The 40,987-nt window shown below is 61.4% G+C and carries 42 protein-coding genes; 33 read left to right on the top strand and 9 right to left on the bottom strand.

Features of this window, described 5'->3' with window-relative positions; all coding sequences use genetic code 11:
- A partial coding sequence (locus ACGYKA_RS18920) for a heavy metal-binding domain-containing protein (protein WP_394439610.1) occupies positions 1–632 on the bottom strand: 632 nt, incomplete at its 3' end.
- Positions 629–991: an NADH-quinone oxidoreductase subunit A gene (locus ACGYKA_RS18915; protein WP_017468394.1), complete on the bottom strand. Its 363-nt coding sequence runs from the start codon at positions 989–991 to the stop codon at positions 629–631. The genes ACGYKA_RS18915 and ACGYKA_RS18920, both read right to left, overlap by 4 nt.
- Positions 992–1,362: 371 nt before the next feature.
- Between ACGYKA_RS18915 and ACGYKA_RS18910 the strand changes: the two genes are divergently transcribed.
- Positions 1,363–2,004, top strand: coding sequence for an RNA polymerase sigma factor (locus ACGYKA_RS18910; RefSeq protein ID WP_149789481.1), 642 nt, complete (start codon positions 1,363–1,365; stop codon positions 2,002–2,004).
- Between the two features lie 881 nt (positions 2,005–2,885).
- Here the strand turns inward: ACGYKA_RS18910 and ACGYKA_RS18905 are convergent.
- Positions 2,886–3,572: a DUF6629 family protein gene (locus ACGYKA_RS18905; RefSeq protein WP_043847429.1), complete on the bottom strand. Its 687-nt coding sequence runs from the start codon at positions 3,570–3,572 to the stop codon at positions 2,886–2,888.
- A 177-nt stretch (positions 3,573–3,749) separates the two neighbouring features.
- Between ACGYKA_RS18905 and ACGYKA_RS18900 the strand changes: the two genes are divergently transcribed.
- Positions 3,750–4,604, top strand: a complete 855-nt coding sequence (locus tag ACGYKA_RS18900; RefSeq protein WP_081749910.1) for a proton-conducting transporter membrane subunit — start codon at positions 3,750–3,752, stop codon at positions 4,602–4,604.
- 65 nt (positions 4,605–4,669) lie between these two features.
- On the opposite strand, the gene ACGYKA_RS18895 is transcribed toward ACGYKA_RS18900, so the two are convergent.
- Entirely contained in the window at positions 4,670–5,530 is an 861-nt protein-coding gene (locus ACGYKA_RS18895) for a patatin-like phospholipase family protein (protein WP_088665105.1), read from the bottom strand.
- Positions 5,531–5,780: 250 nt separating this feature from the next.
- On the opposite strand from ACGYKA_RS18895, the gene ACGYKA_RS18890 reads away from it, so the two are divergent.
- The 6 genes from ACGYKA_RS18890 to ACGYKA_RS18865 are packed head-to-tail and all read left to right on the top strand — an operon-like array spanning position 5,781 to position 13,606.
- Entirely contained in the window at positions 5,781–8,165 is a 2,385-nt protein-coding gene (locus ACGYKA_RS18890; protein ID WP_149789480.1) for a cation-translocating P-type ATPase, read from the top strand.
- A 17-nt stretch (positions 8,166–8,182) separates the two neighbouring features.
- Entirely contained in the window at positions 8,183–9,631 is a 1,449-nt protein-coding gene (locus ACGYKA_RS18885; RefSeq protein ID WP_149789479.1) for a YfcC family protein, read from the top strand.
- A gap of 24 nt (positions 9,632–9,655) precedes the next feature.
- Entirely contained in the window at positions 9,656–10,882 is a 1,227-nt protein-coding gene (locus tag ACGYKA_RS18880) for an arginine deiminase (RefSeq protein WP_149789478.1), read from the top strand.
- A gap of 14 nt (positions 10,883–10,896) precedes the next feature.
- Positions 10,897–11,898 carry an ornithine carbamoyltransferase gene (gene argF / locus ACGYKA_RS18875; RefSeq protein ID WP_149789477.1) on the top strand — a complete coding sequence of 334 codons (1,002 nt, stop codon included), beginning with the start codon at positions 10,897–10,899 and terminating at the stop codon, positions 11,896–11,898.
- 2 nt (positions 11,899–11,900) lie between these two features.
- Complete coding sequence (gene arcC, locus ACGYKA_RS18870) at positions 11,901–12,839, top strand: carbamate kinase (RefSeq protein WP_271690365.1); 939 nt, start codon at positions 11,901–11,903, stop codon at positions 12,837–12,839.
- Positions 12,836–13,606: an SDR family NAD(P)-dependent oxidoreductase gene (locus ACGYKA_RS18865; protein ID WP_043847441.1), complete on the top strand. Its 771-nt coding sequence runs from the start codon at positions 12,836–12,838 to the stop codon at positions 13,604–13,606. The genes arcC and ACGYKA_RS18865 overlap by 4 nt, the downstream gene beginning before the upstream one ends.
- A gap of 34 nt (positions 13,607–13,640) precedes the next feature.
- Here the strand turns inward: ACGYKA_RS18865 and ACGYKA_RS18860 are convergent, their stop codons facing one another.
- From ACGYKA_RS18860 to ACGYKA_RS18850, 3 genes are all read right to left on the bottom strand, one after another.
- Complete coding sequence (locus ACGYKA_RS18860; protein ID WP_271690366.1) at positions 13,641–14,696, bottom strand: type II glyceraldehyde-3-phosphate dehydrogenase; 1,056 nt, start codon at positions 14,694–14,696, stop codon at positions 13,641–13,643.
- Positions 14,693–16,033: a cyclopropane-fatty-acyl-phospholipid synthase family protein gene (locus tag ACGYKA_RS18855; RefSeq protein WP_185805118.1), complete on the bottom strand. Its 1,341-nt coding sequence runs from the start codon at positions 16,031–16,033 to the stop codon at positions 14,693–14,695. The genes ACGYKA_RS18860 and ACGYKA_RS18855 overlap by 4 nt, the downstream gene beginning before the upstream one ends.
- A 326-nt stretch (positions 16,034–16,359) precedes the next feature.
- Complete coding sequence (locus ACGYKA_RS18850; protein WP_394439598.1) at positions 16,360–17,094, bottom strand: RNA polymerase sigma factor; 735 nt, start codon at positions 17,092–17,094, stop codon at positions 16,360–16,362.
- 249 nt (positions 17,095–17,343) lie between these two features.
- Here ACGYKA_RS18850 and ACGYKA_RS18845 point away from each other — a divergent pair, with 249 nt between their 5' ends.
- From ACGYKA_RS18845 to nhaA, 22 genes are all read left to right on the top strand, one after another.
- Positions 17,344–18,240, top strand: coding sequence for a DMT family transporter (locus ACGYKA_RS18845; RefSeq protein WP_017469163.1), 897 nt, complete (start codon positions 17,344–17,346; stop codon positions 18,238–18,240).
- Positions 18,241–18,465: 225 nt separating this feature from the next.
- Positions 18,466–19,092 (top strand): RNA polymerase sigma factor, encoded by a 627-nt coding sequence (locus tag ACGYKA_RS18840; protein ID WP_185805117.1) that lies wholly within the window; start codon positions 18,466–18,468, stop codon positions 19,090–19,092.
- Between the two features lie 92 nt (positions 19,093–19,184).
- Positions 19,185–19,514: a hypothetical protein gene (locus tag ACGYKA_RS18835; protein ID WP_185805116.1), complete on the top strand. Its 330-nt coding sequence runs from the start codon at positions 19,185–19,187 to the stop codon at positions 19,512–19,514.
- A complete protein-coding gene (locus ACGYKA_RS18830; protein WP_249777946.1) occupies positions 19,507–21,069 on the top strand; it encodes a DUF3141 domain-containing protein in 1,563 nt (520 codons plus the stop codon). The genes ACGYKA_RS18835 and ACGYKA_RS18830 overlap by 8 nt, the downstream gene beginning before the upstream one ends.
- Entirely contained in the window at positions 21,062–21,271 is a 210-nt protein-coding gene (locus tag ACGYKA_RS18825) for a DUF3141 domain-containing protein (RefSeq protein WP_249777945.1), read from the top strand. The genes ACGYKA_RS18830 and ACGYKA_RS18825 overlap by 8 nt, the downstream gene beginning before the upstream one ends.
- A gap of 6 nt (positions 21,272–21,277) precedes the next feature.
- A complete protein-coding gene (locus ACGYKA_RS18820) occupies positions 21,278–21,457 on the top strand; it encodes a hypothetical protein (RefSeq protein WP_017469950.1) in 180 nt (59 codons plus the stop codon).
- Positions 21,450–22,295, top strand: a complete 846-nt coding sequence (fabI, locus tag ACGYKA_RS18815; protein WP_185805115.1) for an enoyl-ACP reductase FabI — start codon at positions 21,450–21,452, stop codon at positions 22,293–22,295. Before ACGYKA_RS18820 ends, fabI begins: the two co-directional genes overlap by 8 nt.
- Positions 22,292–22,891 (top strand): ubiquinol-cytochrome c reductase iron-sulfur subunit, encoded by a 600-nt coding sequence (petA, locus tag ACGYKA_RS18810; RefSeq protein ID WP_185805114.1) that lies wholly within the window; start codon positions 22,292–22,294, stop codon positions 22,889–22,891. Before fabI ends, petA begins: the two co-directional genes overlap by 4 nt.
- A gap of 39 nt (positions 22,892–22,930) precedes the next feature.
- On the top strand, positions 22,931–23,626 hold the full coding sequence (locus ACGYKA_RS18805; RefSeq protein WP_185805113.1) for a CBS domain-containing protein: 696 nt from the start codon (positions 22,931–22,933) through the stop codon (positions 23,624–23,626).
- 292 nt (positions 23,627–23,918) lie between these two features.
- Positions 23,919–25,079 (top strand): NAD(P)/FAD-dependent oxidoreductase, encoded by a 1,161-nt coding sequence (locus tag ACGYKA_RS18800; RefSeq protein ID WP_221892722.1) that lies wholly within the window; start codon positions 23,919–23,921, stop codon positions 25,077–25,079.
- A gap of 124 nt (positions 25,080–25,203) precedes the next feature.
- Complete coding sequence (locus ACGYKA_RS18795; protein ID WP_221892721.1) at positions 25,204–26,400, top strand: phosphatidylserine/phosphatidylglycerophosphate/cardiolipin synthase family protein; 1,197 nt, start codon at positions 25,204–25,206, stop codon at positions 26,398–26,400.
- A gap of 183 nt (positions 26,401–26,583) precedes the next feature.
- Positions 26,584–26,748, top strand: a complete 165-nt coding sequence (locus ACGYKA_RS18790; RefSeq protein WP_157835932.1) for a hypothetical protein — start codon at positions 26,584–26,586, stop codon at positions 26,746–26,748.
- A gap of 109 nt (positions 26,749–26,857) precedes the next feature.
- The gene (locus ACGYKA_RS18785) at positions 26,858–27,217 is read left to right on the top strand and encodes a DUF5676 family membrane protein (protein ID WP_043847459.1); all 360 of its coding nucleotides are present in this window, start codon (positions 26,858–26,860) and stop codon (positions 27,215–27,217) included.
- 2 nt (positions 27,218–27,219) lie between these two features.
- Positions 27,220–28,602 (top strand): MBL fold metallo-hydrolase, encoded by a 1,383-nt coding sequence (locus tag ACGYKA_RS18780; protein WP_394439587.1) that lies wholly within the window; start codon positions 27,220–27,222, stop codon positions 28,600–28,602.
- Complete coding sequence (locus ACGYKA_RS18775; RefSeq protein WP_348159419.1) at positions 28,599–30,107, top strand: thymidine phosphorylase family protein; 1,509 nt, start codon at positions 28,599–28,601, stop codon at positions 30,105–30,107. The genes ACGYKA_RS18780 and ACGYKA_RS18775 overlap by 4 nt, the downstream gene beginning before the upstream one ends.
- The gene (locus tag ACGYKA_RS18770; protein WP_043847455.1) at positions 30,104–31,006 is read left to right on the top strand and encodes a ribose-phosphate diphosphokinase; all 903 of its coding nucleotides are present in this window, start codon (positions 30,104–30,106) and stop codon (positions 31,004–31,006) included. The genes ACGYKA_RS18775 and ACGYKA_RS18770 overlap by 4 nt, the downstream gene beginning before the upstream one ends.
- Before the next feature lie 18 nt (positions 31,007–31,024).
- Positions 31,025–33,505: a xylulose 5-phosphate 3-epimerase gene (locus tag ACGYKA_RS18765; RefSeq protein ID WP_065335117.1), complete on the top strand. Its 2,481-nt coding sequence runs from the start codon at positions 31,025–31,027 to the stop codon at positions 33,503–33,505.
- A gap of 107 nt (positions 33,506–33,612) precedes the next feature.
- Positions 33,613–33,879 carry a DUF2933 domain-containing protein gene (locus ACGYKA_RS18760; RefSeq protein WP_081749914.1) on the top strand — a complete coding sequence of 89 codons (267 nt, stop codon included), beginning with the start codon at positions 33,613–33,615 and terminating at the stop codon, positions 33,877–33,879.
- The gene (locus ACGYKA_RS18755) at positions 33,876–34,526 is read left to right on the top strand and encodes an isoprenylcysteine carboxylmethyltransferase family protein (RefSeq protein ID WP_017467753.1); all 651 of its coding nucleotides are present in this window, start codon (positions 33,876–33,878) and stop codon (positions 34,524–34,526) included. Before ACGYKA_RS18760 ends, ACGYKA_RS18755 begins: the two co-directional genes overlap by 4 nt.
- 180 nt (positions 34,527–34,706) lie before the next feature.
- Positions 34,707–35,759 carry an NAD-dependent epimerase/dehydratase family protein gene (locus ACGYKA_RS18750; protein WP_065335119.1) on the top strand — a complete coding sequence of 351 codons (1,053 nt, stop codon included), beginning with the start codon at positions 34,707–34,709 and terminating at the stop codon, positions 35,757–35,759.
- Positions 35,760–35,783: 24 nt separating this feature from the next.
- A complete protein-coding gene (locus ACGYKA_RS18745; protein ID WP_088664342.1) occupies positions 35,784–37,118 on the top strand; it encodes an APC family permease in 1,335 nt (444 codons plus the stop codon).
- A 5-nt stretch (positions 37,119–37,123) separates the two neighbouring features.
- Positions 37,124–38,257: a Na+/H+ antiporter NhaA gene (gene nhaA, locus ACGYKA_RS18740; RefSeq protein WP_227513937.1), complete on the top strand. Its 1,134-nt coding sequence runs from the start codon at positions 37,124–37,126 to the stop codon at positions 38,255–38,257.
- Positions 38,258–38,285: 28 nt separating this feature from the next.
- Here the strand turns inward: nhaA and ACGYKA_RS18735 are convergent, their stop codons facing one another.
- Positions 38,286–38,738 carry an ion channel gene (locus tag ACGYKA_RS18735; RefSeq protein ID WP_227513932.1) on the bottom strand — a complete coding sequence of 151 codons (453 nt, stop codon included), beginning with the start codon at positions 38,736–38,738 and terminating at the stop codon, positions 38,286–38,288.
- A 123-nt stretch (positions 38,739–38,861) separates the two neighbouring features.
- On the opposite strand from ACGYKA_RS18735, the gene ACGYKA_RS18730 reads away from it, so the two are divergent.
- On the top strand, positions 38,862–39,488 hold the full coding sequence (locus ACGYKA_RS18730) for a TetR/AcrR family transcriptional regulator (RefSeq protein WP_065335121.1): 627 nt from the start codon (positions 38,862–38,864) through the stop codon (positions 39,486–39,488).
- Positions 39,485–39,955, top strand: a complete 471-nt coding sequence (locus ACGYKA_RS18725) for a hypothetical protein (protein ID WP_088664340.1) — start codon at positions 39,485–39,487, stop codon at positions 39,953–39,955. Before ACGYKA_RS18730 ends, ACGYKA_RS18725 begins: the two co-directional genes overlap by 4 nt.
- Before the next feature lie 137 nt (positions 39,956–40,092).
- Here ACGYKA_RS18725 and ACGYKA_RS18720 read toward each other — a convergent pair whose 3' ends face one another.
- Positions 40,093–40,470 carry a hypothetical protein gene (locus tag ACGYKA_RS18720; protein ID WP_110812048.1) on the bottom strand — a complete coding sequence of 126 codons (378 nt, stop codon included), beginning with the start codon at positions 40,468–40,470 and terminating at the stop codon, positions 40,093–40,095.
- Between the two features lie 77 nt (positions 40,471–40,547).
- Between ACGYKA_RS18720 and ACGYKA_RS18715 the strand changes: the two genes are divergently transcribed.
- Positions 40,548–40,661, top strand: a complete 114-nt coding sequence (locus tag ACGYKA_RS18715; protein ID WP_141100289.1) for a hypothetical protein — start codon at positions 40,548–40,550, stop codon at positions 40,659–40,661.
- Positions 40,662–40,987: the final 326 nt, after the last annotated feature.

The raw sequence follows: 40,987 nt of genomic DNA, 5'->3' as shown, positions 1-40,987 counted from the left end.
TGGCCCTCATGGCCCTCATGGCCCTCATGGCCCTCATGGCCCTCATGGCCCTCATGGCCCTCATGGCCCTCATGGCCCTCATGGCCGTGCGACGCCGCGCCGGAAACGCGGCGTTCCACAAGGAACATCCCGCATTTCGGGCATTTGCCGGGTTCGTCCGAAATGACTTCCGGATGCATGGGGCAGGTGTATTCGATCCGCTCCGACAGGGCAGGCGCATCAAATTCCGCGATGTCTGGTGCAAAAGCCCCATTGCAGAGCAGTTTGCGCAGATCCTCCAGTCCGGAGATCAGGCCCGCCTGCGACATCTCCGCCATCACGTCGGCAGTGGGCAGAGGGCCAAGATCGGCCTCACCAAGCGCGAGAATGCACCGGGGTCGCGGCATCTGGGCCCAGACGACGCTGGCCGCATCGGCCAGCGCAGTGGGCAAGGGCCCCGCGATCAGCAAGACGTTCGCGTGGCGCGGCGTCACCGCGCGGATCAGCCCTGCGGCGTCCAGATCGAGACCAAGCGCATTCGCGACGTCCTCTCCAGGCACCACGAACGCGCGCAAATCCCGCGCCATGGCCCCGGCGACCAACCCGCGGAAACCGCGCAACAGACCCTGACGTGCCCCGGACAAATCCATCATTGCCGCCTCAGCGCGCCCTGGCTCCATCCATAGAGCAGGCCGAGAAACAGGATCGCGAGAAAAACGCCCATGTCGAGCAGGGCGACCAGCCCCTCTTCGCGGTAAACGACCGCCCAGGGGTACATGAAGGCCATCTCCATATCGAAGGCCAGAAACAGGAGCGCATAGCCGTAATACTTGGCGTGGTATCGGACCCAGACCGGATCGCGCGCCAAAGTGCCGGCGGTTGCGGGCACATCCTTGGCCGGTTCCGCCCGCGCCCGCCCGATCGCACGGGCGAGGGCATAGAGGCTCAGGACCAGCCCGACCGTGCCAAGCGTCAGGCCGAGCAGAATGGCGTATTGCGTCAGTTCACTCATGTCCGCCCTGGCTCCTGTCGTGCTTGGCCGGTTTTTCCCGTTCGGGTGCTGCGCCCCAATCAGGTGCGCGCCGTCCGTTTTTGACCACGTTTAGTCGAAGACGCCCAAAAAGAAAAACGATTACAAGAAATTTCTTCTCGAAGCTGAAGATGTTACGCGAGACGTCGAGACTGTGAAAAACATTGTGCTATTGTCTTCCGCAACCATTCAGATAAATTTCAATGGCGCGATGGATTGCCGACTTCAAAATCATTGATATTGGAATTTCGCCTTGGAATGGATAGGTTCATGGTATCTGCCCATGGCGACATGTTTGATGACTGCGCCTGCCGGGTTGGATCGGACTTTCTATGCAAGGGCGGCGTGCAACCATGTCGGAAACTAAAAACCATATCGCAAAGGGCAGCGGCGCCGGTCAGCCCGGCCTTGAAGCAACTCTGTCGGTGAACAGAAACGCGTTTTTGGGCTTCCTAGTCAAACGGCTGGGAAACCGAGCCGATGCTGAGGACGTGCTGCAGGAATTTTGCATCCGCGTTCTGGCACGTAAGGATCAGCTGCGCGAGGCGGACCGCATGGATGCCTGGCTTTACGCGGTGTTGCGGTCAGCGCTAAATGATCACTATCGCAAGTCGGGACGGTCCAGGCGTCTAAAGGAGGCTGTTGCACTGGAGGCTCAGTCTGCCGTTGTCACGGATGACCCGGTCGAAGATATGGACGTGATCTGCAACTGCGTCAAAGGGTTGGTCACCGAACTGCGCCCGGGTGATGCAGACCTGATCCGCCGAATTGACATCGACGACGAGGATCGCGGCATTGTGGCAGCTGACCTCGGGCTCAAGTCCGGGACATTGAATGTGCGTCTCCACCGCGCCCGCGCTGCTTTTGGTGACGCGTTGATGGCCCACTGCGGCCCTTGTTGCCGTCATGGCTTTGACGATTGTTCCTGTCCGCCGGACGGCTGCGAGCATCCGGTTGAAGAGACCGATTGCGAGGACCAACACACCGCGTCTTGAGGCGATTTTGTAATGCTGCGCTTCAAACGGCGTCTTCATGCAGAAGCCGCTCGGGAGGATCGTATGCCCACGGAACCGGCAGATGCGCAGGCAGTCGCAGACTTGATATCGGATGTGTTCTGCGAGTGTCGAAGCACTGTTCAAGCCGATGTTTGAAGGTTGTCGGGCGAGTTGTTTCTGAAAGTCGATGTCGAAGGGCGAAGCCTTCGGTCTGCGGCAGACGCGGTCGGGCTCAGCACAGGTGACGCCAAAACAGTTCTTTTTCTGTTCCGCCGCCAGATGGCCAGTGCTTTGGTAGCGTCAGTCCTCACAGTACCGGCGTCGGACGCAGATCAAACACGCGGGGAAGGGAGGGGAAAGAGGACCCATTGAGTGGTCGGCTCACGGACCGCACCCCAATGTGTGTAACGAAAGGACAGAGCCGGCGTCTACCCTTATGAACCGCGCAATCAGCGTTCATCAGTAAGGAAGACAGACATGTTCGGACCTCTCATTCTGGTTGGTATCCTCGTTTCGGTTTTGCTCGCCAGCAGAATAGTCGAAGCACATCGTGACGGCATTGTTGTCGAAGAAGCGCTCGTGGCCATCCCTGTAAAAAGCCCTCAAGACAGGAACCGACGCTAGGCGCAAGGCAGGGAAGGCCGCCCGCAGACCACATGACGCCACAGTGACCAAACCAACCAACACAGTCTAAGCCCGCAAGACGAAGCGCAATAATCAATGACCGACCAGACAGCCCGCCCTGCCATTCACGCGCCGGTACCATGGCAGCGTCCCGGAAGCCCTGACGTTCAGCCTACGACGACCCCTTGGACAGGCCGGTAAAAAATACAGAGAATCGCCGTTGTGATTCCGTAGAGCGCGCCATTTACTTGTCGGATTTAGGCAAACAGTTCAGGACATTCACGGGCGCACTTATTTGTCAGGATGATGTAGACCAGATGCAGCGTCGCAAGTCCTGCCAGCAGGCAGAAGAAAGAGATGTAGGCATATTGCAGGAAAGCAATATCGACCACGATCACCGCCACCAGCGTCAAGGCGAAATGGCGCACATGTTTGTAGTGCGACAGGGCCGGCGGCAGGGTGATGAGGGTCACGTAGATCGTGTTGGTCAACCACCGCGGCATCATGAAATCGAGCCACATGGATTTTTCATAGGCCAGCGACTGGTTGTTGATCTCTACCACAACCATGTCGCTGTTGAGCCCGTGCGGGATGTATAGCAGCAGGCCGAAGGCCAGTCCGATCAGCGCCATGAGGCGGAACAATCGCTTGCGCGGACTGTCGTCCGGCTCCAGCACATAAACCGAGAAGGGAACCCATATCGGCCACATGAACCACGTGAAGAAGATGAACCCCATTGCCCCCCACAAGACCGTCAGGGGATCATTTCCGTTCATGCCAACCCACACGAAACCCTCAGTGAATTGCTGAAGACCTGCGAAAAGCGGCATCAATGCAAGCGGGAGATAGCGTTTGTTGCGCTGGAAGGCCACGATTGAAATGGCGGCCCCACCCCCGACAAGGAAAACGCTTGCAGCAAAACTGACTTGGGCCGACAGGCACATGGCATTTTCCTTTTCAGGCCTACTCTCTGTTTCCAAACGTAAGCGACTTCTACAGCCTTGAAAAGAATGCAAATCGTCAGCCGCAGGATTGGTCCGGCTCCCCCCAAAAACAGGAGGCGGAAGGCCTGCTCCGCGTCGCCGCGGCAGTCACGCGGGCGCAGAGGCTAAAGCGGCACGATTGAACGCCGGGTCTCCGGCTGGTCCATCTCGTACGGCGGTGCCGGCTCGACGCTCTTTTCCGAGCTGGGCCGGCTGGCGGGCAGGACGCTGATCGCGCTGGCCGGGCTGACCGCGGTGCTGATCGGGCTGGGCTACAAGGCGGCGCTGGTGCCGTTCCAGTTTTGGGCACCCGACGCCTATGACGGCGCGCCGGTGTCCGTGGCCGCCTATCTGTCGGTAATTACCAAGGTCGCGGCAATCTTCGCCTTCGCGCAGATCTTGCGCGACCTACCGGTCGGTACCAGCTGGCCGATGGTGGTCGCGCTAATCGCCGCCATGACGATGACGTGCGGCTACCTGGCGGCGCTGGTGCAAAGCAACGAGGTGCGCCTGCTGGCCTATTCGTCGATGGCGCAGGCGGGTTATTTCATGATGGGGATCGTGGATCTGGGGCCAGGCTTGCTGGCGCTGCCCTCGGTGATCGTGTTCAGCGCGGCCTATGTGGCGATGAATCTCGGCGCCTTCGCGGTGATCATGGTCGCCGGACGCAGCCTTGACGACTTCCGGGGCTTCGGCCGCGCGCGCCCTGTGATCGGCGTAGCGATGGTGGTGTTCCTGCTGTCAATGACGGGCATTCCGCCGCTTTTCTGCTTTTTCGGCAAGGTGCTGCTCTTCGGTACGGCGATCGAGGCGGGCTATCTGTGGCTGGCGGTGATCGGCATTCTCAACAGCGTGCTGGCGCTGGCGGCCTACCTGCGCATCGTGGTGCCGATGTGTCAGCCGCGAGAGTCCGGACAGGACAGCGCCGCCCCGGCGCCGCCGCTGATGATCGTGTTGGGCGCGACCGCGCCGATCACGCTGCTCATGGGGTAGCTTGCAGGGATGTTTCCTGGGTGACTGCAACTGAGCGCAATCGCACGTCGGGGGCAACTCGCCGATCAGGGGGCGAGCAGCATGCTGATGTCGTTATATGCGCGGCGGGTCGCCACGGCGCCTGCCGCAATACAATGACGCTTTTGCCGGAATTCCAGTGTGCCGATGGTCTGGCTGAAAGCGGGTCGGATCACAAAATCCGCTTGCTCAAAACGCAGTCGCGCATGTTCATACTGGCAGACCTCGATGGATCGCATCATCGCCTGCAAGCCGTTTTTCGGGCCAGTCGCGTTTTCGCGCTGGCTGGGATCCACAGCGATCACGACTTCCGCGCCGGTGGCCCTGGCGACGTCCACCGGCGCGATATCGGAATAGGCTCCGTCCATCAGTACATACGGATCATCGACAAGGGGCGGCAGTATTCCGGCCAGCGCCGCGCTTGAATAGACATAATCAGTGGCATCTCCCTTGCCGAATACCACGCGTTGGCCAGACAGCATGTCGGTTGCACAGACAAAAGCCGGGATGCGGCCGTCCTGCAGGTTCTTGCCCTTGGTCAGGCCGGACAGGACACTGCGGCCCCAGGTCTCGGTGCGCGCGCCTGATCCCCAGCCAAAATACATGTCCCGCGCGGCAAGCAAAGCAAGCCGCATTCCCCTGATCCTTGCAGCCATTCCAGGCACGCGAAAGTCCGGTGTTGCCGGAAACCCGCTGGTATCCATGCCCACGAGTGCGTCGTACCATTTGTCATTAAGAGCATACGTAGCACCGACAACCGCGCCCATCGACACGCCCACGACGGCGCTTGGGATGTAGCCCCTGGCGATCAAAGCTCTGAGTACGCCAGCATGCGAGAGGCCCCTTGCCCCGCCGCCACTTAGCACGAGGGCAAAGCACTTGTGGGTTGCAGTGCTCGCTTTGGTCATGCTGCTCAATTCAAACTCCGCAATTTGGCTTTTCGTCAATTGGTTGGTCCCAGGCTGCCCGACCCTGCGCCAGTGCGCGCCATACGGAAATACTGACGCGAGTGGACGTAAAGCGTTACCGTCTCATGGGTGACACCAGCGGCAGTGCCTGCGAAGATTTTCGCCGGACACTGTAACGTCCGATGCCTGGCAACGTCTATTCCCCTGACGGTCCTTCGCGACCGCAAGGATTAATCGACAGGAGCCAGCATTGAAAACCTTGACCCTTGAGGTCCGCGGATTGTTCGAGGAACTCGATCATCTCGCGGTCGAACGTCATGTATCCGCCCTCGACGGCGTTCACCGGGCGGAAGCGAACCCTGCGTCTGCCAGTGTGACAGTGCAGTACGACGAAACGGTGGTGAACGAGGAGGCGCTGCGCAAGGCGATCGACGCCTGCGGCTTTCACTGCGCCGGAGAGCGTATGCCGAACCATATCTGCCAGATGGACCACACCGGCCATGAAGACCACGCGGCGCATGGCGCGACAGGGCCCGTTGCCAAGGACGCGATGGCCCATGAGATGGGTCACGGCGGCGGCATGGAGATGGCCGACATGGTCCGCGACATGCGCAACCGGTTCTGGGTGGCGCTGCTCTTTACCATCCCGATCTTCATCTACTCGCCGATGGGCGGCATGTTCACGCCCCCGGTGCCGCCTTTCGGCCTGAGGCTGGACCTTTGGCTGTTCTTCCTCGGCAGCGCGGGCATCGTCTGGCCCAGTTGGCCGTTTTTCGTAGCCGCTTGGCGGGCGCTGAAGAACGGCATCCTCAACATGGCCGTGCTCGTCGTGCTGTCGGTCGGCACCGGATATGTGTTCAGCGTCGGCTCGACCTTCTTCTTTCCCGGCGTGCAGTTCTACGAGGCGGTCGCGGTGTTGCTGGTCTTCATCCTGTTGGGCCACTGGCTGGAAATGCGGGCGCGCGCCGGTGCCTCTGCGGCGATCCGGGCGCTGCTCGATCTCGCGCCGCCGATGGCCACGGTGATCCGCGACGGGCAGGAGACCGAGGTGCCGACCTCCGAAGTGCTTCAGGGCGAAACGGTGGTGATCCGCCCGGGAAACAAGATTCCGGTGGACGGCGAGGTTTTGGAAGGATCTTCGCTGGTCGACGAGTCGATGCTGACGGGCGAGTCGATGCCGGTGAACAAGAGCTTGGGCGATACCGTCATCGGCGCCACGATCAATAAGACCGGCACGTTCCGCTACCGCGCCACCAAGGTCGGCGCCGACACCGCGCTGGCTCAGATCGTCAAGCTGGTGCAGGAGGCGCAGAACTCGAAGGCACCGGCACAGCTTCTGGCCGACCGGGCGTCGCAATGGCTGGTCCTCATCGCCATCGTGATCGGGCTGGCCACCTTCGCGGTCTGGTTCTGGTGGATCGGATCGCCGCTGCTGTTCGCGCTTACACTGACGATCACCGTTTTCGTCATCGCCTGCCCGGATGCGCTTGGGCTGGCCACGCCAATGGCTGTCATGGTGGGCACCGGGTTGGGGGCGCAGCACGGCATCCTGTTCAAGAATGCCGGGGCGCTCGAGGATGCGACCAAGCTCGACGTGATCGTCTTCGACAAGACCGGCACGCTGACGATGGGCGAGCCGCGTGTGGTCGAACTCGTCGCGGCCGACGGGAGTACCGAGGATGATGCGCTGCGCGCCGCTGCCTCTGTCGATCGCGGATCGGATCACCCCTTGGCGCTGGCCATCGTCCAGCGCGCCGAGGGGCTCGATGTGCCGCAGATGGCCGGCTTCGAGAACCTTGAAGGCCGCGGCGCACGCGCCGAGATCGCGGGCGAGCCAGTGCTGGTCGGCAACCGCCGGCTGATGGACGAGCAAGGCATCGACCTTGGCGCGCTGGATGCCGAAGCCGAGCGCCTGAAGGGCGAGGGCCGCACCGTGGTGCATGTGGCGAAGGGCGGGCGGATGCTCGGGCTGATCGCCATCGCCGATGCACCGCGCCCAAGCGCCATGGCCGCCGTGGCCAAGCTGCGCGAACGCGGCGTCGAGGTGGCGATGCTGACCGGCGACAACGAGGGCACGGCGCGGCGGATCGCGGCCGAGTTGGGCATCGACATGGTGCTGGCCGACGTGCTGCCCGGTCAGAAGGCCGAGAAGGTCAAGGAGCTTCAGGCCAAGGGCAAGAAGGTGGGCATGGTCGGCGACGGCGTCAATGACGCGCCCGCGCTGACCCAGGCCGATGTCGGCTTTGCCATCGGCGCGGGCACGGATGTGGCGATGGAAAGCGCCGATGTCGTGCTGATGAAAAGCGATCCCTACGATGTCGTGGGCGCGATCGAGCTGTCGCGCGCCACCCTGCGCAAGATGCACCAGAACCTGTTCTGGGCGGTGGCCTACAACGTGATCGCCTTCCCCGCTGCAGCGGGCGTGTTCTACCCGCTGATCATCAGCCCTGCCGTCGCCGCAATTGCCATGTCGGGCAGCTCGGCGCTGGTCGCGGTCAACGCGCTGCTGCTCAAGCGGACGCGGCTGGAAGGGATCAGCGAAGGCCAAGGCGGCGCAGGTGATCGGCGGAACCCGGTGGATTCTGAAACCATCCTGGAGCCGGGTTCCACACCACAAACACACCAAACGCATTGAATGAAGGGGAGGCCACGATGACTGATACATCTACAGACAAGAAGCCCGACGGGAGCGGACTGGCAGCACGATTTCCCACCGCCTATTCCATCCTTTTTCTGCTGATCATCGCCGTTGCGGCCCTGACCTGGATCATCCCTGCCGGGCAGTACGACCGCGCGATGAATGAAGAGGTCGGGCGCGAGATCGCGGTGCCGGGCACCTATCAGACGGTCGAAGCCAATCCGCAGGGCTTCGTGGATGTCATGCTGGCACCTGTCGCCGGGTTCTATGACCCCGACAGCTATGCCGCCAATGCCATCGACGTGGCGCTGTTCGTGCTGCTCCTGGGCGGTTTTCTGGGGGTGGTAAACGCGACAAATGCGATCGACACGGGGATCCAGGCGGCGATGGTCCGCCTGAAGGGCCGCGAGATCTGGATGATCCCGATCCTTATGTCGCTCTTCGCCCTGGGCGGAACGACCTACGGCATGGCCGAGGAAACGCTGGCCTTCTACGCGCTGCTGATCCCGGTGGTCATCGCCGCGGGATACGATTCCGTGACCGGCGTGGCGATCATCCTGATCGGCGCGGGCATCGGCACGCTGGGCTCGACGATCAACCCTTTCGCCACGGTGATCGCCTCCAACGCGGCGGGCATTCCGTTCACCGAAGGCATCGCCTTGCGGCTGGTCATCCTGCTGGGCGGCCTCGCGATCTGCATTGCCTATGTCATGCGCTACGCCTCCAGGGTCAAGGCGGACCCGGCGCGATCCGTCGTCGCGGCGCAACGCGAAAGCGACCGGCGGTTTTTCCTGAAAGAGACGGACGCGGAATTCAGCGAGCCGAAGCTGACCGGCACCCAGAAGCTGGTTCTGCTCCTGTTCTTCGCCACCTTTGCCGTCATGATCTGGGGCGTGTCGAGCCAGGGCTGGTGGATGGCCCGGATGGGGGCGCTGTTCTTCGGCATGGCCATCGTCGTCGGGGTTGTCGCGCGATTGGGCGAGAAGAAACTGACCTCGGCCTTTGTCGACGGCGCCAGGGATCTGCTGGGCGTGGCGCTGGTGATCGGGCTGGCGCGCGGCATCGTCGTCATCATGGAACAGGGCCTGATCGCCGATACCATCCTCAACAGCGCGGCCGACACCCTCGGCGGCCTGCCGGAAATCGCGTTCATCAACCTGATGCTCTGGATTGAGATCGGGATGAGCTTCCTCGTACCTTCATCTTCCGGACTGGCGGTTCTGTCGATGCCCATCCTCGCCCCACTGGGGGATTTTGCGGGCGTCGGTCGCGACCTTGTGGTGACGGCCTATCAATCCGCAAGCGGGCTGGTGAACCTGATCACGCCCACATCCGCAGTGGTGATCGGCGGTCTGGCGATCGGACGCGTATCGTTTGATCGGTGGGTTGTCTTCGTATGGCCATTACTGCTGATCCTCGTCGTCTTCATCTCGGCCAGCATCAGCTTGGCCGCCATTCTTTGACTGAATACATAGGAGTTACCGCAGATGTCTGAACTGAAACTCGGCGTACATTCGGAAACAGGGCAATTGCGGCAGGTGATCGTGTCGCCGCCCGGACTTGCCCACCGCCGCCTGACCCCCGAAAACTGCGCCGATCTACTGTTCGATGATGTGTTTTGGGTCAAGCAGGCGATCAAGGACCATGCCGTCTTTGCCGACATCATGCGCGGCGAGGGCATCGAGGTCCTGGATGCCATGGCGCTGCTCGCCGAGACGCTGGACATCAAGGAGGCGCGCACCTGGGTGCTCGACCACCGGATCACCCGCAATGATGTGGGCGTGGGGATGCGTGACGACCTGCGCGCCTGGATGGAGGCACTGCCGGGCGTGGAACTCGCCCGTTTTCTCGTTGGTGGGATCACCGTCGACGATCTTCCTTTCACCCCGTCGGGCATGTTCGGCAGCTATCTCGGCCTCAACGGCTTTGTTTTGCCACCGCTGCCCAATTTCATCTTCACGCGGGACAATTCCGCCTGGGTCTATGGCGGCGTCTCTCTGAACCCGATGTACTGGCCGGCACGGCGGCCCGAAACGCTGTTGATGGCCGCCGTTTATCGGTTCCACCCCAAGTTCGCAGATGCGCGTGTCTGGTTCGGCGATCCGACGCGCGAATTTGGCGCGGCTACGCTGGAAGGGGGCGATATCATGCCCATCGGCCATGGCGTCGTGATGGTCGGTATGGGCGAACGCTCGTCTCCGCAGGCGGTGGGTCAGTTGGCCGAGGCGTTGTTTCTGGGGGGTGACGTGACGCGCGTCATCGCCTGCCAGATGCCCCGGTCGCGGGCGGCAATGCATCTGGACACGGTATTCACCCATTGCGGCAACGATGTCGTGACGACGTTCAAGGAGGTGGCTGACGCGATCACCTGCTATGACCTGCGTCCCGGGTCGGCCGGTGCCGCGCTCGATATCCGGCGCGACGCCCGGCATCTTTTCGAAATCACCGCCGAGATATTGGGTTTCAAGAAACTGCATCTGGTCCCGACCGGCGGCAGCGATCTGGCCGAGCAGTCGCGCGAGCAGTGGAATGACGGCAACAACGTGCTGGCGCTGCGGCCCGGTGTTGTCATCGGCTATGACCGCAATGATGACACCAACGCCGCGCTGAAGGACGCCGGGATCGAAGTTCTGGCCATTCCCGGTGCCGAACTGGGCCGGGGCAGGGGTGGAAGCCATTGCATGAGCTGCCCCACCATCCGCGACGCAATCTGACAAAAGGAAACCCCATGTCCTACAATCTACGAAACCGCCATTTTCTTGCGCTGCGCGACTTCAGCCCGCAGGAAATCGGCTTTCTGCTGAAACTCTCCGCCGACCTGAAGGCGGCGAAATACGGTGGCTACGAAGTGCCGCGCCTGACCGGCAAGGAAATCGCGCTGATCTTTGAAAAGGACAGCACCCGCACGCGCGTCGGCTTCGAGGTGGCCGCCCACGATCAGGGCGCCCATGTCACCTATCTGGGGCCGTCGGGGTCGCATCTGGGCAAGAAGGAGACCGTGAAGGACACCGCCCGCGTGCTGGGCCGGGTCTATGACGCGATCGAATATCGCGGATTCGGTCATCCCATCGTCGAGACGCTGGCGCAGTATGCCGGGGTGCCGGTCTATAACGGTCTGACGGACGAATTCCACCCCACGCAGATCCTCGCCGATTTCCTCACCATGTCAGAGCATTCCGACAAACCGCTGGGTCAGATTGCCTATGCGTTTCTGGGGGATGCGGGCAACAACATGGGCGACAGCCTGCTGATCGGCGGCGCCAAAATGGGTATGGACGTGCGTCTGTGCGGGCCAAAGGCCTGTTGGCCCGATCCAGCCATTCAGGACGAAGCGCACCGGATCGCAGAGACCACCGGCGCGCGCATCACCATCACCGAAGAGGTGGGCGAGGCGGTGAAAGGGGCCGATTTCATCTACACCGATGTCTGGCTGTCGATGGGTGAATCCAAGGACAAATGGGAAGAACGTATCCGCCAACTTCTGCCCTATCAGGTCAACTCGGACGTGATGGCGCAGACCGGCAATCCGCAGACCAAGTTCATGCACTGCCTGCCCGCCTTCCACAACGCCGAGACTGAGGTCGGTGCCGACATCGCAAAACATTTCGACATCACGGCGATGGAAGTGACCGAAGAGGTGTTCGAAAGCCCGGCCTCCATAGTCTTTGATCAGGCCGAGAACCGGCTACACACCATCAAGGCGATCCTTGTCGCCACATTGGCTAACTAGCCGTGCTGGTGGTCGCAGCGCTTGGCGGGAACGCCCTGCTGCAGCGGGGTCAACCCCTGACGGCAGACAATCAACGCGCCAACGTCCGGACTGGGTCCGCTGCGCTGGCAAATATCGTGCGCGCCGGGCACACACTGGTCGTGACCCACGGCAACGGTCCGCAGGTCGGGCTGCTGGCGCTTCAGGGGGCGGTGTACAAACCCGACGAGGCATTTCCTCTCGACGTGCTGGGTGCGGAAACCGTCGGCATGATCGGCTACATGATCGAGCAGGAACTGGAGAATGCGCTGGATCATGCGCTTCCGGTCGCCACGCTTCTGACGCAGGTTGTGGTCCACGCGGACGACCCCGCGTTTCAGGCGCCCAGCAAGTTCATCGGCCCGGTCTATTCCCGCGACGAGGCCGAAACACGCGCCACCGCCGCCGGTTGGAGCATCGCGCAGGACGGGGACAAATGGCGGCGCGTCGTGCCTTCGCCAAAGCCGCAGGACATTCCGGATCTGCGTGTGCTGCGCCTGCTGCTGGATCAGGGTGTGATCGTGATCTGCACCGGAGGCGGGGGCATTCCCGTGCTGCGCCTGCCCGACGGCAGCATGACCGGGATCGAGGCCGTGATCGACAAGGATGCCGCCAGCGCGCTGCTTGCGCAACGGCTCGGGGCGGATGCGCTGCTTCTGCTCACTGACGTGGATGCGGCCTACCGGGATTTCGGAACGGATGATGCGGCGCCCATCCGACATCTCACCCCGCCAGAGGCGCGGGCGCTCGACCTGGCGGCGGGCTCTATGGGCCCCAAGATGGCGGCAGCGGCCGATTTCGCGGAGGCAGGAGGCCTCGCTGGTATCGGTCAGCTTGAGGATGCGCTGGCGCTTCTGGATGGAACGGCCGGGACGCAGGTTCGTTCGTCACCCCCAAAATCATCAAAAGGAGATTCTCGATGAAACGTCTCGCCGACAAAGTCGCCCTGATCACCGGGGGCGCAGCTGGTATCGGTCTGGAAACCGCGCGGCTCTTTCTCAGCGAAGGTGCCAAGGTCGCGCTTGTCGACCTCAGGGAAAGTGATCTGTCGGATACCGCGAGGGATCTTGGAAATTCGGGCGATGTGCTGACAATCGCGGCCGACGTATCGTCGGTCGAGGATTGCGAACGATATGTCGCGCAGACCGTCGAGAAATTCGGACGCATCGACGTGTTCTTCAACAACGCCGGGATCGAGGGCAAGGTCGCGCCACTGATCGATCAGAAGATCAAGGATTTCGACCGCGTGATGGCAGTCAACGTGCGCGGCGCATTCCTTGGATTGCAGCATGTCTTGCCGGTGATGATCGGACGGAAATCGGGAAGCGTTATCAACATGTCGTCCATTGCGGGTCTCAAAGGCAGCCCAAACGTCGCGCCCTATATCACGTCGAAACATGCCGTAGTCGGCCTGACGCGCGCGGCTGCGATCGAGGCGGCGGGCCACAACGTGCGGGTCAATTCCGTGCATCCATCGCCGGTCAACACCCGGATGATGCGGTCGCTGGAGGAAGGCTTCAATCCCGGTCGCGGCGATGAAGTAAAGCAGCAGCTTTCCGATACGATCCCGCTGGGTCGCTATGGCGAAAGCCTCGATATCGCCAACCTCGTCCTCTTCCTCGCCTCCGACGATTCCGCGTTCATCACCGGAGCGCAATATCCCGTCGACGGGGGCATGGCGGCGGGCTGATCAGTCACGCCAATTCAGTCCTCAGTGCCTCTTGCTAACGCGTCGGTGTGTTGGCCGCAAACGCACCGACACCCAGCGCCGCATTCGTGCGTGCAATCGATGCGGCTCCGTCTGGCTCAGCTTGGGTTAGGGCACGGATCGCGTCGATGGTCTCGGGGATCACGATAGCCTGGTTGTCGACCATATAGGCATAGAACAACTCGTCGCCCTCTACCCTGAGCATGTCCTCCCACAGGGCCACCTCGTAGAGGCTGTCGTTGGGGCGCCCGAGACCGGCCATCATCTCCTTGACTGCGTTGATTGCACCCAGCCCGTCCGACATCCGGATCAGAGCAATGCGGGACGACGCGCAGAATGCGTCCAGCACCTCATCCTTTGATGCCTTGCGCGGCATCCTCACGGACCAGTAGTGCAAATGCGCAAGGGTCTGGGGCACCTTGACGGCCATCGTGATCACGTCAAGGTCGGGATCGACGCTTTGCGCATCGGGGCCTTGGTGGCTAGGGATTTCGGGTTCGGGAACGAGCGTGTTCATGATCCCGCCCAGATGGCTTTCCCATGGATCAGTGGCGCGCCGAAGCAGCGTTCCGCGCGCCGAGCCAAGCAGGCCGGACCGTTTGAGTGCGCTCAGCGTGCGGACGATCGAGGTCGTGTTGCAGGACACGACACGGGTGCTGTCGCGCCCGAGCGCCGTTTCATAATTCGCTTCGGCGACAAAGGAATGGCCCGTTACGCTGTGTTTTTCGCCGCCGTGAACGATGAAACGGATGCCTTTGTCGCGGTATGTTTCCACATTCTGAGCGGCGATCTTTTTCGGCGTGCAATCGATCACGATGTCGGCGGCGGCCAACAGATCGTCCAAGCCGCCGGCGAGGTTCAGGCCGGCCTTTTGTATCGCGGATTCCCGCTCCGGGTCTGCAGCGTAGAGGGCAAAGCCCTTGGTTGCCGGCATCCGGGCGCGCCAGTCGGCCACGACATCCGCCACGCCGATCAGGTCCATGTCGGCCTGCACGGCCACCGCGTCGGCTACGCGCTTGCCGATCACACCGTATCCGTTCACGGCGACCTTGATTTGCCCTTTGCCTGTCATCTTGCTCTCCCTATTTGTTTGCCGAGTGCCCTGATGTGGCAGTGGTGATCTGCCTCAGCGTCCGCGATGTAATTCCGCGTCAACGGAACGGTGTCGCGGCGTTTGGCCAACTGGAGCTGGAACACCATCAACCGGCCATGCCGGAATGCCATTTCGCAGACAGCCAGATAGAATTCCCAAATGCGGCAGAACCGTTCGTCGTAAAGCCTCCGCGCGGTCCCGCGCTCGGCTGCGAAGCGTTCGGACCAGTGCCGCAGGGTCTCTGCATAATGCAGGCGCAGGACCTCGACATCGGTGACCCAAAGCCCAGAACGTTCCGCCGCCGAGATCGTTTCGGACAGTGACGGAAGATAGCCACCGGGGAAAATGTATTTCCTGATCCACGCATCGCTGCCACCTTTGGGTGCCATCGTACCGATCGCATGTACAAGCGCGACTCCATCCGGCTTGAGAACCCTTCGGATCGTGCTGAAATAGTCATCAAATCCACTGCGGCCCACATGCTCGAACATGCCCACCGAAACGACACGGTCATACTGGCCTTTCTCTTGCCGGTAGTCGCGGAGTTTAAAGGCGACCTGTTCGGACAGGCCGGACTGCGTTGCGCTGGCGCGGGCGGCCACGATCTGTTCGGTAGACAGGCTCAGACCGGTCACGCGGGCCTGATGCTGTTGGGCAAGCTCCAGCGCCAAGCCCCCCCAGCCCGAGCCGATATCGAGAACGTCAAGGCCGGGCCGCAGCAGCAGCTTTGCAGCGATGTGTCGTTTCTTGAGGGCTTGCGCCTCGTCCAAAGTTTCATTGCCTGTGGCGAAGTAGGCGCATGAATACTGTCGGTCCGCGTCAAGAAAGAGGTCGTAGAGTTCGGTCGAGAGATCATAGTGGTGCGCCACGTTGCAGCGGGCCCGGTTGATCGGGTTGTGATGCAACCTGCGGCTCAAAAAAGCGTCCAGCCCTTGCCTGATCCGTTTCCCGGGCAAAGCGTCGACGGCGTCGAGGTCAGCCATGCAAATCGAAAGAAGGTCGCGCAGGCTGCCGGTCTCGATGCGGAGCGTTCCATCCATATAGGCCTCGCCAAGCGCCAGACTGGGGTTTGCAAGAAGTTGCGCAGGCAGCGCCTTGTCGGTCAATCGGACTGAAACGGCAGGGCCGTCACCGCCACCGAAACGCCAAGTCCCACAACAGGGGTCGATAACAGTCAGGTGACCGTTCCGAACCAGACGGCTGAGCAATTTGGCAAGTAACCACATCACGGCCCTTCCGGGTCCAAGGCGTGGAAGCTGCCTCGCGCCGTCATGCAATTCAAACTGCTCATCAGGTGGGATTTCGCTGTTGGACATGATCGGTGCCTCCGCGTTTGTCTGAGTTTGGAAGGGGCATCGAACGACCCCGGCTCTCAAAAAGACGACCGGCGCTAGTGTTTGTTACAGCGCGCAGCCATATTGCGTCGGCACCTGAAAGCAGGAAAGCGCCGATTGGGCGTATCGGTCCAAGCGCTTTCGGTACACATTTGCCCGATTGCAGCCTATTGTTCGCCGAAGGACATGAGCCCACGACTTATCAAACGCGATCGTGATCATCTTTCGATTGCGGCTTCGGTCTCAGGCACGCGTGTAAGGCAGCAGCATTAAAGCTCCGAGGATCGCTCCGCGGTTCTGCGTGTTCTTCAGATTTCGCTTTCGTCCGCAAGGCCTTCGAGGCGGGCGCGGACCTTCTCTGCCGCGTCGCAATCGCAATCAAGAAAGCCGTGAACCGGGCAGGTCAGGCACATCTGCTGCAACCTTGTCTTCAATGCCTGCCTGCCCCGGTGAACGCGGACGTTGAGGTTGTTCAACGTGATCCCAAGGTCTTTGGCGACGTCCTCTCGCGGTTGTTCCTGAAGATCGACCCGCCAGATGACTTCGGCATATTCCGGTTTGAGCGTTGGCAACAACTTGTAGAGACAATTGCAGATAACCTCGTCCAGTTCTTCGTCAAAATCGTGATGGACGCCTTCCAGGTCGGTCGGGGCCATGACCACCTCCCTCTGTCGCTGTCGCGAAACCTTGCGGCCATGGTCCGCTATGGACGACGCAAGGATCTGACTGAGCCAGCCGCGAACGGCGCGCACATCACGAAGTTGCTCTGAGCGGTCGATGGCCCGCAGCATAAATGTTTGCAGGACATCCTCTGCCGCCTCTGGATCACCCAGTCGCCGACGCAGGAATTTCAGAATTTGATGTCTGCCTTCCACCAACGCGTGGCGAACGGCCGCGTCGGTGGATTTTGCAGCGACGTCGGACTGGTCAACTAAGGAAAATTTGTCGCCTTGGTCATTTTTCATCACACACCTCTGCAAAATACGACGCTCGTAAGTCGGATGCGCTACACCGTCTGCCACAAACGTCTGCGTTTCTTTCATTATACGTGCATCCTGGAACTCATAAAGCACAGGTCATCAGACGTTTGTCTTAATAACCAGTAAGGTTTCAGTCGCTGAAACGTCTGTTTGGTTCGTCCAATCACTGTCGCCAAGCCGCCGCACCGCAATTGTTGACACTTGCGACTGCGATCATCAACTACGAGAAAAACTTATCATTCTACACTGACTTGGCACGCCGGAAGATCTCCGCAATTCCAGCCGGTTCTGACCTGAAAAAAGGAAATCCCGATGTCGCCGACGACAATAACCAAGATCGTTCTGGCCATGCTCTTGTGGGCGGCGTGCTTTCCGCTGATCACGGCAGGGCTGCAATATTCGCCGCATTTGACCTTTGCGACACTGCGGGCAATTCTGGCTGCGGCCACCCTGGTGTTTGTTGCGGTGTGGCTGCAGCGGCCGTTTCCGCGTGGTTGGCGCACGTGGGTGACACTGGGTGTCGTCGGCCTTGGCGCGACCAGTCTGGGATTTCTCGGCATGTTTCATGCGGCAGAATTTGTATCTCCCGGGCTCGCCACGGTTATCGCCAACGCTCAGCCGCTGCTTGCGACAATGTTGGGCGTTGCATGGCTTGGAGAGCGACTGGCGAGGGTCGGTTGGGGTGGCCTATTGATCGGTTTCGCGGGAATACTTGTGATCGCCTTGCCACAATTGGGCGATGGAGCGCGAGACGGGACGGCCATCGGTTTTGCCTACATCGTTCTGGCTGCGGTTGGAGTGACTGTCAGCAACGTGGCGATCAAATCCATCGCAGGTCAGGTCGATGGACTTTTTGCAATGGGCTTTCAGATGCTGATCGGCAGCGTGCCTCTTGCCGTGGCGGCGCTTCTCCTTGAAGATCAGACGGCCATCCAATGGACATCTGTTTTCGTAATGTCGCTGTTGGGCTTGGCCTTGTTTGGCTCTGCACTGGTTTACTGGCTGTGGTTTTCGGTACTGGAGGAAGTGGAACTGAACCGGGCGATTGTGTTCAGCTTCCTGGTGCCGATATTCGGTCTCACCATCGGGGCACTGTTCTTTGGCGAGCGTCTTTCCGCCGTGCAGTTTTCCGGGATCGTATTGGTCATTGCGGGTATAGTTCTCGTCAATCTCAGCGGTAGAACGCAAAGCCAGAAAAGCGGAGCATAATAGGATATAATTCGCTAAATCAATAGATTGATGTGGCCTGGTGACTGTGGACAAGGTTGGTGAGAGGCTTCCTAGCAGAGGGGAAGAGTGGGTCTTGGCCTTCGATACGGCGGGACGGAGCATGGCGAATTTGATCTGTGTGAACGCCTGCAAGCATTGAACACGCTCGACGCGATGATCATGTCGACAACAGTGCAAATATCGGAAAATTAGGACAGGAATGTCATGGCATCGCTCGACACCGAAAAACCGAAGGTACCTGACACCTCGACGGAACGTGCGTTGCTCGATGGACGTGGCGCATTTCTGGGGTTCCTGATCAAACGGCTTGGCAACCGGGCGGATGCAGAGGATGTCCTGCAGGATTTCAGCATCCGCGTGCTGCAGCGCAAGGACCAACTCAGAGACGTCGAACGGATGGATGCCTGGCTCTATGCGATCCTGCGCTCCACGTTGAATGACCATTTCCGCAAAGGCACGCGCCGTGACCAACTGGCCGCGGCGGTGGCGCGCGAGCCGGAAGACTGGACCGCTGATGCGCCGACTCAGATGGCACGGCTCTGCACCTGTCATGGCGGTCTGATTTCCGAACTGCGCCCGGCGGATTCGGAACTGATCCGGCGCATCGACTTCGGCGAAGAAGACCGTGAGCATGTGGCGCGCGACCTTGGACTAACCCGCAACGCGCTTGGCGTTAGGCTACACCGGGCGCGCACGGCTCTGCGCGAGGCGCTGACAAATCATTGTGGCGCTTGCTGCCGGGATGACCGTGACGATTGCTATTGTCAGCCTGAGGGTTGCAAGAACGCCGAGCACGAAACCGATTGCGAAGCAGGGCAGCAGAATTCCTGATCGAAACGCGGTCGGTTCTGTAACGTTTTTCGCCAATCGACGTCTTCTTTTGTGACTACGCCTTGGGCCAGCACAGCAGGAGGACTGGGATCATGCCACGGGAGACGACGAATTTTCGTTCGGGAGCAACGGAACCGTCGCGGAATGCCGCCGTTCCGGAGTTCATGTCGCGGATGATATGCAATTGTGCAGAGGCCTCCGCGCATCCAGACGCCCCGATGGCATTGGCGTTGTTCCAGCGCATGGAAATCTTGAAGCAACCCCCGGAATTAGCGGCGCGCGCACTGGGCCTCAAGCCCGGTGATGCGGCCTACCTGTTGACCGGTCTGCGCGAGGATGTCGCAAAGAACCTCGCACTTGCGCTTCTTGCAGGGCGGCCATCCAGAGAAATCTATGAACAGAAGGAAGCCAACAATGAATAAGAGCTTGCGCCTTGCGACTGTGACGCCGGAGCAACTTACGGCACCTGAGACTAAACGGCCCTCCGCTGGTGCCAATGTGCCCTACGCTCAGGACGCCTTTGAACGCTGGGTGCTGTTCCTCGACACGTTACGCGAACACGCCGACAACATGATCGCACATGAACGTCAGGGCATGCCGCCGCTTCTGGATTTCGACTATGAGCTTCTGCTGGATGCCCGCACTTTTGAACGGCCCGCCAATTATGCACTGCTCCGGATCACGCGGGCAGGCGAAGATTGCTGGGACGATTGCGTGGACGAGGCAAAGCCGCCGGTCATCGTCATTGATCCGCGCGCGGGACATGGGCCGGGTATCGGCGGCTTCAAGCATGACAGCGAAGTCGGCATGGCGATGCACGAGGGCCATCCGGTCTATTTCGTGATCTTCTTTCCAGAACCCATGCCCGGCCAGACGCTGGCTGACGTACACTATGCACTGCGTGACTTCGTCACCGAAGTCGCCCGCCGTCACCCGAACGCGGCACCCGTGCTCTACGGCAATTGTCAGGCCGGTTGGGCCGCCGCCCTGCTGGCCGCCGATTGCGACGGTCTGACCGGGCCCATCGTGTTGAACGGCTCTCCGCTCAGTTATTGGTCGGGCGACGCGGCCACCAGCCCGATGCGGATGCTCGGCGCGCTCTCGGGCGGATCCTGGGCGGCGCACATGATCGCCGATCTGGGCGACGGGCGGTTCGACGGCGCGTGGCTGGCGCAGAACTTCGAGACCCTGCAACCTGAAAAGGCGATCTGGGAGAAATACGCCAACCTCTTTTCCCATGCCGATACCGAACGTGAACGGTTCCTCGACTTCGAACGCTGGTGGAATGGCTACTATACGCTGAGCCGCGAGGAAATTCTCGGCATCACTCAGAACCTTTTCATCGGCAATCGACTGGAGCAGGGCGAGATGCAACTGGACGCGCATTGTACCATCGATCTGAAACGGATCCGCAACCCGATCATCGTCTTTGCCTCGGAGGGCGACAACATCACCCCGCCGCAGCAGGCGTTGGGCGGGATTGCCAAGCTATATCCTGACACCGATGCGCTCAAGGCTGCCGGACAGCGCATCGTCTACATGACGCACGAGACTGTCGGGCATCTGGGCATCTTCGTCTCCGGGTCCGTCGCGCGGCTTCAGCATCGGGCGATCCTGGAAAGCCTGGAGGCGGTCGAGGCGCTGGCGCCCGGGCTTTATGAGATGGTCATCGATAATCCTTCCGGGGGCGCAAAGCGCAAGACCGACGACTACGACGTGCGTTTCGAGCCGCGCGACGTCGACGATCTCGGTTTTGGGTCAGACCATGGAGCGCTGGCCCAGGTCGCGCAGATGTCACGGATCAACGAGGCGGCTTATTCGACATTTGTTAGCCCTTGGATCAAGGCCGCGACGTCCCCTGCCAGTGCCGAGATGCTGCGCGCCCTGCATCCGATGCGATGGACCAGAACGATGTTTTCCGAGCGTGTGAACCCTTGGATGGCGCTGGTGAAATCCACAAGCCGACTCCGTGCGTGAGACGCGGGATCCTCTGCCGAAAGACCATCCCGCCATCCTTGCCGAACGCGCGTTGTTCGCGCGTACCGGCGAAAACCTCGGTGCCTTGCGCAAAGCGCGCGATGCATGGCTCACACATGTCTTTGGCGCGATGTACGGCAGTTTCCCCATCGCCACCACCACACAAGCGGGCCAACCGACCGCCATACCAAACAAGGAGTGAAGGATCATGGAATGGATTATCGAAAACTGGGTTCTGGTCCTCGTGATCGGCGGGATGGCTGCATTGCATCTCTTCGGGCATGGACACGGCGGGCATAAGCACGGCAAGACCGCGAAGCGTCAAACTGCACAGAAGAAGGTGCCGGACGCCTCCGCCGATACCCGGGTTCAATCGGAAGATGCCTGACTTCCCCGAATGCTGCGATCCCGTGGAGCTTTTGGACCTGTCCGGTCGCAAGGGCTTGGTCATCGGCATCGCGAATGAACGCAGTCTGGCGTGGCCCGCCGCTCTGCACTTCCGGCAGGCGGGTGCCGAGCTGGCCATCACTTATGTTAATGAGCGCACCAAGACCCACGTGACACCGTTGGCCGCGCGGCTTGAAGCGCCCATCGTCCTGCCTTGCGATGTGAAGGCGCCACAGGAACTCGATGCCGTTTTCGATGCCATCGCAGAACGCTGGGGAAAGCTGGATTTCATTCTTCATGCCATTGGCAGTGTGCCCCCCGCCGACCTGCACGGTCGTCTGACAGACTGCTCTGCCGCGGGGTTCTCGGAAGCGATGGCCGTTTCGGTTCATTCATTGATCCGTATGGCGCATCTTTCCGAACCGCTGATGACCGATGGTGGCAGCGTGATCACGCTGAGTTATCTCGGCGGCGAACGCGTGGTGGAAAACTACAACGTCATGGGGCCGGTCAAGGCGGCGCTCGAAGCCACGGTGCGCTATCTCGCGCATGAACTCGGGCCGTCAAACATCCGTGTCAACGCTATTTCGGCGGGTCCGGTGCTGACCCGTGCGGCATCGGGGCTGACCGGCTTTTCGGGCCTTCTAGAGGCGACCAAGCGCGCAGCACCCTTGCTGCGCAACATAGAAGCCGACGAGGTGGGCCGCACGGCGCTGCTTTTCGCCAGCGATTATACCAGCGGCATCACCGGCGAAGTATTGCATGTAGACGCGGGTGTTCACATCGAAAGCCCTGTTGTCGCATCCGAGATGAACGCCAATCGGGAGGATTCACAATGACCCATGCCGAAGACGACCCTGTTCCTGCAACCGCAAAGGAACGCCGCGATTTTCTCTATTATGCAACGGCATCCACAGGCGCAGTTGCCGTCGGGGCTGCGGTCTGGCCGTTGATTGACTCGATGAACCCCTCAGCCGACGTGACCGCCTCCGGTACGGTCAGGGTCGATCTGTCCGGCGTCGAACCGGGCCAGCGCATTACCGTCAAGTGGCGGGGGCGCCCGGTCTTCGTCTGGCGCCGGTCTGTTGCGGCTATCGAGGCGGCGCGCGCGGTCGAACTCGACGATCTTGTCGACACTGTCGACAGTGCGCGCGAGAACCCGAACCTGAGTGGCGACGTTCCCGCGCGAGACGAGAACCGAACGGCGGACGAAGCTGGTGAGTGGCTGATCGTTATCGGTGTCTGCACCCATCTCGGCTGTATACCGCTGGGTCAGGACGGATCCGCAGTCGGAGAATTCGGCGGCTGGTTCTGCCCATGTCACGGATCGCATTACGACACGTCGGGGCGGATACGGAAAGGACCAGCACCACGCAACCTTGACATCCCACCCTATGATTTGGGCGATGACCTGCAACTGGTGATCGGCACCTGATCGGTGCATCGACCCATTACTTGCGAAGGAGGCAACGACATGCAAACCAAGGATATTATGACGACGTCCGTGATCTCCGTCCCGCAGGACGGAAAAATCGAGGACGCCGTGCGACTGATGCTCGACCATCACGTCAGCGCGCTACCCGTCGTAGACGCGGACGGCGCCCTCAAGGGAGTGGTCAGCGAAGGAGACCTGATGCGGCGCGTCCGCGACACCGACGGCCCACGCCGATCCTGGTGGCTCGAACTGCTGGGCGGGTCGGGCGATTCCGCCCACGACTTTGTCAAGCTCAACAGCCACCATGTTACTGACGTGATGACCCGCGATGTCGTTTCGGTCGAGGAGGACACGGCGGTCGCCGAGATCGCGCGTCTTCTGGAAAAGCACCGGATCAAACGGGTGCCGGTGCTGCGTGCGGGGCGCGTGGTCGGAATCGTCAGTCGGGCAAACTTGCTACATGCCTTGTCGGCAATTCCGGACGGGGCACTTTCCAAGCCCTCAAACGATGATCGTGTGCTGCGCGCCAAGATTGACGAGGCGCTCAAAGAGGTGCCCGGTGCAGCGGTCAATCTGGTTAACTACACAGTTGATAACGGCAATGTGGCGGTCTGGGGCGTTGCCGACAGCGATTTCGAAGAGAACGCCATTCGCGTCGCGGTGGAAAACGTGTCTGGTGTCCGCAGCGTCGACATCCATATGGGCCGACTTCCGGCTTGGGCCTACGGCATATGATCAATACTGTCGGCCAAGGCTCCGCACCATTTGCATGGCCTGCAGGCCGGAAAAGTTTCCTGCATGTTCGAAAGGCCCTGATGTGGTGCAGAAGATCATGGAGAAATGGCCTGCGGGGGGATCAGACCCCGCAGGCGTTTACACAAGGTTCGGCAGAGGAAGGATGCCTGGCATCGTCGCATAAACTGGTTGACAGGCTTGTCCTCTGCCGCATGGTACCGGTCGGTGGATCCTGCGGTTGCACTCTGGACTCCAGAATGCACGAGGGTACCGGGCGCCGGAAAGCGGCGGGATGATGGCACCTGTGCCCGACCATTCCGCCGCCAGCGATGACCAGATTGAAATTGTTGGAGCCGGGCCCGCGGGCCTCGTCTGCGCGATAGTTCTGGCCAAGGCCAACCGCCGGGTCACGGTGCGTGAATGGCACAAGGATGTCGGTCACCGTTTCCATGACGATTTTCAGGGTCTGGAGAACTGGACCGACGCGCAGGACGTTCTGGACGAACTCGCCGAGGCCGGAATAGAGGCCGATTTCGATCATAGCGGCCTTACCGAAGGCGTCGTCTTCGACAGCCGCGCACGGACCCACCGGGTGCACGGAGCAAAGCCTCTCTTCTATCTCTTGCGGCGAGGCAGCGCGCCGGGGTCGCTGGACCGCGCCCTGCTGGCTCAGGCCCAGGCGGCCGGTGTCGAGGTGCGGTTCAACGATCGGGTCACGGCCACGTCGGGGAACATGATACTGGCAGGCGGACCGCGCCGTGCTGATATCATCGCGGTCGGCTACGTCTTTGACACGGCCATGCCCGATGGTGCCTGGCTTGCGTTTGGGCCGGAACTTGCCCCGAAGGGCTACGCCTATCTGCTCGTGAACGAAGGACGCGGAACGGTGGCAAGTTGCATCTTCACGGGCTTTCGCGATCAGGCGCACTATCTTGCAGCGACGGTGTCGTATTTCGAACGTCACGCCGGGCTGCAAATGCAGAATGCGCGCGGCTTCGGCGGTTTCGGGAATGTCAGATTGCCACGCACAGCGATGCAGGGCGGAAACCCGGTGATCGGCGAGCACGCGGGTTTTCAGGACGCGCTGGCAGGATTCGGGTTGCGCTATGCGATGCGAACGGGCCAACTGGCGGCAGAGAGCCTGGTACGCGGCACCGACTACTCCAGGGCCTGGCGGCAGAGTTTGCAGCCGGGCCTGAGTGCCGGCGTGGTCAACCGGTTCATGTTCAACCGGACCGGCGCGCGCGGATTGGATTATCTGATCGGAAAACTCGGTGCCAACGACACCCGCTCGGTATTGGCGACGGCCTATCGGCTGTCGTTTACCAAGCGCCTCGTGCTGCCGCTCGCCCGGTTTCGCTATCGCGAACCTCTCAAAGACCGCAGTTGCGACCATGTCGTTTGCGATTGCGTCTGGTGCCAGCACGGTCTCCATGATCCGTCCGGTGTCTGACCGCCCTGGCCATCGCGCCACCATCGAGATCAAAGCAGGTTCTCGCGCCATCATATCAGGAAGCGGCGCACCAGTCGACGACCCTGACGTTGCTGCCAGATTCACGATGCGCTAAGCGGGAACCATGCGCGTCTTTGACAGAAATTTTATTCGGGCGGACGGTATCAGCCGCAAAGCAACGGGCGTCTCGCGGTCGAGCAAACATGCGCGCGCTGCGATGTGTGTGCTGGACCTCGGCGAGGGCGAGGGCACGTTCCGGCTTTTCGTCGAAGGCGATGTGCTTTTCGACGAGATGATCGCCGCGATTGAGCGCGCGACGCGCGATATCCGCATGGAGTCCTATATCTTTGCGGCCGACGAGGTCGGCGCGCGTTTCGTGGCCGCGCTCGCGGAAAAAGCGCGCGCCGGCCTTGACGTGCGGCTGCACCTCGACGCCTTCGGTGCCGGCCAGAGAAACTTTCGCAGGCTGCGACACGAATTGAAACAGGCCGGGGTCCGGTTCCGCTGGTTTCGCCCCTTCAGCCTGCTGCACCCGCTGAGATATCTGCAACGCAACCACCGCAAGCTTCTGGTCGTCGATGGCCGGGAAGCATTCCTGGGCGGTTTCAACATACGCCGACTGAACTCGCGCCGACTTCACGGCGAGACCCGTCAGCGAGACACCCATGTGCGCGTCGCGGGCCCGCTGGTGGAGCTCGCTGTCAGGCATTTCGAGCGACTCTGGCTTGACGCTGGCCAGCTTCCGGCCAGCGCGATTCCCGATGATACCAAGGGGATCGAGGGGTTGCTGGTGCCGAGCTACTCGCGCCTGTGCCGCAAGCGGCTTGCCTGTCTGCATGCGGGGCTGATCGAAATGGCGCAAACCCACGTTTATCTGACCTCACCATATTTCAGTCCTGGAACCGTGGTCGACCGCGCGCTTCAGGCCGCCGCCCGGCGCGGCGTGGACGCACGTTTGCTGGTCCCCCGCCGGAGCGATCCGCCGGTCGCCGGCTGGGCGACTCGGGCTGCATATGCGCACCTTCTGTCGGCGGGCGTGAGGGTCTATGAATACCTGCCGCGCCAACTGCATGCCAAGACTTCGGTCATCGACGCGGCTTGGTCGATCGTGGGCTCGGCAAACCTCGACTACCGAAGCCTGTTCATCAACCAGGAGCTCGTGTTGATCGCTCGGGATCGGACCCTGGCCGAGCAACTGCAGGCGCAGTATCTGGGCGACCTCGCAGAGGCCGCTGAAATCACCCAGCCGGCGTGGCACCGCCGCGGCTTGCGCGCGCGTGGCCTGGAGGCGATTGGCTGGGCCGCGCGACGACTGCTGTAGCTGTCAGAACCGCTCGACCCATGCCAGCCCGGATCGGGCGTCCCGGTCGGAGCTGCCAAACGACTGCCTCCGGCCTGCGAGACCGCCCGCATCCTCACACTGCAAACGCGCCAATGTCCGAATTCCTGTAATGCTGTCCGTCGAGCCGCGTCTATAGAACGAAGGCAACAAGAGGAGGTCCAGATGGACAGTCTTTCCAATACCCCGAAGCAAGCCAGCGCCGCCGAGAAATCGACCGGATGTTGCGGCGGCAAATCCGACGCGCAGGGCCAAGCCAAGCCCGAGCCGCGCGTCACGGAATCCGCCAAGGAGACGCCGGCCAAATCCGGCTGCTGCTGCGGCCACTGACACGACACCCCCGCGCGGGATCTGCGTCCCGCGCGAGCCACGGCACGGCGGCGCCGGATAGCAAGGCTCTTGCGGACCGGTCCCACCGGCGGCGAGGAGGGAACAAGCCATGATGCCTATCATCTATTTCACCGCAGTCGCGGCGATCCTTTTCCTGGCCCTGCGCATGACGTGCGGGGCATGTGTCATGGGCGCGGATACCGCGACGGGGCGCGCGCGCCTGCCACTTGTGCCGCTGGGCTGGGCGCTGAGCCTGTTTCTGGCGGTGACCTATCTGGTCTGCATCGCGTTCGATCTGATCTTTCCCGGCTATGCGATGTACCAGACCTGGTCCGGCCTGCTGCCAGGGTTCGTCTGGCTGACACCGCTTGGCTTCATCGTCGGTCTGGTCGAGAGCTTTCTCTATGGCTGGTATGCCGCGTTGATCTTCGGCGGGCTCTTCAACGCCATCGCGAATAGGGAGACTTAGGCATGACACAAATCACACGTCCGAAACTACGCTTTCTGGGTGCCGCCGGGACCGTGACGGGATCGCGTTATCTGATCGAGGCCATGGGACGGCGCATTCTCGTGGATTGCGGCCTGTTCCAGGGGTTCAAGAACCTGCGAGAACGCAACCGCAAAACGTTTCCCGTGCGTCCGAACACGATCGACACTGTGCTGCTCACACATGCACATCTCGACCATTCGGGATACCTGCCGGCGCTGATCCGGGCGGGGTTCGGCGGCCGGGTCCACTGCACCGAGGCGACAGCAGACCTTTGCGGGCTTATCCTGCCCGACAGCGGACACATTCAGGAAGAAGAGGCGCGCTTTGCCGCCCGGAGGGGGTTTTCCAAACACAAGAACCCCAAACCGCTCTATACGCTCAAGGATGCAGAGGCGGCGCTGGAACGCCTTCGGCCGCATGGCTTCGATCAGAGGATCGACCTCGGCGACGGGGTCGCCGCCCGTTTCATCCCGGCCGGGCACCTTCTGGGCGCCGCCCAGATCCGTTTCGAGATCGGCGACAGGGTCGTCCATTTCAGCGGCGATCTGGGCCATGATCCCGATCCGCTGATGCGGCCGCCGAAACCGTTCGGTGGAGCCGATGTGCTGGTCTGCGAATCCACCTACGGCAATCGCTCCCATCCCGATACCGACCCCGAGGCCGAACTGGCCCCAGTCCTGAAGCGCACGTTTGCCCGTGGCGGCACGGTACTGATCCCGTCATTTGCGGTCGGACGGGCGCAGGGGGTGATGCTGCATATCGCGCGGCTCATGGCGCGGGGGGACATTCCCTATGTACCGGTGTTCCTCAACAGCCCGATGGCCGTGGATGCGACCGATATCTATCACCGCCACCACGCAGAGCATCACGTCAGCCGCGAAGACTGCGTCGCGATGTTCGAGATTGCCAAGCGCGTCAACACGGTCGAGCAATCGAAGGATCTGAACACGCGCCAGGGCCCGATGATCATCGTCTCCGGCAGCGGAATGCTGACCGGCGGGCGCATCCTGCACCATCTGGCAAGCTTTGGCGGCGACAGGCGGAACACGATCCTGCTGTCCGGCTTTCAGGCCGGCGGAACACGTGGCGCGGTGCTGGCCGATGGCGCGCGAACCTTGCGCATGTTCGGACGAGAGTTCCCGATCGAGGCCGAAGTGGTTCAGCTCCAGTCCTTTTCCGGGCATGCCGATGCCGACGAAATCCTGCGCTGGATGTCCGCCGGTCCCGCACCCACGATGACCTATCTGACCCACGGGGAACCTTCGGCTGCGGACACCCTGAGATTTCGCGTCAAACACGAGCTTGGACGATCCGTGCGCGTCCCGGAGCACCTCGAATCCGTCTATCTGGACCGGCCGCGATGACCGATACGCTTGCTCTTGTCCCCGCCGGGATCGACACCTACCGGCAACCGGTCGTCTATATGAACGAAGACTGCCACATCTGTCGCTCCGAGGGGTTCGCGGCCCAGACCCGTGTGCGGATCGACCTGGAGGACCGTTGGATCATCGCAACCCTGAATGTCGTTGGCCGCGGAGCGTGGCTTGACGTGGATCAGGCGGCGCTGTCCGCCTCGGCTTGGGCGGCGCTTGGTGCGCGAGCAGGGGACAAGGGAGCGTTTTCTCATCCCGAACCGCCCGTTTCCGCGTCGATGATCCGGTCGAAAGCCTATGGCGACAGGCTGGATCAGGCTGGGTTCGCGGCAATCGTGAGCGACACGCTCGACAGCCGGCTGTCCGATCTCGAGCTTGCCGCTTTCGTCACCGCCTGTGCGGGTGAGCGGCTGGATGAGCCCGAGACCGTGGCACTGACCCGCGCCATGCAGGGCGCCGGGCAGACGCTCGACTGGGGAGGGCGGACCATTCTCGACAAGCATTGCGTCGGCGGTTTGCCGGGCAATCGAACGACGCCGATCGTGGTTGCTATCATCGCCGCAGCGGGGCACCTGATTCCCAAGACGTCCAGCCGTGCGATCACGTCGCCGGCAGGGACGGCCGACACGATGGAGGCCATGGCACCCGTTGCGCTCGACGCCGCCGCGCTGCGCAGGGTAGTCGAAGCAGAAGGCGGGTGCATCGTCTGGGGTGGCGGGCTCGCCCTCAGCCCCGCCGACGATCATTTCATTCGTGTCGAACGCCCGCTTGATTTCGACTCGACCGGTCAGTTGGTGGCAAGCGTACTGTCGAAGAAGGCCGCGGCGGGTGCCACGCATGTCCTGATCGACATGCCGGTCGGACCCACGGCCAAGGTGCGCTCTGAGAAGGCTGCCGAGGCACTCGGCGTCCGTGTGTCAGCGGTCAGCAATGCGTTGGGTCTGAACCTGGCGCTGCATATCAGCGACGGCATCGCTCCGGTCGGGCGCGGCATCGGCCCGACGCTGGAAGCCATCGACGTGCTGGCGGTCCTGCGACGCGCGCCCGATGCGCCTGCGGACCTGCGCGAAAGGGCGCTGGATCTGGCCGGGCATCTTCTGGACCTCGCTCCCGACGGCGTGGCGGGGCAGGGACGAGACCGGGCCCGGGCTCTGCTGGATAGCGGCGCGGCTGAGGCCAGGTTCATGGCGATCTGTGAGGCGCAGGGCGGGTTCCGGGAACCCGGAACGGCGGCGCAGCGGATCGAGATACACGCCCCCCACGCGGGCCTTTTGACATCCGTGGATAACCGCCGGATCGCCCGCATCGCCAAGCTGGCAGGCGCGCCGCGTCAGAAATGCGCAGGCATTCGCTTGCTGGTGCGGTTGGGCGACCGGGTGGACGAGGGCCAGCCGCTCTATGAACTCCATGCCGAGGCAGCGGGCGAACTGGCCTATGCCCTGGCCTATGCCGAATCCCAAACCGGGGTTCTCACGCTGTCCGAGGAGGGCCCATGATCCTCATACCGTTTCCCGAAATGAAGCTACTGACCGAAACTCTGGCACTCGCGATGGGGGCGGAATTGCGCACGCTCGACTGGCACCATTTCCCCGATGGCGAAAGCCTGATGACCTTGCCGGGCGATCTGGACGGGGCCGACGTGGCGCTCCTGGCGACATTACGCAATCCAGACCATCATGCGCTGCCGTTGCGCTTCGCCGCGGCGACGGCCCGCGAGATGGGCGCGCGCCGCGTCGGATTGATCGCACCCTATCTCGGTTACATGCGGCAGGACAGCCGTTTCGAGGCTGGGCAGGCGGTCAGCGCGCGGCTTTTCGCGCACTTCCTGGGTGAAAGTTTCGACTGGCTGGTGACGGTCGATCCGCATCTGCACCGGATCGCTCGGCTGGAGGAGGTTTTCCCGATCCCAGCGGTGCGCGCCGTTTCCGCCCCACTGCTTGCAAACTGGATCAAGACTAACCTGCCCGACGCTGTTCTTTTGGGCCCCGATAGCGAAAGCCAGCAATGGGTGGCCGAGGTGGCCCGGCTGGCCGGACGGCCCTATGAAGTGCTGCGCAAGGTCCGGACCGGCGACCGTCAGGTCGAGGTCAGCGTGCCGGAAAGTGCCGTGTTGCGCGATGGCACGCCCGTGATCCTGGACGATATCGCCTCTTCGGGACGGACCTTGGTGCGCACCATTGAACGGCTCGTTGCGGCGGGCAGCCGCGCGCCGGTGTGCCTCGTGATCCACGCGGTTTTCGCCGGTTCCGCACATGATGACATTCTGGCAGCCGGTGCCGCAAGGATCATCACCACCGACACCATACCGCATCCATCGAATGCGATCGGAATCGCCGACGTTCTGGCTGAAGCATTCGGGTCGCTTGGGGTGCGAGCGGGCACAAGCATCGACTAGAGAAGCAGGGAAATCAGGATGTCCGAAAACCACAACAGGCACTTGGAGACGCCGGCCGCCGGGCAAGTGCGGACAAGGGATCGGGCCGCTCTCTATCGTGGCAACGAACCGGCCTTTGCGGATTGGGTGCTTGGCGCGGGTCTTGCGGCCCATGACGACCTGACACAGGTGCGGGTCCACGACATGGTCGATATTCTCGAGCGTCGCGGGCGAGTGCGCGACAGGGCCGAAGCCTGGCGTATCCTCGCCGCAGCAGATCGCATCACGAAGGCGGCAATGTGGCTCGTGGTGCATATGACCTATGCGCGAAACGTGCGCACGGACGGGACACCGCTTGACGCCGAGGATTTCAAAGCCGGTCCCGATGGTCATACCGGCGGGTCGCTCAACATGGTTCCAGCCTATGTCGGCTATCTGGCTGCAAACGCGCTTGGCGGCATGACACGATCCTGGCTGATGGGACAGGGGCATTGCGTTGCCGCGATCGACGCGGTGAACCTCATCGTCAACAACATGTCGTCCGAACAGGAGAACCGATACTCGTTTTCCGATCCCGGCCTGACGCGCTTCGTTCGGGATTTCTATTCCTACGAGATCACCGCAGAGGGACGCCCCGCATCTGCGCTCGGCAGCCATGTGAACGCGCATACCGCCGGCGGTCTCATCGAAGGCGGCTATCTCGGCTTTGCCGGACTGCTCTACGGGCACATGCCTCAGCCCGGTGAACATCTTGTGGCGTTCATGAGTGACGGTGCTTTCGAAGAACAGCGCGGAAGCGACTGGGCACCGCGCTGGTGGCGTTCGAAAGACACCGGGCCGGTCGCCCCGATCATGATCGCGAACGGTCGACGGATCGACCAGCGCACGACAATGGCGCAATCCGGCGGCGTGGACTGGTTCCGTCGGCACCTGCGGCTGAACGGTTTCGATCCGATCGATCTGGACGGGCGCGATCCGGCAGCCTTCGCTTGGGCGATCTTTGAGATCGAGGAACGTCTCGCCGCCGAAGCCCTGGCCGTTCGGGAAAAGGACGAAGCACCTGCGATCCGTCTACACTACGGCATCGCGGAGACGGTCAAAGGTTTCGGATTTCCCGGCGCCGGCACGAACCGTGCGCATAACCTGCCGCTCGAGGGCAATCCGCGAACCGACGCGGCCGCCCGCCGTGACTTCAACGAAGGTGCCGCGAACCTCTGGGTGCCGCCAAAAGACCTGTCGGATGCGGTGCTTGCGCTCAACAACCATGACGCCTCGGGACGTCCCAAGGAGCGGGCCCATCCCCTGATCTCGCGCCCGGCGGTGACGCCCAGCCTGCCCGAACCGCCGTGGCACGCCTCTGAGGGTCGCAGAAACGTCTCGCCGATGGAAGGTCTCGACCAATACTTCGAAGCGCTTGTCCTCGCCAATCCCGGCCTGCGCGCCCGCGTCGGCAACCCTGATGAAATGCGCAGCAACAGGATGAACGCGACCCTAGATCTGCTGAAGCATCGTGTGACCGCCCCCGAGCCCGGGATGCCGGAATCCGAGACCGGTGGCGTGATAACAGCCCTTAACGAAGAAGCCGTCATATGCGCCGTTCTGGGAAACAAGAGCGGTCTCAATCTGGCAGTCTCCTACGAAGCCTTCGCCACGAAAATGCTTGGCGCTTTGCGCCAGGATTTGATCTTCACGCGGCAATTGATCGCCGCAGGTCGCCAACCCTATTGGCTTGGCCTGCCGGTTGTCCTCACCTCGCATACGTGGGAAAATGGCAAGAACGAGCTGTCCCATCAGGACACGACCGCCGCCGAAACGATGTGGGCGGAAATGTCCGATCTCTCTCGCGTCGTGTTTCCTGTGGACTGGAACAGTGCCGTCGCATGCCTGCGGGATGTCTTTCGATCACACGGGGCGATCTGGACGATGGTGGTTCCCAAGCGCGAAGTTCCAGACGTGCTATCTCCCGAACTGGCACAACGGGTGCTGGCCGACGGCGCGGTCTGCCTGCGCGATGTCGGTGGCGATGACCCGGAATTGATCCTGGTCGCCGTCGGCGCCTACCAACTGGCCGAAACTCTCACGGCGTCGGATCGCCTGAAAGAAAAGAGCGTGCGGCACCGTGTCATCGTGATGGTCGAGCCGGGACGGTTCCGCAGCCCCCGCGACGATCATGAGGCGAAGATGACCGCCTCCGACGCGACGCTCGAAATGTTCTTTCCCGAAACGGCAGGCGCCCGGGTCTTTGTCTCGCATACCAGGCCGGAGCCGCTCGGCGGTCTCCTCCGCCGCCTCGATACCGGATCGCGGAAGTCGAGATTCCTCGGGTTCTGCGGTCGCGGTGGCACACTCGATGCAGACGGAATGCTGTTCGCCAACCGATCAACCTGGGCGCATGTTCTTGCGGCTGCGGCGGATGTCACGGGGCGGCGGGCGCTTGATTTTCTGACAGAAGCCGAATTCGATGCGGTTCAGGGACGTCGCGCGCCCGCAGGAGTTCTTTTCAAGGGACATGACGTATGACGCGAAAAAAGACTGGCCATAACCTTGCAGAAACTGCGCGAATGGCTCCGACGCGTGGGGGCTGGTTTCATGTCCCCTCGATCCACAACTGACTACGGGAATGTGTTATGACAAGACATCACGAAAAACATTTGGATAATGACAATCCGCCGAGGCCGCCCTCGTTCTGGAAATCACGCGCGGGCATCTACCTGATCTTTGCGCTCATCCTTGGTGGACTACTGCTGGGTTACGAGCATCGGGTGCACATTCTGGGCAGCGGGTTGCTGATCTGGCTCCCTTTGCTGCTTTGTGTTGGCATGCATTTCTTCATGCATGGCGGTCATGGTGGCCACGGCGGACATGGCGGCCGCGGATCGGGTGATGACAAATGACGAGCGACCCGGGATCGTCATACGGGCTTTGGCTGCTCGTGTTCATCAATTCGGCGGTCTTCATTCTGTTCGCGTTCAGTTTCTTCAAGCCACAGACATCGCGTGACTGGCGCAGCTTCGGCGCATTCAGTGCTTTCATCGTGGCACTTTTTGTCGAGATGTACGGGTTTCCGCTGACGATCTTTTTCCTGTCGGGTTGGCTCCAATCCAACTGGCCGGGGATTGACTGGTTCGCCCATGACAGCGGGCACCTTCTGGAAATGATGTTCGGCTGGGAAGCGAACCCGCATTTCGGGCCGTTCCATTTCCTCAGCTTTGCATTCATCGGTGGGGGCTTCTGGCTGATCTCGGTGGCCTGGCACCATCTCTGGGCAGCACAGCGGGCCGGGCGACTGGCGGTCACGGGTCCCTACGCCCGGATACGGCATCCGCAATATGTGGGGTTCGTTCTCATCATGGCAGGGTTCCTCGTGCAATGGCCGACAATCCTCACGCTTGCAATGTTCCCGGTTCTGGTCTGGATGTATGCGCGACTTGCCAAGAGCGAGGAGGCCGACAGTCGGGCCCGGTTTGGCGAGGCATGGGAGAGATATGCAGAGAATGTTCCGGCGTTTCTGCCTCGATTCCGGGAAGTTGCCGCGCAATGAACGCAAGCGTTCTGTTCCGTTTTTTGCAGAGCGCAAGCTGGCTATCGGGAAACCGGAGCGGCGTCAGTTTTTGCCGACGATCGAGCGCTCGCCTGCGAATTGATCGAAGATTGAGTTTGATATCGGAAATGCAAGACGGATTTGCGATTTAGAAGCGCCGAGACCAAGAGGGTGAACGGAGTGAGCAATCTGGTGATCCTCGGAGGATCCGGTGATGTCGGGTCGCGGCTTGTTCGCCTCCTTTCCGACCATCAGGAATGGAAGGTTTGGGCGGTTTCCAGGCGAAACCGTGCGGTTGAAACGGCGCATGAAAACGTGGTTTACACAGCCCTCGACGTGGCGCGCCCCGACGCGGCCCATTCACTTCCCGACGACGCCATGGTCGTAAATCTGACCGAAGCGACACCGCCGGGGCTGGTCGCTGAAATTCTCGCAAGAGGCGGTACGGTGCTCGATACATCGGCGACGCCGAGCTATGTCCACGCCCTGATCCGGGCGGCGGACGGGACAAACGGGTGTCTTGTGACGGGTGTTGGAACTGCTCCGGGTCTCAGCACATTGATGGCGGCAGCTCTGGCAAGCGACAAACGGGTAGAGACGCTGCGTATCGGAGTCGAGCTTGGCATGGGCCGTCACTACGGGAAGGCAGCGTCTGAGTGGTTCTTTCGGACGCTTGGACAGCCTTATGACGACCCGGTGACGGGCCGGTCTGTATTTCCTGGCACGCACCCCTGGTGGTTTAGTTTCGCACAGAACGAGGCGCCGAGACTGGCGCTCGATGTGGCGTTTCCCGATGAGGGAATTCATCCTGGCGGACGCGAAGTCCGTGTTCACCATTACCTGGCCGTCGATCCGCCATTTGTCACACGCCTGTTTGCAGTGGCACAACGGCTTTGGCTCGGACGCTGGATGTCAGAGCATTCCCGGCGATTGACAAAGCTTTCAGAGTGGCTGCCGCAATTCGGGCAATTAAGAACACGGATCGCGGCGGTTGCGTTCGATCGCGACGGCAAAGAGATTGCCGCGAACCTGTTCGAAGGTGGCGATCAGGCTGATTTGACGGCTGCGATGATATTGGTGACACTTGATGCAATGCGGTTCGGCGATGCGCGACAGGCAGGGGCCAATTCGATTGTTGACCACCTTGATCTGGAGCAGGCGCTGAGCGGTCTGCGTCGCCACTTGGCAGGCGGAGCGGCCATACACACGAACGCTTGGCAAAGGCCAAACTAAGAAACAGGAAAGACGGGGCAAATCATGAATCACGAGCACGGCCACGGCGGCGACGGCTACAAGAAGAACTCCATCACTTTGGGCGGCGCGGTTGCCATGGGCACGGGCGTGATGATCGGGGCAGGGATCTTTGCCCTGACAGGGCAGATTGCCGAACTGGCCGGGCCGCTCTTTCCCATTGCGTTCATCATCGGTGCGATCGTGACCGGGTTCAGTTCCTACAGCTACATCAAGATGTCCAACGCCTGGCCTTCGGCAGGGGGGATCGGGATGATCCTGCAAAAATGCTACGGGCCGGGAGGGATTGCGGCTGGGGCGGCGCTGCTGATGGCGCTCAGCATGGTGATCGCGGAAAGCCTCGTCGCACGGACCTTTGCCACATATCTCTTGCGTCCCTTCGATATCGAGGGCGGACCTCTGGTGCCCATCCTCGCGGTCGGGGTGATCCTGTTTGCCTTTCTTGTGAATATCGCGGGCAACCGATCGATCGGGCTGTTCTCGATGGTCATGGCCGCGATCAAGATCGGTGGCATCGCGCTCTTCGGGATCGCTGCCCTGTGGTCGAGCGGGTTTGGCTTTGCCGCCGCGACGCAAGACGCTGGCGACTTTGGCGCGATGGGTTTCGTCGCCTCGGTCGCGCTTGCCATTCTTGCGTTCAAGGGGTTCACGACGATCACCAACAGCGGGGCTGAGATCACCGATCCCAACCGCAATGTGGGGCGCGCAATCATCATTTCGATTGCGCTGTGTGTCGTTGTCTATCTGCTTGTGGCCTTCGGTGTCGGCTCCAGCCTGACCATCGATCAGATCATCTCCGCCAAGGACTATTCGCTGGCCGAGGCGGCGGAACCGGCATTGGGACAGGTCGGCTTCCTGCTGACGGTCCTGTTGGCCGTGGTGGCGACAGCTTCGGCCGTGCTGGCAAGTGTGTTTGCCGTCTCGCGGATGCTGGCGATGCTGACGGACATGAAGATGATCCCGCACAGCCATTTCGGCATGTCCGGTCCGATCCAGCGGCATACGCTGGTCTACACGGTGGTCATCGCATCCTTTCTTGCCGTGTTTTTCGATCTGAGCCGCATCGCGTCGCTGGGTGCGTTCTTCTACCTGACAATGGATATGGCTGTGCATTGGGGTGTCTGGCGCTACCGCAGGGCAGAGATCGGCGCCTCGGGTGTCGTCATTCTTGCAGCACTCGGGTTTGATGCGATCGTTCTGGTCGCGTTCACGGCCATGAAGCTGCAGAGCGATCCGGCCATCGTCGCCTATGCGGCCGTTACGATCGCGGGAGTCTTTCTGTTCGAACGCGCCTATCTGTCGCGCTGGCTGGCGCCGCAAGATGAGCCCGCCCACAGTTGACGGATGTGGCCACGCAATCGGTCCGCGACGGGCGGCGCGCGGGGTTCGCCATGCTCGTCGGTCTTGCTCTGGGTATGGTGGCCGCGAACTCGCCGCTGGCGGACATCTATGCGATTGTGCATCACCTGCCTCTGCGGGTTGGGGCGGGCACCTGGGCAATCGAAGCCCCTCTGATCGAGTGGATCAATCAGGGCCTTCTGACGGTCTTCTTCTTTCTGATTGGCATCCACACAAATCACGAGCTGACCCGTGGGGCGCTGTCCGAACCCAGTGCGGCCATGCTTCCGGCAAGTGCGGCGCTTGGGGGCATGATCGTGCCGGCAGCCATATATCTTGGAGTCAATTTCGGAGATACTGTCGCCCTTCGTGGGTGGGCGATCCCCATTGCGACAGACATCGTCTTGGTCCTTGGCGTCCTTTCGCTGTTTTCGGGTCAGCTTGGTCCTGCGATCATCGCCTTTGCAACGGCCGCCGCGATTTTCGACGACCTCGGCGCAGTAATTGTCATCGCATTGTTCTACGGATCGTTCGATCAGCTTTGGCCGCTTTGGATGGTGGTTGGCGGCTTGGCAGGTCTATTTCTACTCAATCGAACCCGAAGGGCATCGCTCGTGCCTTACCTCGCCTTCGGCTGCGTTCTCTGGGCAGGACTTATACTGACCGGTCTCGAAGGAGCGATTGCAGGGGCAATTGTCGGGTTTTCTCTGCCGCTGTCGTCGTTTCCGCCAAGAGCGACAGCGCGCGCTGAGCGGCGCGTTTCGCCATTTGCTCTGTTCTTTGTCGTGCCGATCTTCACCTTCTTCAACGGCGGCGTTATGCTGGATTTTTTTCCCGCCGATCCACAGGCATGGTCCGTGGCCATCGGTATTGCGATGGCGCTGATTGTCGGAAAGCCTTTGGGACTTCTCGCCGGAACACTCCTGGCGCTTCGCCTCGGCATCGGAACACTCCCGCCCGGCACCTCGATGCGGGACGTCATTGGGGTCGCACTGCTGTCCGGTGTCGGCTTCACCATGAGCCTGTTCATCATCGGCGCGGCTTTCGACGCAACCCCGATCGCCGCAACGGCAAAACTCGCCGTTGTGGGCAGTTCAGCTGTCGCCGCTTTGCTCGGCCTCATTGCGTTCAAGAGCCGCTGATCGGTTGAGCCCTCTAACAACGGATGCCTCACTCCTCATCTTTGGGCTCGAGGCAAGGCTCCCAGTCCCACAGACGGTTCATTGTTGCAAACAGGAAGGACGCAGACCAGGCGATCATCAAAAGCCCGTTCAGTGCCTCGACACCGGCGAGAAATCTCAGATGACCGGTCGGGACGATATCTCCGATCCCGAGCGATGTGTACATGACGGCCGAGAAATATAGGTAGTCGAGCGGGTGTGCCATGTCGGACCCCTCAAAGCCACCGATCCCGAACCACGCCCCCGCAATCCAGAAGCCGCCCGCAAAGAGCCCGATCTGGAACAGATGGGTGACAAACAACAGACTCACGATGGAAAGCACGCGCGTATGCGGCCGCATTGGAACCGATGCCATGCGGCCTGAGCAGAAGCGCAGGGACATCAGATGCAGATAGGCTGTGGCGACGAAGAGTGCGACGGATATGGCTATCGAAACTAACAACTTATGATCCCTCTAACGATCTTTACGCAAGAAAGCGCCGTGATCCAATGCCTCAAGTAAAGCTACCATACGTTTGATTGGACTCCGGGTCCAACCCATAGTACAACTTTTGCCATGGCTCCCATGAAGCGCTTCCAGAATGTCACGCCCGAGAGACAGGCGGCAATCCTCGATGCTGCGGCGGCAGAGATCGCGACTTATGGCCTGTCCGGCGCCTCGATAAACCGTGTCATCACCGCTGCGGGGATGAGCAAATCGTCTTTCTATCATTATTTCGAAGGCAAGGACGATCTCTATGCCGCCGTGACGCAACGGGCGCTTGACGACCTGCTGGCAGCCATGGTTCCCGGCGCGCCGCCCGCGACCGCCTCGGACTATTGGGCGATGTGGGAGGCGATGTATCGCGCCTTTTTGCAACGCCAGTTGACCGATCCCGTCCTGGCGGCCCTGAATTGGAGCGCGATCCAGGCGCGCGCCGACGGCACGGCGCATCCCGCACTTGAATTACTGGCGGGGCAGATGCGTCAATGGCTGGAAGCGCTGATCCTTCAGGGCCAGGCGCTTGGCGCGGTGCGCACCGACCTGCCGCAGGACCTATTGATGGATGCCACCTTCGGGATGCTCGAGGGCGGCGACCGCTGGTTTGCCGCAACATGGAGCGAGATGTCCGAAACACGAGTCGCAGAGGCCGCAGCCCGGATCGTTGGCCTTTTGCGCGACCTGACCGAACAAAAAGGAGAGCGGGAATGACTTCCGCGACCGAACACGCATTCACCGCGGGCGGGACTGGTGCTGCCCGCCCCCTGAAACTGGCGCTCCTTTTCTCGATCCTTGGCGAGGCTGTGATCCTCCTCGTCTGGGGGTTCTACCTTTTCCCCAAGGGCAGCTGGTTCAACAAGACCATGTGGACCCTGGTCTATTGCGGCGTTGGAATGGGCGGTGCATTCGGTGCGGTCTTGGTGCTGGGTTTGCTGGGCCGAGTGGACGGCTGGCGTGCCGTGGGCCTGACTGCGCTGCTGTCAACGGTGATGCTGGGGCTGTTTTGCAATACCCTTTGTCTCAGGCTCGATATGACCTTCGGTTATTTCGGTGCCCAGGGTGCGGGCCTTCTGTTCATGCTCAATGGCATCGTCATGTCCGCACTGGGCGGCGCCGTCCTTGGCTGGATGACATTTACGGATCGGGGCAGGGCCTTCGGGCCTGACTGGCTGAAATGACCCACGGACAGCGCCTGTTCCGCGTCCTGTTCCGCCCGGTCGTGCGCGCGGCGGCGATGCGGGCCATTCTGGGCCGCAACCGGGTGCGCGGCGAGATGGCGAAGGGCCGTTTCACCCGGGCGGAGATCCACGCGCTCCTAACGGATACATGGACCCGTTTCGAGAAGCACGCAGCCGAAATCCCGCACGAACGCAGCGCCGGTGCGCGGCTCTGGCTTTTGAACGGCGCGCTGATCATCTCTGCGATCCAGTCCGCCATCGACCGCGGCGTCGAGCGTGCCTATGCCATCGAACTGGTCGGCGATGCGGCATGGATCATTTACCGCAGGTTCATGGCCGTTCCGGACGCGGTTGTGCGCCTGACGACCCGCGACCCGGCAAAGCGTCTCGAACGCGACACGCATCTGATTATGGACATCTTTCCCTTCGGCCCGAAGTCCTATTGCAAGCGTTGGATCGACAGCGATCGTGGAGGGGTTTTCCTGGTGACGCGGTGTCCCTACCAGGAGCTGCATCACAAGCTGCTCTCGCCGGAGGACGCCCGTGACTTTTGCCAAGGGATGCCTGTAATCTGGACTATCCGCTGGCGGAGATGTGGGGAGGGCAACTGGAACGCTCTCAAACGCTCGTCTCTGGCGGCAGGTATTGTGATTTCCGGTATGTGCGCGCGGACCGGATGAACCTGAAAGAGACGAAATGCCCATGACCAAAGGCAATATTTTCGCGCATCTCGGTGCTGGATAAAATTCTCGACTGGATCTGCAAAATCTCTTTGGGGTAATCGCGAAACCTCGCGATCCGTTGGAATTACGGATGATCGCCGCGTCTATTCGAAAATGGAGGATCGGACCGATTTTCTCTACGCTTCTGCTGTTTAGAAGATGCGGCTGAGCAAATTGTGTGCAGATGTTTTGATCAGGCATTTTAACATAAACTTCATTATGCGTATTTATACTGTAGCCGCAAAGCAGTAATGTCACCCATCGGCAAAGCAGAAGTGTCACTCTCCTTGCATACGGTAGCGAGGATTAG

The sequence above is a fragment of the Sulfitobacter sp. 1A15106 genome, from assembly GCF_043556995.1.
GTDB classification, from domain to species: Bacteria; Pseudomonadota; Alphaproteobacteria; order Rhodobacterales; family Rhodobacteraceae; genus Sulfitobacter; species Sulfitobacter faviae.
The sequence above is the reverse complement of the archived record's forward strand: the minus strand, read 5'-3'. Positions and strand labels throughout refer to the sequence as shown.

Bases quoted from the DNA above. Each gene is read 5' to 3' on its own strand.
- ACGYKA_RS18915 (WP_017468394.1), bottom strand. From the start codon at position 991: ATGAGTGAACTGACGCAATACGCCATTCTGCTCGGCCTGACGCTTGGC.
- ACGYKA_RS18910 (WP_149789481.1), top strand. From the start codon at position 1,363: ATGTCGGAAACTAAAAACCATATCGCAAAGGGCAGCGGCGCCGGTCAG.
- ACGYKA_RS18905 (WP_043847429.1), bottom strand. From the start codon at position 3,572: ATGTGCCTGTCGGCCCAAGTCAGTTTTGCTGCAAGCGTTTTCCTTGTC.
- ACGYKA_RS18895 (WP_088665105.1), bottom strand. From the start codon at position 5,530: ATGACCAAAGCGAGCACTGCAACCCACAAGTGCTTTGCCCTCGTGCTA.
- ACGYKA_RS18885 (WP_149789479.1), top strand. From the start codon at position 8,183: ATGACTGATACATCTACAGACAAGAAGCCCGACGGGAGCGGACTGGCA.
- ACGYKA_RS18880 (WP_149789478.1), top strand. From the start codon at position 9,656: ATGTCTGAACTGAAACTCGGCGTACATTCGGAAACAGGGCAATTGCGG.
- argF (WP_149789477.1), top strand. From the start codon at position 10,897: ATGTCCTACAATCTACGAAACCGCCATTTTCTTGCGCTGCGCGACTTC.
- ACGYKA_RS18865 (WP_043847441.1), top strand. From the start codon at position 12,836: ATGAAACGTCTCGCCGACAAAGTCGCCCTGATCACCGGGGGCGCAGCT.
- ACGYKA_RS18860 (WP_271690366.1), bottom strand. From the start codon at position 14,696: ATGACAGGCAAAGGGCAAATCAAGGTCGCCGTGAACGGATACGGTGTG.
- ACGYKA_RS18855 (WP_185805118.1), bottom strand. From the start codon at position 16,033: ATGTCCAACAGCGAAATCCCACCTGATGAGCAGTTTGAATTGCATGAC.
- ACGYKA_RS18850 (WP_394439598.1), bottom strand. From the start codon at position 17,094: ATGAAAGAAACGCAGACGTTTGTGGCAGACGGTGTAGCGCATCCGACT.
- ACGYKA_RS18845 (WP_017469163.1), top strand. From the start codon at position 17,344: ATGTCGCCGACGACAATAACCAAGATCGTTCTGGCCATGCTCTTGTGG.
- ACGYKA_RS18840 (WP_185805117.1), top strand. From the start codon at position 18,466: ATGGCATCGCTCGACACCGAAAAACCGAAGGTACCTGACACCTCGACG.
- ACGYKA_RS18835 (WP_185805116.1), top strand. From the start codon at position 19,185: ATGCCACGGGAGACGACGAATTTTCGTTCGGGAGCAACGGAACCGTCG.
- ACGYKA_RS18830 (WP_249777946.1), top strand. From the start codon at position 19,507: ATGAATAAGAGCTTGCGCCTTGCGACTGTGACGCCGGAGCAACTTACG.
- ACGYKA_RS18820 (WP_017469950.1), top strand. From the start codon at position 21,278: ATGGAATGGATTATCGAAAACTGGGTTCTGGTCCTCGTGATCGGCGGG.
- fabI (WP_185805115.1), top strand. From the start codon at position 21,450: ATGCCTGACTTCCCCGAATGCTGCGATCCCGTGGAGCTTTTGGACCTG.
- petA (WP_185805114.1), top strand. From the start codon at position 22,292: ATGACCCATGCCGAAGACGACCCTGTTCCTGCAACCGCAAAGGAACGC.
- ACGYKA_RS18805 (WP_185805113.1), top strand. From the start codon at position 22,931: ATGCAAACCAAGGATATTATGACGACGTCCGTGATCTCCGTCCCGCAG.
- ACGYKA_RS18800 (WP_221892722.1), top strand. From the start codon at position 23,919: ATGATGGCACCTGTGCCCGACCATTCCGCCGCCAGCGATGACCAGATT.
- ACGYKA_RS18795 (WP_221892721.1), top strand. From the start codon at position 25,204: ATGCGCGTCTTTGACAGAAATTTTATTCGGGCGGACGGTATCAGCCGC.
- ACGYKA_RS18790 (WP_157835932.1), top strand. From the start codon at position 26,584: ATGGACAGTCTTTCCAATACCCCGAAGCAAGCCAGCGCCGCCGAGAAA.
- ACGYKA_RS18785 (WP_043847459.1), top strand. From the start codon at position 26,858: ATGATGCCTATCATCTATTTCACCGCAGTCGCGGCGATCCTTTTCCTG.
- ACGYKA_RS18780 (WP_394439587.1), top strand. From the start codon at position 27,220: ATGACACAAATCACACGTCCGAAACTACGCTTTCTGGGTGCCGCCGGG.
- ACGYKA_RS18775 (WP_348159419.1), top strand. From the start codon at position 28,599: ATGACCGATACGCTTGCTCTTGTCCCCGCCGGGATCGACACCTACCGG.
- ACGYKA_RS18770 (WP_043847455.1), top strand. From the start codon at position 30,104: ATGATCCTCATACCGTTTCCCGAAATGAAGCTACTGACCGAAACTCTG.
- ACGYKA_RS18765 (WP_065335117.1), top strand. From the start codon at position 31,025: ATGTCCGAAAACCACAACAGGCACTTGGAGACGCCGGCCGCCGGGCAA.
- ACGYKA_RS18760 (WP_081749914.1), top strand. From the start codon at position 33,613: ATGACAAGACATCACGAAAAACATTTGGATAATGACAATCCGCCGAGG.
- ACGYKA_RS18755 (WP_017467753.1), top strand. From the start codon at position 33,876: ATGACGAGCGACCCGGGATCGTCATACGGGCTTTGGCTGCTCGTGTTC.
- ACGYKA_RS18745 (WP_088664342.1), top strand. From the start codon at position 35,784: ATGAATCACGAGCACGGCCACGGCGGCGACGGCTACAAGAAGAACTCC.
- ACGYKA_RS18730 (WP_065335121.1), top strand. From the start codon at position 38,862: ATGAAGCGCTTCCAGAATGTCACGCCCGAGAGACAGGCGGCAATCCTC.
- ACGYKA_RS18725 (WP_088664340.1), top strand. From the start codon at position 39,485: ATGACTTCCGCGACCGAACACGCATTCACCGCGGGCGGGACTGGTGCT.
- ACGYKA_RS18720 (WP_110812048.1), bottom strand. From the start codon at position 40,470: ATGCAGCTCCTGGTAGGGACACCGCGTCACCAGGAAAACCCCTCCACG.
- ACGYKA_RS18715 (WP_141100289.1), top strand. From the start codon at position 40,548: ATGTGGGGAGGGCAACTGGAACGCTCTCAAACGCTCGTCTCTGGCGGC.